The sequence below is a fragment of the Halomonas korlensis genome (genome assembly GCF_900116705.1).
GTDB classification, from domain to species: domain Bacteria; phylum Pseudomonadota; class Gammaproteobacteria; order Pseudomonadales; family Halomonadaceae; genus Halomonas; species Halomonas korlensis.
Genome location: NZ_FPBP01000008.1, coordinates 1 through 57368, shown reverse-complemented (window position 1 = coordinate 57368; position 57368 = coordinate 1). Strand labels below are relative to the sequence as shown.

Sequence of the window (57368 nt, the reverse complement as noted above, 5' to 3'; positions counted from 1 at the left end):
TGCCGGACGCGCCCAAGGTCGTCCGGGTGCACTTGATCGACAACCCCAGCGACGCCATGGGAGGCGTTGGCGAGCCAGGCCTTCCACCCGTGGCACCAGCACTTTGCAATGCCATCTTCGCCGCCACCGGCAAGCGCATCCGGCGCCTGCCGGTCGGCGATCAACTGGCGAGCTGAGGATGCGCCATCTCGACCTGCAGGTGGTCGACCAGGCATTGGCCTGGCTGCGTAAGGGGCGACGGATCTGGTTCTGTACAGTGCTTGCCACCTTCGGATCCTCGCCGCGGGAGCCGGGCTCGATGCTGGTGGCAAGGGGCGACGGCCGGCATGTCGGGTCGCTTTCCGGGGGCTGTGTCGAAGAGGACTTCCTCGCTCGCCTGCGCGACGGCGAGTTCGACTCGGGCCTGCAGACGCTGCGCTACGGCGATCCCGAGGGCCCGGATGGCCCGCGGATCAGTCTGCCTTGTGGCGGAATCCTCGATGTGCTGATCGAGCCCATGGAACCCGATGCCGCTACCCTGACCCACCTGGAGGTGATGCAGGCGACCCTGCTCGGTCGACGGCCACTGGCCCGCCGGGTCGACCTGGCCAGCGGCCGGTTGCAGTTCGCCGAGGATGGCGGCCTGGGGCCCCGGGTCGTGCAGGATCGCGGGGCGAGGAGGGTGACCCTGCGCATCGGTCCCGCGGCGCGGCTGATCCTTGCCGGCATCTCACCGGTGGCCGAGGCTTGTGCCGAATTCGCCCGGCCCTTGGGCTTTGAGGTGATCGTCTGCGACCCTCGCGAGGAAGTGCGGGCGGGGTTTTGCGTCGAGGGCGTCGAGGTACAGTCGGTGCTGCCCTCGATCTTCATCGCCTCGGGCGCCTGCCATGCCGCCACCGCTGTGGTGGCACTGACCCATGATCCGCGCATCGATGACCTGGCGATGATCGAGGCGGTTCGCACCCCGGCCTTCTATATCGGCGTGATGGGATCGCAACGGACTTCGGCGGTACGTGCCGAACGCCTGCGCCGCTCGGGTGGCCTGGGCGAGGAGGAGATGGCGCGAATAAAGATGCCAATTGGCCTGGCGCTGGGCAGCAAGACGCCGGCCGAGATCGCCTTGGCAGTGATGGCCGATATCGTCCGCGTGCAGCGGGGTCGATCCCGTGAGTCCCTCTAAGGCAGCGTTCCCTATTCGCGAGATTCCACCCGTCCAGGTTGCGGCCCTGGTCATGGCGGCCGGACGCTCCCGCCGTTTCGGTACCGCCGACAAGCGTCGGGCGCGCCTGGCCGATGGTCGCACCTTGCTGGCGAGTGCCGTCCAGCGGGCCGCCGGGACCTTCGCCGACTGCTATGTGGTGCTGCGCGAGGAGGACGACCCCGCGGCACTTGGCCTCTCGCCCGACACGCGCCTGATACGCGCCTTGCACGCCGACCGGGGGCTGGGCAGCAGCTTGGCCGATGCAGTCGGCGTGCTGGATGGGATGCCCGGTCCGGAGGCGCTCGTGGTGCTGCTGGGCGATATGCCGGGCATCGCCCCGTCCACACTGGCTTTGCTCGGCCGGGCGGCAAGCCAAGACACGATTCTTTGTCCGGTTTACGGGAGGCGGCGTGGCCATCCTGTGGTATTCGGCCGGGCGCTATGGCCCGAGCTTGCCGACCTCCACGGTGAACGGGGAGGCCGCGAGGTGATATGTCGGCATGCCTCGCGGGTTCGCGAGATTCACGTCGAGGATGCCGGTATCCACCGGGACGTGGACATGGTCGGCGATCTTGCCTCTTTGCAAGAACCTAGCCGGCATGGCTGAAACGGCTCAGTGGCCGTGTCAGCCGCTGGGCCATGATCACCCCGGTCAGCACCAGGGCGCCGCCGATCAGGTGGAAGAGTGCGATTCGCTCGCCGAGAAAGGCCATGGCGATCAGCGCGCTGAACAGCGGCATCAGGTTGATGAAGATGCTGGCCTGGCTGGCGCCGATCTGGCGGATGGCGCGCATCCACAGGAAGGTGGTGATGATCGAGGCGGGAATGCCGGCGTAGAGGATCAACCAGATGTTATCACCGTCGATGGGGGTCATCGGGCCGAGCAAGTAGCCGGGTAGCAGGAACAGCGTGGCAAACACCGCCTGCAGGTAGAGGACCACCCAGGGCGGCATATCCAGCGGCCAACGTTTGAGCATCACGCCGTAAAGCGCGTAGCAGGTGGCGGCCACGACCATCAGCAGGTCGCCGATGGCGACGTCCAGCGTGAGCAGGGTGAACGGGTCGCCCTGTCCGAGCAGTACGGTCACGCCGACGAGTGCCACCAAGCCGCCGAGGGTACCGCCGTGGGTGGGCGCCTCGCGTAGGATCAAGGCGCTGAGCAGTACCGTCAGCAGTGGCACCATGGCGGCGAGGATACCCATGTTGGTGGCCGAGGTGGTTTCCGCGGCGACATAGGCGAGCCCTTGCCACATGGCCATGCCGAGCAGCCCCAGGAAAGCCAGCTTGTACCATTGGCGGCGAATGGCATCGCGGTGCCTCACAGCGGCGGGCAGCACGAAGGGCGTGAGTACGAGAAGCGCCAGTACCCAGCGCAGGAAGGCGATGCTGCTCGGCGCGATGGTGCCCACGGTAAGCTGATTGATGGTCATGTTGCCCGACCAGATGAGTACAGCACCCAGCGGGGCTAAGAAGTAGAGCAGCGGCATGACGTGTCCTGCAGACGTTGAATCAGGGGCCTCATACTGTAGGAGGCCAGAAAGAAGAGCATGGTAAACTGATGACGCCTGACATCCCATCGCCACAGGAAGTCTGCCATGAATGATCCGAGTGATCAGTCATCGCACGCCGCGAACAGCGACATGCAAACGGATTACTCCGTTGGCCAGGACAATATCGAGGGCCAGCTTGGCCCTATCGGTTTCGATATCCACAACCGCGTATTTGCCGTATCGGCGCTCGCGTCGGTCGTCTTCATCGTGCTTACCCTGCTGTTCCCCGAACGGGCCGGGAGCATATTTCAGTCTATCGTCGGTTTCGCGACCGGGACGCTGGACTGGTATTTCATGATCGTGGTGGATTTTTTCATCCTGTTCTGCCTGGCGCTCGTCGTCCTCCCCCACGGCTCGGTCAGATTGGGTGGCCCCGATGCCAGGCCCGAGCACGGCTACCTTTCCTGGTTCGCGATGCTGTTCGCGGCCGGCATCGGCATCGGGCTGTTGTTCTTCGGTGTGCTGGAGCCGGTCTATCACGCCAACGTCTCCCTGCCGTTGGGAGTAACGTCTCCCTTTGGAGCCGACGGGGAGCTCGATCCGCAGGCCATCGCCGATGCCAGCGCCCTGGGCCTGGCCGGTACCTACCTGCACTGGGGCATCCATGGCTGGGCCGTGTATGTGGTGATGGCCCTGGCGCTGGGCATCTTTACCTATAACAAGGGCCTGCCCTTCTCGGTTCGCTCGGCGTTCTTTCCGATTCTTGGCGAGCGCGTCTGGGGCTGGTGGGGGCATGTGATCGATATCCTCGCGGTGTTTTCTACTCTCTTCGGGCTGGCGACATCGCTGGGCCTAGGAGCGCAGCAGGCCAACGCAGGAATGAACTTCGTGTTCGGCCTGGAAGTCAGCACCACCACCCAGGTCATCATCATCATGCTGGTGACGGCGGTGGCCCTGGTATCCGTGTGGCGCGGGCTCGAAGGCGGCGTGAAGAAGCTCTCCGAGATCAATATGTTTCTGGCCGTGCTGTTCTTCTTCTTCGTGCTGTTCGCCGGCCCGACCCTGGTCGCTCTGAGCGGGTTCTGGACGGGCCTTACCACCTATGTGACGGAGTTCGCCGCGCTGTCGGCCCCCTTCGGGCGCGACGACGACGCCTACCGCCAGACCTGGACGATCTTCTACTGGGCCTGGTGGATCAGCTGGGCGCCGTTCGTCGGGATGTTCATCGCGCGGGTCTCGCGTGGCCGCACGGTTCGGGAGTTCGTGATCTGCGTGCTGCTGATTCCCAGCCTGTTCATCTTCATCTGGATGGGCATCTTCGGTGCCACCGCCCTCGATCAGCTCTATGCCGACCCCGCCGGCAGTCTGGTCAAGGAATACGTGATCGACAACTACAGCCCGGAACTCTCCTTGTTCGGCATGCTCAATGAGCTGCCGCTGACGGGGCTGATGTCCACTCTCGGCATTGTCCTGGCGCTGATCTTCTTCGTGACCTCATCGGATTCGGGGTCGCTGGTGATCGATACCATCACCGCCGGCGGCAAGATCGATGCCCCCAGGCCCCAGCGCATGTTCTGGGCGACGGTGGAGGGGTTGATCGCCATCGTGCTGCTGATCGGTGGCGGCCTGTCGGCGCTTCAGGCGGGTGTGACGGCGACGGCGATTCCGTTTTCCGTCGTGATGCTGTTGATGTGCTACTCCATCATCAAGGCGCTGAACGGCGAGCTTCGCCATGGGCGCTCCTGAATCACAGGGGTAATGTCGACGGCCTGCACGAACGACGGGATGTACGATGCTGAACGGAATCTGGCTGAGCTTCTTTCTTGCGGCCTTCGCCGCTGCCCTCTGGCAGTGGCTGGGCGCTGGAGACAGCGAGGTGTTCGCCCGGCTGGTCGAGGCGCTGTTCGACATGGCGGGACTCAGCGTCGAGATTGTGCTGGTGCTGGCAGGCACCATGACATTGTGGCTGGGATTTCTGGCCATCGCCGAGAAAGCCGGCCTGATTCGGCTGATGGCCTGGGTGCTCGACCCATTATTCAAGCGGCTGATGCCCGAGGTGCCCAGCGGCCACCCGGCCATGGGTCTGATCAGCATGAACTTCGCGGCCAACATCCTGGGGCTGGATAACGCGGCCACGCCCATCGGCATCAAGGCCATGCATTCGCTGCAGGAACTCAACCCCAGCCAGGAGAGTGCCAGCAACGCCCAGATCCTGTTCCTGGTGCTGAATACCTCGTCGCTGACCTTGCTGCCGGTGACTATCTTCATGTACCGGGCCCAACAGGGGGCGGAGGAGCCCACCGCGGTATTCCTGCCGATCCTGCTGGCCACTACCGCCTCCAGCCTGGTGGGGCTGCTGAGCGTGGCGCTGATGCAGCGATTGAAGCTCTGGCAGCCGGTGGTGCTGGCTTACCTGGTCGGTGCGGCCCTGGCGTTGGGTTTGCTCTTGACCACCCTGGCCGGAATGTCGGCCCAGGCGCTGGCCGCCACCTCGACCCTGGTCGGCAATCTCACCCTGTTCGGTATCGTGATCCTCTTTCTGCTCGCGGGCGCACTGCGCGGTGTCAATGTCTACGACGCCTTCATTGAGGGGGCCAGGGAGGGCCTCGGTTTCACGGTTACCCTGCTGCCCTATCTAATCGCCATGCTGGTGGCCGTGGGGGTGCTGCGTGCCAGCGGTGTGCTCGATGCCGGCCTGGAGGGGATCCGCTGGTTGGCCACCGGCCTTGGCTGGGATATTCGTTTCGTCGAAGCCCTGCCCACCGCTTTCATCAAGCCACTCTCGGGCAGCGGTGCCAGAGCCATGATGCTCGAGACCATGAATACCTTCGGGGTGGACAGCTTCCCTGGGCTGCTGGCGGCCACCATGCAGGGCAGCACTGAAACCACCTTCTACGTGCTGGCGGTCTACTTCGGGGCGGTGGGCATCCGCCGGATCCGCCACGGCCTGGGCTGCGCCCTGCTGGCGGACCTGGCAGGGATACTCACCGCCATCGCCGTCTGCTATTGGTTCTTTGGATGAGAGAGAAGCGTCCTGAGTGACGGGACGCGTCCGGCCGAGCGCGAGGCGTCCGGCGATGTCATGCATCGGATGTTCACATCGTCGAGCACGGCTCGCCCCCTTTGGTCTATGGTTTCAAGAATGAAGGACTAGCCATTGCCAAGGGAGGCGCTTATGACCCGCACGGCACGTGTCGAACCGATCACGGAAGAAAACCGCGAGGCGATCCTGGTCTCGGGGTGGCGAGTCGTCGATGTGACGGATTCGGACAACCCACAGGAAATCTCCCGCCATGACAGCGAGCCGGACGCGATCACGGCAGCCCGTGATTATGAGCGAAAGACATCCCGCGAGCCCGGCTCGGCCCCCGATGACACCCAGGACTACGACGCCTCGGAAGGCGGCGACCGCGCTTGAGGGCGGTACGATCAGCCGATGGCGGCAACGGCGGCCTTGGCGATCTGTACGTCCTGGTCGGGCTTGACGCCGGAAATACCGATGCTGCCGGCCACCTGGCCTTCGACGATCACCGGGACGCCGCCGGAGAGCATCGCCTGCAGCGGTGCCGAGACAAAGGCGGTGCGTCCGCCGTTGATCATCTCCTCGAAGACCTGGGTTTCCTTGCGGCCCATGGCAGCGCTGCGCGCCTTCTGGGTGGCAACATCGGCAGTGAAGGGCGCGGCACCATCAAGACGGCGCAGGCCGAGCAGGTGGCCGCCGTCGTCGGCCACGGCAATGGTCACCAGCCAGCTGTTGGCCTCGGCTTCCTTCTGGGCGGCGTCGAGCAGGGTGTTGACATCGCTGAGGGTCAGGGTGGGTTTGTTTTGCATGGGAATCTTCCTCGTTGGTGTAAAAACGGGTGTGTGAATCTGTTCTTCTAGAAACACAGTCGCCTGTCAGTGCTTCTCGAGTGCCTCGTCGACGATCTCGATCCAGTGGCGCACCGGCGTGCGATTGGCGCCGGCCAGATGAGTCTGGCAACCGATATTGGCGGTCACGACCACTTCCGGCTTGCCGGCTTCGAGGTTGTCGAGCTTGTTGTCGCGCAGCTGCGTGGCCAGTGCCGGCTGGGTGATTGAATAGGTGCCCGCCGAGCCACAGCAGAGATGCGCGTCCTGCACCGGCGTCAGCGCAAAGCCGAGGCGACTCAGCACGGTTTCCACGGCACCGCCGAGCTTCTGGGCATGCTGCAGGGTGCAGGGACAATGAAAGGCGAGCTTGCGCGTGTCCTTGACGGCGAGCGCGTCGAGCGACTCGTCGCGCAGCACTTCCACCAGATCCTTGGCCAGAGCGCTGATGCGCTCGGCCTTCTCGGCATAGTCGGGGTCGTCGGCCAGCACCTCGGCATATTCCTTGACCATCGCCCCACAGCCGCTGGCGGTCTGCACGATGGCTTCGCAGCCGGCCTCGACATGCGGCCACCAGGCGTCGATGTTGGCGCGCATGCGCGCCCGGCCGGCTTCCTGGGCGTTGAGGTGGTAGTCGATGGCCCCGCAGCAGCCCGCTTCGGCGGCGGGTACGAGGCTGATGCCCAGCCGGTCGAGGACACGCGCGGTGGCGGCATTAGTATTGGGCGAGAGCCCCGGCTGCACGCAGCCCTCCAGGATCAGCATCTGTCGAGCGTGCCGTCCGGTCGCGGGGCGAGCCCCGGCATCGATGGGGGTCGGCGGCATCTTGGCCTTGAGGGCGCCGGGCACCAGCGGCTTGAAGGTCTGGCCGAGCTTGAGCAGCGCCTTGAAGCGCTGCGGCTCGACCAGCGCCTTGCGTAGCCCGTAGCGAAGAGCGCGATCCGGGGCGGAGCGCGGCACCCGGCGCTCGATCTCGGCACGGCCGATGTCGAGCAGCTTGTGGTATTCCACCCCGGAGGGGCAGGTGGTCTCGCAGTTGCGGCAGGTCAAGCAACGATCCAGGTGCAGCCGGGTTTCCTCGGTGACCTGGGCATCATCGTCCTGACTTTCGAGCATTTCCTTCATCAAGTAGATGCGACCCCGCGGGCCGTCGCGCTCGTCCCCCAGCAGCTGGTAGGTGGGGCAGGTAGCGTTACAGAAGCCACAGTGCACGCAGGTGCGCAACACGCGATCCGCTTCGCGGATGTGCGGTTTCTTGAGGTCTTCCTCGGTAAAGTGCGTCTGCATCTCAGGGTTCCTCGATACGTCTCAAAACGCCGCGTAGAGTCGGCCCGGATTGAAGATGTCCTTCGGGTCGAGCTCGGTCTTGAGATTGCGGTGGTACTTGGCCACCACCGGTGCCAGTGGCGTGAAGGGCGAGTCCAACCCTGGCGTCAGGCAGGTGGCGTGGCCGTCGGCACGGGCGCAGGCCAGGCGAATCGTCTCGGCGTCGAGGTCGCTGCGCAGCCAACGCTGGGTACTGGCCCAGTCATAGAGCACGTCGCTTTCGTTGACGCCGGGCAGGTCGATCACCGGAGTGTTGTGCGGCAGCGAGAGGCGCCACAGAGGCCGCGTGTCGTCCGGGGAGAAGAATCCCAGGCGCTGTTCGCGAAGCGCCACCCAATAATCTTCTTCGAGATCCTCGCCGCCCAGGCGCTCCCGGGTGGCGGCCACCGAGCTTGGCCCGCCTTCCAGACGCAGCGCGAGCGTGCCGTCATGCCAGGCGGCCGCGGTGATGGGCAGCGGCTGGCGTCCCCATTCGGCGAGCTTCGCCAGCGCCTCCTGCAACGGCAACGCCAGGCGCAGGCTGCAAGTGGCACCGGGGCGCGGCAGCACCTTGAGTGATACCTCGGTGATCAGCCCCAGCGTGCCCTGGGCGCCGACCATCAGCCGCGAGAGGTCGTAACCGGCGACATTTTTCATGACCTCGCCGCCGAAGCGCTGTTCAACGCCTTCGCGATTGATGATTCGCGTGCCGAGCACGAAGTCGCGCACGCTGCCCGCCCAGGGACGCCGCGGGCCGGAGAGGCCAGTGGCGACCATGCCGCCTACGGTGGCGTCATCCCCGAAGTGGGGCGGTTCGCAGCCGAGCATCTGGCCGTTGGCGGCCAGGGCGGCTTCGAGCTCGGCCAGCGGCGTGCCGCTGCGTACCGAGACAATCAGCTCGACCGGATCGTAGGTGGTGATGCCACGATGCTCGCGAGTGGCGAGCTTTGCGCCCTCGACATTACGGCCGTAAAAGGCCTTGGTGTCGCCGCCGACGATGCGCAGCGGCGTGCCCTCGGCGTCGGCCTGGCGGATGCGTTCGGCCAGCGCTTGGCTGGCGTCGTGATCAGTTTTGGCGGTGTCGGACATGATTGTATCCTGAGTCCTCAGAAGCGCGGCAGGTCGGGATGCGGCAGCTGGTTGTTGTGCACATGCATGGCGCCGAATTCGGCGCAGCGGGCCAGCGTCGGGATATTCTTGCCCGGATTGAGCAGCCGCTCGGGGTCGAAGGCCGCCTTCACCGCATGGAAGATGGTCAACTCGCCGGGGTTGAACTGGGCGCACATCTGGTTGATCTTCTCGCGCCCGACGCCATGCTCGCCGGTAATGCTGCCGCCGACCTCCACGCACAGTTCGAGAATCTTGCCGCCAAGCTCCTCGGCCTGTTCGAGCTCGCCCGGCTGGTTGGCGTCGAACAGGATCAGCGGGTGCATGTTGCCGTCACCGGCATGGAAGACGTTGGCCACGCGAAGGCCGTACTGCTCGGAGAAATCCGCGATGCCCTTGAGCACGCGGGGCAGCTCGCGGCGTGGAATGGTGCCGTCCATGCAGTAGTAGTCCGGCGACATGCGTCCAACGGCCGGGAAGGCGTTCTTGCGGCCGGCCCAGAACTTCGCGCGTTCGGCGTCGTCACGGGCCTGCTGGATGCCGGTCGCGCCGGCCGCCTCGAGCACGCGGCGCACCGTAGCGCAGTCATCGTCGACGTCGGCTTCCACGCCGTCGAGTTCGCAAAGCAGGATGGCTTCGGCCTCGACCGGATAGCCGGCCTTGACGAAGTCCTCGGCGGCCTGGATGGCGAGCTTGTCCATCATCTCCAGACCACCGGGAATGATGCCGGCGGCGATGATGTCGCCCACGGCGCGTCCGGCCTTTTCCACGTCGTCGAAGCTCGCCATCAGCACCTTGGCGGTCTCGGGCTTGGGCAGCAGCTTGACGGTGATCTCGGTGACCACGCCGAGCATGCCCTCGGAGCCGGTGAACAACGCCAGCAGGTCGAAGCCCGGCGCATCGAGCGCCTCGGAGCCCAGCGTCATGCGCTCGCCTTCGATGGTGATCACCTCGACTTTCATGACGTTGTGCACGGTCAGCCCGTATTTCAGGCAGTGTACGCCGCCGGCATTCTCCGCGACGTTGCCGCCGATCGAGCAGGCAATCTGCGAGGAGGGGTCGGGTGCATAGTAAAGCCCATAAGGAGAAGCGGCCTCGGAGATCGCGAGGTTACGCACCCCCGGCTGGACGCGCATGGTGCGAGCGTCGGGATCGATGTCAAGAATACGATTGAAGCGCGACATGACCAGCAATACGCCCTGCTCGAGCGGCAGCGCGCCGCCGGAGAGGCCGGTGCCGGCGCCGCGCGTGACCACCGGGACGCCCAGCGCGCGGCAACGCTTGAGCAGCGTCTCGACCTGATCGAGCGTCTCGGGCAGGGCCACCAGCATCGGCAGCACCCGATAGGCGGAGAGGCCGTCGCACTCGAAGGGGCGCAGGTCTTCCTCGCGATGCAACAGGGTCAGGCCGGGTGTCGCCGCTTGCAGATCCGCCAGTACCTCGGCCTTGTCGTTATGGGGCAGCGCTCCGTCGAGTGCCGCGTCGTAAAGAATGTTCATGGGGTCTCCCCGGACATCAAGGTCATCTGACTCGGACAACCGAAATTGCCACGCTATGAGTTTGGCGCGTCTCTAGCCGCCTTGGCAGCCCTGACCCGGTCCGGTATCGATCTAATAATTTGGAAAGCATTTCCAATATACACGCTGAGAAGCATGATGGGTAGGTAGGTGAAGGTGGCAACAAGGCAGGTTAGGGAGCTGTGCTTCACCCGCTCCAAAGGTGAAGGGGCGAGGTAGCGAAAGGTACGGTCGGCATCAGTAGGAGGCCATGCGCAGCGGTTTCGCCTCGTCTTCGATCACGCCACTCAGCGAGGCGACTTCCAGCTTGTTGCACAGGTGGTCACGCAGGATCTGCCCGAGCAACTTGCCGTCACGCTTCTTGAGTGCCGCCACCATGTTCTCATGGTCCTCGACCGCCTGGCGCCAGAAGCTGTCGGTCATCTTCTTGGAGTAACGTACGCGTTTTACCCGCTGGCTGAGATTGTTGTACATCTCCTGCAGCACTTCGTTCTTCGAGGCCGTGAGAATGTGTTCGTGAATCTGCTTGTTGACCTCGAAATACGCCGCTAATTCACGGTTGTGGTAATGCGACAGCATCTTTTCATGCAGTTCGCAGATCCGCTCGATCCCGGCGTCACTGATCTCCTGACAGGCCAGTTCGCCGGAAAGCCCTTCCAGCGCGCCCATCAAATCATAGGTGTCCTTGACCATCTTGAGAGTCAATTGCACCACCCGCGCGCCGCGATTGGGCAGTAGCTCCACCAGCCCTTCCGAGGCCAGCACCTTCAGCGCCTCGCGAAGCGGCGTGCGTGATACGCCAAAGGTTTCGCAGAGGTGCTTTTCGGAGATCCGCTCTCCCGGCAATAGGTCGCCATGCTCGATGAGATCGCGGATGCGATCGGCGACTTCCCGGTAAAGATTGCGATGTTGGATCTTGCTCATGGTCTGGTTCCTTCCGGATGCCATGCGTCTTGTGGTAAGCCGCGATAGCGAGGCGCTGGCCGTTATCGTTGTCCTGGCGCGACGTGTCGTAAACCAAGGTGTCATCAAGCGATGAGTTGCCAATCAACAAGCGTTGTTATCAAGTCTGACGACATTGACTTATGACTGCAAAAGGTATTATGAATTCAAAATTCACACAAGGTTGCCGAACGAGTGACAGGACGGCTTGCGAGCGAGCCGGACACGTTGCTTACGGCGACCCCCTCAGGAGCGACAAGATGGCTGGCAAGGTATATCGCTGCAGCGTGCAGCTGACCCGAGCGCATGGCAGGGCAATTCTCGACGGTGCCTTTCTCAAGGCCCGTGAACTCGGCGCGGAACCCCTCACGGTCGTGGTGTTGGATGGCGGCGGCAATATCGTCGCGGCGGAACGGGAAGACGGTTGCGCCCCGCTACGCTTTGCGGTGGCACAAGGCAAGGCCTTTGCTGCGCTGGGCAATGGGGCGGCAAGCGGGGTGATCGGTGAACGCAATACCGAGCGGCCTGCCTTTCTGGCCAGCGTCGCTGCCGTGTCGGGCGGTCGTTTCGTGCCGGTGGCAGGCGGCGTGCTGATTCTCGACGCCCACGAACAAGTGATTGGCGCGGCGGGCGCCAGCGGCGCCTCGTCTCCCGAAGACGAGAGGGCGGTGATCGCAGGCATCGAGGCAGCCGGTCTCGCTTGGGGTCTCGAGCCTGAATAAAGCGCCATCAGCGTTGCTGACTTTATGCGTTGATGACGACAGGTCACTGAATGAAAAGGTTTTTTCTCTCTTGAACCAAGATTCGAAGACTAAAGTTTAATACCTAATTCTGCATTTTGAATACAAATTGAACCCGTGACGGTCTGATTCGCCGCTCCGCCAGACGATCGAAGGCGAGTCGATTCGTCGGCGCGGCCGCCAGGCGGCCGCGTCGATACGCAGACTGCCTGGAGAAGCGTTTGCCTGGGTAGTACGCGCACAACAACAAGCCAGCACTGGAGTATTCAATGAAAATGATCAAGACAGCATTCGTGACCGCCTCCCTGGCGTTGAGCCTGACACCAGCGCTCGGCGTGGCCCAGACCGAGCTGCAGTTCGGTCATGTAGGCAACCCCGGTTCGTTGTTTGATACCTCCGCGAACGAGTTCGCCAAGCGGGCCAACGAGCGACTGGGCGATGACTACGAGGTGCAGGTCTACGGCTCGAGCCAGCTCGGCGGCGACAGCTCCATGATGCAGAAGCTCAAACTTGGCCAGCTGACCTTTACGCTACCTTCGACCGTGATGTCCTCGGTGGTAGATGAGTTCGGTCTGTTCGAGATGCCCTATCTGATTCAGGACCGGGACCACATGAAGCGGGTTATCGAGGAGGTTCTCGAGCCCGACCTCTATCCTCTGGCAGAAGAGCAAGGCTACAAGATCCTCGCCGTCTGGGAGAATGGCTTTCGCCAGATTACCAACAACGAGCGCGCCATCAATACCCCCGAGGATCTGGATGGCTTGAAGCTGCGGACACCGAAGGGCGAGTGGCGGGTGCGCATGTTCGAGGAATACGGCGCCAACCCCTCGCCCATGGCGCTCTCGGAGGTCTTCACGGCGCTGCAGACCGGTACCATGGACGGTCAGGAAAATCCGCTGGTACAAATCTACTCCCAGAAGTTCCAGGAGGTGCAGGACTACCTCTCCATGACCAACCACGTCTACACGCCTGCCTATGTGGTGGTCTCCAAGAGTCATTGGGAGGATCTGCCGGAGGACGTGCGTGAAGTACTGGAAGAGACCGCACAAGACGTTCAGGACTTCGTCTACGAGACGGCCGCCAGACAGGATGAGGAGCTCATCGGCAAGATGGAAGAGGCCGGCATGCAAATCAACGAAGCCGACAAGCAGGCCTTCATCGATGCCAGTGGCCCGGTCTACGAGCTCTTCGACGAGGAAGTGGAAGGCGGCGGCGACCTGGTCGACCGTGTACTGGCGCTCGGCGAAGAAGACTGAATCTCTCTGACGACTGACCCCCTCTGAACCAACCCATGGACCGCCCCGGCCGGGCGGTCCTTCCTCTGCCCGACGGAGTGGCTTTAATGTCCCTTGTGAAACTTCGATCCGGCTTCGAGTGGCTGCTCGAGGTCATCACCATGTTTCTGGTGGTTGCCCTGACGGTGGTCGTGCTGCTCGGCGTCAGCTTTCGCTATGCCGGCAATTCCCTGGGGTGGTATGACGAGGTCGCCGCCGTGATGTTGGCGTGGGTGACCTACTACGGCGCCGCTCTCGCCGCTCTCAAGCGCGCCCATATCAGCGTTCCCGGTTTTGTTTATTCGCGCCCACGGGCGGTGCGCATGGCGCTGGTCGTGCTCGGCGAGGCCATCACCATTACCTTCTTCGTGCTGCTCGCCATCTATGGCGTCCACGTCATCGGCGTGCTCGGCGGCTCTACCCTGGTCAGCGTACCGATCCCGGTCGCTCTCACCCAGTCGACTATTCCTATTGGCGCGGCGCTTTTTGTCATTGCCGAGCTTCTTAACCTGCCGGACATCCTGCGCGAAGCCTGGGATGGCCGGAAGCCCCCCTCGGAGCAGGATATTGTGGAGGAAATGCAATGACGACGGCTTTGATCCTGCTGGCCGGGCTGGCCATGATCTTCATCAATATTCCCATTGCGGTGGCCCTGGGGGCGGTGTCCATCATCGCCATGCTGGTGATGCAAGGCACGAACAGCCTGCTCGGCTTCCCGCTGGTGCTGTTCGAGGGTGCGACCAAGTTCCCGCTGATCGCCATTCCGTTGTTCGTCCTGGCCGGCGCCATCATGAACACCGGCGGCATCTCCCGACGGCTGATCGACTTCGCCTCCGCACTGCTCGGCTTCGTTCGTGGCGGCCTTGCCATGGTGAACGTGGGCACATCATTATTCTTCGCCGAGATCTCCGGTTCTGCCGTGGCCGACGTGGCGGCCCTTGGCTCCATCCTGATTCCGGAAATGAAGCGCAAGGGGTATCCAGCGCCGTTCGCCGCCGCGATCACGTCTTCCTCGGCATCGCTTGCAATCATTATCCCGCCTTCGATCCCGATGATTCTCTATGCCGCCATGGCCGATACCTCGGTCGTGCAGCTGTTCGTCGCCGGCATCGTGCCCGGCATCGTCGGCGGGCTGTTGATGATGGTGCTCGCCTGGTACTTCGCGGTCCGCTACAACTTTCCTGTGGAGCAGACTTTCAAGCTGAGCCGGGTGTGGGCCACCTTCAAGGCAGCGGGCCTTGCCTTCTTGCTGCCGATGATCATCCTGGGTGGCATCTTCGGTGGTTTCATGACCGCCACCGAAGGTGCCGCGTTGGCGGTATTGGCTGCACTGCTGATCAGTTTCCGCTATGGCGAGCTGCGGTGGAAGAAGCTGCGTGCGGCCATGGTCGAGGGCGGTGTTCAGACCGCCGTGGTCATGCTGTTGGTGGCGAGTTCTGCGTTGCTCGGCGACTTCCTCACCCGCGCCCAGCTGCCGCAGATGTTGGCGGGGATGATTGGCGATTTCACCAGCAATAAGTACGCGGTGCTGGCGTTGCTGAACGTCTTCCTGCTATTGATCGGCATGATCCTGCACTCGGCAGCGGCAATCATTCTTACCGTACCCATTGTCATGCCGTTGGTGATGATGGTCGGCATCGATCCCGTTCACTTCGGGATGATCGTGACGCTGAACCTGGCGATCGGCCAGCAGACCCCCCCGGTGGCAAGCGTGCTGATGACCGCCTGCTCGGTGGCCAAGGCGGACATCTGGGATGTGTCCAAGACCAATCTGCCATTCGTCGCCCTGCTGTTCGTGCTGCTGATGCTGGTGACCTATGTGCCGATCTTCCCGATGGGGCTGGTGGAACTGTTCTACCGGTGAGCCCGATAGATTCTTAGGAGGACACGCTTATGTCCGATGAGGCGTTGATTTTCCGGCGCGAGGGCAATCTCGCCTGGATCGGTTTCAACCGGCCCGCGAGCCGTAATGCCATGACGTGGGACATGTACAACGCTCTGGAAGCCAGCTGTACGCAGCTGGCCGAGGTTGACAGCGTGCATGCCGTGGTGCTGCATGGTGTCGGTGGCGAGGCCTTCGTGGCAGGGACCGACATCACCCAGTTCGCTCACTTTACCCAGCCCGAGGATGCCCTCGATTACGAGCGTCGCATCGAGCGGGTGGTGAGCGGCCTTGAAACTCTCAACAAGCCGACGATCGCCATGATCGAGGGTTTCTGTGTTGGCGGGGGCGCGGCTATCGCCATGGCCTGCGATTTTCGCTATTGCACGCCGTCGCTGAAATTCGGTGTGCCGATCGCCAAGACCCTGGGCAACACGCTGTCGATCACCAATGTGTCGCGGCTGATCGACATGGTGGGTGTCGCGCGCACCAAGGAAGTGTTGATGCAGGCGAAGCTGTTCAGCGCCGACGAGGCCTACCAGGCGGGGCTGGTCAACAGCATCTTTTCGCCCGACACCATTGCCAGCGAGGTCACGGCGATTGCCAATGACTTCGCAACGCGTGCGCCGCTGACGCTCCAGGCCAGCAAGGCGCTGGTGGGACGCGTCCAGGCCCAGCGTCGTGCATCACTCGAGGCGGGTGACGACTGGGTCACCGCCTGCTACATGAGCGATGACTTCAAGGCGGCCGTCGACAAGTTCGTCCACAAGACGCCTTTCGAATGGTCGGGTCGTTAAGTCATCCAAGAGGGAGTACAGCCAATGCTGCCACTACAGAACGTCAAGGTGCTGGATATTTCGCAGATCATGGCCGGGCCCTATTGCACTATGGTGCTGGCCGACATGGGGGCGGAGGTCACCAAGGTCGAGAAGATCCAGGGCGGCGATGACAGCCGCCAGATGGGTCCCTACGTCAACGATGAGTCGACCTGTTTCTCGCAGATCAACCGCAACAAGAAGAGCATCTCGCTCAACTTGAAGGACGACCGGGCCAGGGAGATCTTCTATCGTCTGGCCAGGGACGCCGACGTCATCGTCGAGAACTACCGCACCGGCGTCACCAAATCGCTTGCGATCGACTACGACACCATCAAGGCGATCAATCCCGGCATCATCTACTGCTCGATTTCCGGCTATGGTCAGACCGGCCCTTACAGCCATCGCGGCGGCTTCGACCTGGTGGCCCAGGGCATGACCGGGCTGATGTCGATGACCGGCGAGAAGGGCCGGCGCCCGCTCAAGACCGGCATCGCCGTCTATGATATCGGCGCCGGCATCACGGCGGTGTACTCGATTCTCGCGGCCTATATCCACAAGACCAACAGCGGCGAAGGCCAGCACATCGATATCGCCATCACCGAGTGCGGCTTGCCTTGGTTCGCCTGGGAAGCGGCAGCCTATTTCGGCGAAGGCACGGTCCCCGAGCCCACCGGCTGGCGGCATCGCGTATCCGCGCCCTATCAGGCGGTCAAGGCCAGCGACGGCTACATCATGCTGGGCTGCGCTAACCAGCGCACCTGGGAGCGTTTCTGCCAGGACGTGCTCGAGCGCGAGGACCTGATGGCCGATCCACGGTTCCTCACCAACTTCGACCGTGGCCAGCACGTCGAGGAACTCGAGGCAGTGCTGGAAGCGATCATGGTCGACCGGGAAATGGACCATTGGCTGGTGCTTTGCGACAAGGCGGGCGTGCCGGCCGGGCCGATCAACAACTTCGCCCAGGCCATGCAGGACGAGCATTACCTGGCGCGCGGCATGGTGCAGGAAATGGACCATCCGGTGATCGGCAAGATGAAGACCATTGGCTTTCCGAGCAAGTTCTCGCAGACCCCCTCGCAGATTCGCAGCCCAGCACCCCTGTTCGGCCAACATACCGACGAAGTGCTCGGCACCCTGGGCTTCACGCCCGAGCAGCTGGAAACGCTGCGGGCCGAGGGCTGTATCAAGTAAAAATTTTTTGGCGCATTTTGCATTCATTATCAAAAGTACAAGATTGCCTCTGGAGAGATCCCCATGTTGAAGCTCGATTTTCATCCGTCCGGTCGTCATTTCCTGCAGATTCCCGGCCCGTCGCCGGTGCCGGATCGCATCCTGCGCGCCATGAGCCTGCCGACCATCGACCACCGTGGCCCTGAGTTCGGCGCCCTGGGGCGCGACCTGCTGACCAAGATCAAGCGGGTCTTCAAGACCGAGAGTCCGGTGATCATCTACCCGGCCTCGGGCACCGGCGCCTGGGAAGCGGCGCTGATCAATACCCTGTCGCCGGGCGACCGGGTACTGATGTTCGAGACCGGCCACTTCGCGACCCTGTGGCAGAAGATGGCGCGTCGTCTGAGCCTCGAGCCCGAGTTTCTGGGTCTGCCGGGTGTCGAGGGATGGCGTCATGGTGTACAGGCGGACATGATCGAGGCGCGCCTGAAGGAAGACACCCACCATGAGCTCAAGGCGGTGTGTGTGGTGCACAACGAGACCTCGACCGGCGTGACCAGCGATATTGCCGCCGTGCGTCGCGCCATCGATGCGGCCGGCCATCCGGCGCTGCTGATCGTGGATACCATCTCTGGCCTCGCCAGCGCCGACTACCGCCACGACGAATGGGGCGTCGACGTGACGGTCTCGGGGTCGCAGAAGGGCCTGATGCTGCCCCCGGGGATCAGTTTCAACGCGCTCTCCGACAAGGCGATCGCCGCCAGCGCCAAGGCGCAACTGCCCAAGAGCTTCTGGGCGTGGGACGAGATTCTCGAGGCCAACAAGAACGGCTACTGGCCCTACACGCCCAGCACCAACCTGCTCTACGGCCTCAACGAGGCGCTCGACATGCTGGAAGAAGAGGGGCTCGAGAACGTGCTCGCTCGCCATCAGCGCTGGGCAGCCGGGGTGCGCTGCGCCGTCGAGGCATGGGGCCTGGAGATCCAGTGCCAGGACCCGAGCGTCTACTCGCCGGTGCTGACCGGAGTAGTGATGCCCGAGGGCATCGATGCCGACGAGGTGCGCAAGATCATCTACGAGCGTTTTGACTTGTCGCTGGGCATGGGACTGGGCAAGGTCAAGGGCACGATGTTCCGCATCGGTCACCTGGGCGACTGCAACGACCTGACGCTGATCGCCACCCTGGGCGGCTGCGAGGCCGGCATGAAGCTGGCCGGCGTGCCGCTCAAGGGCTCGGGCGTGACCGCGGCGCTCGACTACTTCGCCGCCCATCCCATGCATCGCGCAGGGTAACCGCTTGGCCCAGGTGAACGACTGAGGAGGACGGCATGACGTCCCTGACCGAGAAGACTCAATCCCGCGATGCCAAGGTCAAGCCGGTCACGACACTGGCGGCACGGCTCGAGCGCGAGCTGCAGGGCGAGGTGCTGTTCGACCAGGCGTCGCGGGGCCGCTATGCGACGGATGCCTCGATCTACCAGATCACGCCGGTCGGCGTGGTCATTCCCCGCCATCAGCGCGACCTGGCGCTGGCGCTGGACATCGCCCGCGACGCCCGGGTGCCGGTATTGCCGCGCGGCGGGGGCACCAGCCAGTGCGGGCAGACGGTGGGCGAGGCGCTGGTGATCGATACCTCGCGCTGGTTGGACCAGATCATCGACTTCGATGCCGAGGCCCGCACGGTGGTGGTCGAGCCGGGCCTGGTGCTCGATCATCTTAATGCCTGGCTGAAGCCATACGGCCTCTGGTACCCGGTGGATGTCTCCACCAGTGCGCAGTGCACGATCGGCGGCATGACCGGCAACAACTCCTGCGGCTCACGCTCGATTCACTACGGCAACATGGTCCACAACGTGCTCGGCGTCGAGGCGACGCTGGCCGACGGCAGCGAGGTGAACTTCGGCTTCGTCGAGGAACTGGCCGCCGGGTCGCGCGAGCATCGCCTGGCGGAACAGGTCCAGGCGATTGCCGCACGTGTCGACCCCGAGATCCGCGCGCACTTCCCCAAGGTGCTGCGCCGCGTGGGGGGCTACAACCTCGACCTGTTCAACTGCCAGAATCCCAAGCCCTACGACCCCGACGGGCGCGCCAACCTGGCGCACCTGCTGGTCGGCTCCGAGGGCACGCTGGGCATGAGCCGGCGCATCAAGCTGCGCCTGTCGCCCCTGCCCGAGCACAAGGTGCTGGGGGTGGTGAACTTCCCGACCTTCTACCAGGCGATGGACTTCGCCCAGCATATCGTCACGCTCGGCCCGACCGCGGTGGAACTCGTCGATCACACCATGATCGAGCTGTCGCTGCAGAACCCGGCGTTTCGCCCGGTGATCGAGAAGGCGCTGATCGGCAAGCCCGAGGCGGTGCTGCTGGTGGAATTCGCCGGCCAGGACCAGGATGCCCAGCTGGCCGCGCTGCGTCAGCTCAGCGAGCTGATGGGCGAGCTGGGACTGCCGGGCTCGGTCGTTGACATGCCCGAGGCCGCCGAGCAAAAGGCGCTGTGGAACGTGCGCAAGGCGGGGCTCAACATCATGATGAGCATGAAGGGCGACGGCAAGCCGGTGTCCTTCATCGAGGATTGCGCGGTGCCGCTGGAGCATCTGGCGGAATACACCGACAAGCTGACCCAGCTGTTTCGCCATTACGGTACCGAGGGCACCTGGTATGCCCATGCCAGCGTCGGCACCCTGCACGTGCGACCGATCCTCGACATGCGCCGCGACGGCGCCGAGAAGATGCGCGAGATCGCCGAGAAGGCCTCCGCGCTGGTGCGCGAGTACAAGGGCGCCTATTCCGGTGAGCACGGCGATGGGATATGCCGCGGCGAGTGGGTGGCCTGGCAGTTCGGCCCCACGGTCAACGAGGCGTTCCGCGAGATCAAGCAGCTGTTCGACCCCGACAACCGGCTCAACCCGGGCAAGATTGTCGACACGCCGAAGATGGACGACAAGCGCTATTTCCGCTTCCCCGAGAAGTACCAGGCGATTCCGCTGACCCCGGTGTTCGACTGGTCGGCGTGGAACGTCGAGCGCGACCCGCTGACCGGCGAGCAGACGCCGCCGGGCACCGGCGGCGATACCACCCATGGCCTGGCGATGGCGGTGGAGATGTGCAACAACAACGGCCATTGCCGCAAGTTCGACGCCGGCACCATGTGCCCGAGCTATCGCGTCACCAAGGACGAGCAGCACCTGACGCGTGGCCGCGCCAATACGCTGCGCCTGGTACTCTCGGGCCAGCTTGGCGACCAGGGCCTGGCCGGCGACGACGTCAAGGAGGCGCTGGACCTGTGCGTGTCGTGCAAGGGTTGCAGGCGCGAGTGTCCGACCGGTGTCGATATGGCCAAGTTCAAGATCGAAGCGCGTACTGCGCGGGCCCGGGCCAAGGGTCTGTCGCTGCGTGACCGTATGGTCGGTGAGATGCCGCGTTACGCGCCCTACGCCAGTCGGCTCTCGGGCCTGATGGCGGCCGTCGAGCGGGTGCCGCTGCTGGCCCGCCAGATCAAGCAGGCGCTGGGGCTCGCCGAGCAGCGCGCATTGCCAGCGTTCGCCGGCAACTTCCTGGCCGGGGCCGGCGAGACCGCTGGCGCCGCCACCGCGAGTCGCGAGGTGTTGCTGTTTGTCGATACCTTCAACAACTACATGGAAGGCGACAACGCCCGTGCCGCCAAGCGGGTGCTGGAAGCCGCCGGCTACCGGGTTCATCTCAATGTGAAGAAGGGCGAGCGCCCGCTGTGCTGTGGGCGGACCTATCTCTCCTCGGGACAGTTCGACAAGGCCAAGGCCGAGGCGCAGCGCACCCTCGATCATCTGATGCCCTTCGTCGAGCGTGGCGTGGCCATCGTCGGTCTCGAGCCGTCGTGCCTGCTCAGCATGCGCGATGAGTTCCTGCAGTACGGCTTCGGCGAGCAGGCGCGGGCGCTGTCAGTAGCGGCCTTCCTGTTCGAGGAGTTCCTCGTCAAGGCCCGCGAAGCGGACCAGCTGCCGCTGTCGCTCAAGGCGCTCGAGCAGCCGCGCGCAATGCTGCACGGTCACTGCCATCAGAAAGCCTTCGATGCGCTGCGGCCGGTCGAGACGGTGCTGGGGTGGATACCCGGCCTCGAGATCGAGACGATCGAGTCGTCGTGCTGCGGCATGGCAGGCAGCTTCGGCTACGAGAAGGAGCACTATGAGGCCTCCATGAAGATGGCCGAGCTGTCGCTGCTGCCGGCGATTCGCGATCGCGGTGAGGATGCGCTGCTGGTCGCCGATGGCACCAGCTGTCGCCACCAGATTCATGACGGCAGCGGCCACACGGCCGTGCATGTGGCGCGCGTGCTCGAGCAGGCCCTGGCATGATCGATCTGCGCAGCGATACCGTCACCCGGCCGACCGCGGCGATGCGCCAGGCCATGAGCCAGGCGCCGGTGGGTGATGACGTCTGGGGCGACGACCCCACCGTGGCCGCGTTCGAGGCGACCGTGGCCGAGAAAGCGGCGCTGCCCGCAGCGCTGTTCTTCCCCTCGGGGACCCAGAGCAACCTCGCGGCGCTGATGACGCACTGCCAGCGCGGCGATGAATTCATCTGCGGTCAGCAGTCGCATATCTATCGCGATGAGGGCGGCGGGGCGGCGTCGCTGGGCGGCATCCACTCCCAGCCGATCGAGCATGCCGCGGATGGCAGCCTGCCGTTGGACAAGGTCCGCGCCGCGATCAAGGGACACGATATCCACCATGCGCGGACCCGCTTAATTGCGCTGGAAAACACCTTTCGCGGCAAGGTGATACCCGAGGACTATCTGACCCGGGCGACCGGCGTGGCGAGAACGCACGGCCTGGCCACCCACCTGGACGGGGCGCGGCTGTTCAACGCCTCGGTCGCCAGCGGACGCTCGCTGGCATCGCTGTGCCGCGGCTTCGATACGGTGTCGCTATGCTTCTCGAAGGGCCTGGGGGCGCCGGTAGGGTCGCTGCTGCTGGGCGGCGAGGACTTCATCGCGCGGGCGCGACGCTGGCGCAAGACGCTGGGCGGTGGCATGCGCCAGGTCGGCATGCTGGCGGCGGGTTGCCAGCATGCGCTGGACTACCACGTCGAGCGCCTGGCCGATGATCATCGTCATGCCCAGCAGCTAGCGAGGGGGCTGGCCACTATCGAGGGTGTCGAGGTGTTGGCCTGCGACACCAATATGGTATTCGTAAGCTTCCCCGAGGCACATTGCGGGGGGCTGGGCGAATTTCTCGAGGCCCGCGGCGTGTTGATGGCGGTATCGCCGGTGACGCGGCTGGTGACCCATCTCGACGTGTCGGAGGACGAGGTGCGCCACGTGGTGGCAAGCGTCGAGGCCTACTTTTTACAATAACCGGTCACGATAACCGGCGCTGTGGCAGACGGTTTCAGCAGTGTGAACGAAAGGAGACGGACAGTGGCGATCTACAAGTATGGCGACACGACCCCCGACATCCATGACGACGTCTACGTCGCCGAAACAGCGGATGTCATCGGCGATGTGATACTGGCACGCGGTGCCAGCGTCTGGTATCAGGCCGTGCTGCGCGGCGATACCGCGACGCTTTCAGTGGGCGAGGAAAGCAATATCCAGGACGGCGCCGTGCTGCATGCCGACCCGGGCTTTCCCACCACGGTGGGCAAGGGCGTGACGGTGGGGCATCAGGCCATGCTGCACGGCTGCACGATCGGAGACGGCAGCCTGATCGGCATTCAGGCGGTGGTCCTCAATGGCGCGGTGATCGGCAAGAACTGCCTGGTCGGGGCGGGCGCGCTGGTCAAGGAAGGCGCGAACTTTCCCGATAACTCGCTGATTGTCGGCGCGCCGGCCAAGGTCGTACGCGAGCTGTCACCCGAAGCGGTGGAAGGAATGAGGAAGAACGCACAAGGCTATGTCGAACGCGGACGGCGCCATGCCCAGGATCTCGAGCGCATCGGCTGACACACCTGGCAGCCTTTCGTAAAGAAATCAGCAAAGCCAACGAAAACCGCCCCCATGGCCTGGCCGTGGGGGCGGTGTCGGTTTACGGCTGAGGGTCAGCCTGCCTGCAGCAGCGGATCGGAAACCCCGATCACGTAGAACGCCACCAGCGCGATGATCCCGGTGAAGATCAGGTAGTAGAGCGTGGGCAGCAGGGTCTTGCGGATGGTGATGCCCTCGCGGCCGAGCAGGCCGACGGTGGCGGAGGCGGCCACCACGTTGTGGATCGCGACCATGTTACCGGCGGCGGCGCCAACGGCCTGCAGCGAGACCATGAAGGCGGTGGACAGGCCGAGCTGCTGGGCGACGTTGAACTGGTAATCGGCCAGCATCAGGTTCGAGACGGTGTTGGAGCCGGCGATGAAGGCCCCCAGCGCCCCCACGGCCGGGGCGAAGAATGGATAGACATCGCCCACCCCATCGGCCACGAACTGCGCCATGGCCACCGGCATGGAAACCAGGTCCGCGGCGTTGACCCCCGAGTTGATGAGGATACGCACCATGGGGATGGTGAAGATCAGCACGAAGCCGGCGCCGAAGATGGTCTTGGTGGACTCATGCACCGCCGCCGACATCTCGCGGGCGCTCATGCGGTGCAGGAAATAGGTCACTGCCACCACCATCAGGATGATGCCGCCGGGCAGGTAAAGCGGCTGGATACTGCCTGAAACACCTTCCTCGCCGAGGATATTGGTCCAGCCAAAGCTGAAGGCCATCAGTGCCTCACGCAGCGGGTCGATGACGCGCGATGCCACCAGAAACAATGCCAGCAGAACATAGGGAACCCAGCCCATGAGCGTGGAGATTGGTGCCTTGCTGGTAATATCGTCGAGCTTGATCTCGAGCTTGCCGATCCACTCGGCCGGCCAGGACGTGCGCTCGGGGAAATCCCAGTTGTCCTTGGGCAGCAGGAAGCCCTTGCGTGCTGCCGGCACGACGATGGCCAGGCCGACCATGGCGCCGATCATCGACGGGAACTCCGGACCCAGGAAGACGCCGGCCAGCATGTAGGGCACCACGAAACATACCCCGGTGAACAGCGCGAAGGGTGTGATGGAAAGGCCTTCCTTCCATGAACGGTTGGCGCCGAAGAAGCGCACCATGATGACGACCATGATCAGGGGCATCAGCACCCCGACGATGCCGTGAATGATCGCGACCTCGGCGGCAATCAGGCGAAAGTATTCCATCCAGGTGAAGCCACCGGCCTCGAGGGTCTCGGTGATGCCGATGCGATCGACGCCGCCGGTGACTCCTACCACGATGGGCGTGCCCACTGCGCCAAAGGACACCGGCGTGGACTGGATCATCATGCCCACCACAACGGCCGCAAGGGCCGGGAAGCCCAGCGCGACCATCAGCGGTGCCGCCACGGCCGCGGGCGTGCCGAAGCCCGAGGCACCCTCGATAAAGCAGCCGAACAGCCAGGCAACGATCAGGGCCTGGACGCGACGGTCGGGGCTGATCCCCGAGAAGCCGTTGCGAATGGCCTTGATGCCGCCGGAGTGCTTGAGGGTATTGAGCAGCAGGATGGCACCGAAAATGATCCACAGGATCGCAACGGTGAGGATCAGCCCCTGGAAGGTCGAGGCCAGGACCCGCGTAACGCTCATCTCCCAGGCAAACAGGGCGATGATGGCGGTGACCACGAAGACCACCGGCATGGCGACCTTGGCGGCCATCCGAAAGCCGATCAAGAGCACACCAGCCAGTACCAGCGGCACAAAGGCAAGCAATGCGAGTATTGTTCCGTTCATGGAAAACTCCCTTCTATGTTTCCTTGTCGAGCATGAGGGAAAAACAGGTGTCCTCGCTGCCCCTCGTGGACATGGCGAGGCAGCGACTATAATCGTAAACGTGCTGTTCAAGTATTGCTGGATAGTTGGTATTACCAATATCGAATTAGTTTATGCTAAACAATAACGGTAGACGATGTCTTTTATTTCATTAACTTGCATTTATTTCATGATGGTAGGGCGGAGTAGGCGTCGCTTCAGCATTAGACTAATGGACAACAAGTCGGCACGTTTCCTGACCCTGTTGGCGGCAAGGGGAAAGCCTGTCACTATCGAGTCATGATCAGCTGATGACGAGAGGAAACAGCATGGCCCGGGTACTCTACGACCTGTGTGGTATCGACGACGATCTGCGTTTTTCCCCCTTCTGCTGGCGGGTCAAGTTCGCCTTGGCCCACAAGGGGCTGGACACACAGACGCGCCCGTGGCGGTTCACCGACAAGCAGGCCCTTGCCTTCGCCAACCACGACAAGGTGCCGGTGCTGGTCGATGGCGACGAGGTGGTGACCGAAAGCTACGATATCCTGCGCTACCTGGATCGCACCTACCCTGAGTCGCCGCTGCTTGGTGAGGGGCTTGCCGCGGACCGCGCACGCTTCTTCAAGTATTATGCCGAGCGTACGCTGGCGCCGGCCATGCTGCGTACCATCATCATGGATCTGCTCAATGCCGTACATCCTGACGATCGTGACTACTTTCGCGAGACGCGCGAGAAGCGCTTTGGTCGCACGCTCGAGGAGTTTCACTCACCGTCCAAGGGGCTTGCCCAGCTCGATGCCGCCCTTGAGCCGTTGCGCGGCCATCTGAAGGAATCCGACTTCATCGACGGTGAGGCGCCGGCCGCGGCCGATTATCTGGTGTTTGGCAATTTCATGTGGGCTCGCTGCGTCTCCAGTGCCGATCTGGTCTCCAATGCCGACCCCGTTTATGCCTGGATCGAACGCATGCTGGATAGCCATGACGGCCTGGGCCGCCAGGCCATGCGCGTCACCGATATCAATGGCGCGTATCGCTGAGCGCAGCCCTCGCTTCCCTTTTTCATCACAGGAGCCGCCATGATCGATCTCTATTACTGGACCACGCCCAATGGCCACAAGGTCTCGATCTTTCTCGAAGAGGCAGGACTCGACTACGCCGTGAAGCCGGTGCATATCGGCCGTGGCGAGCAGTTTGCCTCTGAGTTCCTGACCATCGCGCCCAACAATCGCATACCGGCCATCGTCGACCGTGCGCCAGCGGATGGAGGGCAACCGCTCGCCCTGTTCGAGAGCGGGGCCATTCTCGAATACCTGGCCGACAAGACCGGGCGCTTCCTGGCCCATGAGGGTCGCGAACGCTATGTGACGCTGCAGTGGGTGTACTGGCAGGTGGGTGGGCTGGGGCCCATGGCCGGTCAGAACCATCATTTCCGCAACTACGCCCCGCACAAGATCGATTACGCCGTCGAGCGCTACATCAAGGAGACCGCACGACTCTACAGTGTGCTTGATGCCCGTCTCGAGGATCATGACTACATGGGCGGCGATGCCTACTCCATCGCCGACATGGCCATCTATCCGTGGGTCGTGCCCTATGACAAGCAGGGGCAGGACATCGAAGAATATCCCAATGTCCTGCGCTGGATGCGCGAGATCGACGCACGCCCCGCCGTGAAGCGGGCCTATGCGCTGGTGGAGGACATCAACCCGGCCAATAACGTGGAAATGGACGACGAGGCGCGCAAACACTTGTTCGGACAACGCTGAGTGCGGGGACACATAGGATATTGCACCGCACAATGGCGTCTGCTATGTTGCAATGCAGCACTAAGCGTTGTGCCTTTCCCCTCGACCCCGATGGAGGTGTCCGATGAGCCAAACTACTTCCCCAAACGTCAACGCGTCATTCGAGCGTCTCGTCGCCGCGCCTTACCGCAGCTATGCCGATCTGGTGCTTGAATACTGCCAGAAGCTGTCAGCGGCCCAGAATGATGCCATTCGCGCCGGCACCGATCTCGGCATGGCGCAGGCGCGGACCTGGCTGGAAGCGCGAGATATCGAGAGCTTCCAGCTGGTCGTCGAGAGTCAGCAGAAGACGAGTCAGGACGTGAGCGAGCGCTTCAAGGGTGATGCCGACAGGATCGTGGCATTGAGCCGGGAATATGCTCAGAAAGGCCAGCAACTGGTCCAGAAGAACCTGAAATCGCTTACCGCTAACGCGTCCTGATAGCCGCCATTACCTTGATGCTCGACCCGCGGGCCGCCTCATCCCTGAGGCGGCCCGCTGACGTTTGGCAAGCCCGTGATGTTCACGTCGTATGTTTACGTCGCGTGCTCGCCGAGCAGTCGGATGACGTCCTCATCCTCCACCTGGGCGAAATCGGCGAAGAAGGGCCCCACGGCGTAAAAGCGGCTGGGCGATGCCAGACATACCACCTCATCGGCCAGCGCCTCGAGCCGCGTCAGGGTATCGGGAGGCGCCACGCCGATGGCGGCGATGAGGCGTTTCGGCTGGCGCTGGCGCAGCGTGGCCAGTGCCGCCGCCATGGTGGCGCCCGTGGCGCTGCCGTCGTCCACGACCACCACGACCCGCCCGGTGGGATCGATCGGTGAGCGCACCGGGGTATAGCGCCTCCGCCGCTCCGCAATCCGCTCGCGTTGGCGCTCCACTTCCCTGTTTAACACTTCGTCCCGGCAGTAGCGGGCCTCCTCTTCCAGCTGAATACTGCCGTCCTCGCTGACCGCGCCGATAGCGAACTCCGGGTTGCCTGGTGCGCCGAGCTTGCGCACCAGCACCACGTCGAGTTCCCCGTCGATGGCATCGGCGATCAGTCGCCCCATGGGCACACCGCCGCGCGGAATAGCCAGCACCAGAGGACGTTCCCCCTTGAGATGATCGAGACGCTCGGCCAACTGCCGGGCAGCGTCGAGACGGTTGCGGAACATGATGATCTCCTTTGCGGCCCCGTTCCTTCACGACAGTCTAGTCGGCTCCCGCGGCTTCGACGAAGGTGGGGTGAATATACAAGGATTTCTGGTATACAGTTCATTGGCCTTTTATGTACTTTTAATCAACCATATTTTGTATCCAAAAAAACACAAAAACGGAGTCTACATATGCAGCACAGTGTTCACATTCGCCGACTGGTGGGCGCCTTACTGATCGGTGGGTCGCTGGTCGGCGCCGCCCAGGCGGCCACCTGGAGCGATAACTTCATCGGCTACCGCTACGGCACCCAGTTCACCGAACCGGGCAACCCAAGAAACATCGAAAAGCATGTCCTCCAGTTCACCCACGTCAGCGGTTACACGCTGGGGCAGAATTTCCTCAACCTGGATCTGCTGCAATCAGACAGCACGGACCCCGCTAGCGGCGGCGAAAGCGGGGCCACCGAGGCCTACCTCACCTACCGTCATCAGCTCCACTACGGGAAGCTGTTCGGCGAGGCGCTCACCTTCGGGCCCGTCAAGGAGGTAGCGCTGAGCGGCGGCTTCGACCTCAATACCAAGAACACTACGTTTGCGCCGCGCAAGCGCATGCTGCTGGCTGGGCCGACCCTCAAGTTCGATGTGCCCAAGGGCTTTGTCGACCTGAGCCTCTTCTATGCTCACGAGTGGAACCATTGTGGGGCGAGCTTCTGTGACGTCGATGAGATCGAGTTCGATCCCTACTACCAGATCAACCTGGCCTGGGGACTGCCCTTCGAGATAAGTGCTCTGCCGATGAAGTTCCAGGGCTTCTACAACTACAACGGCAAGAAGGGAAGCGATTATCAGGGGAATGCCACCGAGCCCGAGCAGCTGATGCGAACCTCGCTGATGCTCGATGCGGGCATGCTCGCCTGGGGTGAGGAGAACCAGCTGTGGGCCGGGGTTGGCTATGAATACTGGCGCAACAAGTTCGGTAACCACGGCAAGCCCGGGGTGGATACCGATGCGCCCACTCTCCAGCTTGAATGGCATTTCTAGGCCTTTCACGAAGGCAATGTATACAACTTTGTGTCTAAAATATGACCTATTAATGGCCATTGATGACGACATACGGTATGCATTGAACATGACAACAACCGCCCCGGATAGCCCATGACCCACAAGACCCGCAATACCTCACTGTTCGATTTCTATGGCCGGCCGCCTGTCTACAAGGCGCTGCCCATCTCGCTACAGCATGTGCTGGCGATGATCGCCGGCGTTATCACCCCACCGATCATCATCGCCGGAGTCGTGGGCTCCACCCCTCAGGAGAAACTGCTGCTGATCCAGGTAGCGGTACTCGCCTCGGGGGTCTGCACCCTGTTTCACCTCTACGGCGTGTGGAAGTTCGGCGCCCGATTGCCGGCCATCTTCGGCGTCGGGTTCGCCTACGTGCCGACCCTGATCGCGGTGGGTAGCCAATACGGCATCGAAGGGATTCTCGGCGCGCAGTTGATCGGCGGCATTACCATGATGGTGGTCGGCTACTTCATTCAATATATTCGCCACCTGTTTCCGCCCATCGTGGCGGGCACCGTGGTGTTGGTGATTGGCCTCTCGCTCTACGACATCGCCATCCGCTACATGGCGGGCAGCGGCAACGTCAATGCCGAGGGCTTCGGTGATCTGGCTAACTGGATGGTCGGCATCATTACGCTGCTGGCGGTGCTGGGGGCTTCCCAGTTCGGCCGTGGCGTGGTCAGGCTCTCGGCCATCATCGTCGGCATCCTGGTCGGCTATGCAGTGGCCCTGCCGATGGGCATGGTGGATTTCAGCACGGTGGCCGAGGCACGCTGGCTGGCAGTGCCCGAGTTCATGCCCTTTCAGATGGAGTTCCACTCAGCGGCGATCGTCTCCATGGTGGTGATCTGTGTGATCAACTCGGTGCAGACCATCGGGGATCTTTCCGCTACCAGCGTGGCGGGCATGAACCGCGAGCTGAAGACCCGCGAGCTGACCGGGGGCCTGCTGGGCAACGGCCTGACCACCGCGTTGAGCTCGCTGTTCGCGGCGCTGCCGACCTCCACCTTCAGCCAGAACGTCGGCATCGTAGCGATGACCAAGGTGATCAGCCGCTATGTACTGGCCATCACCGGTCTGTTCATGGTGCTGGCGGGCCTGAGCCCCAAGTTCAGTGCCATCATGACCACCATTCCCTATCCGGTGCTGGGTGGCGCCACCATCACGGTGTTCGGGATGATCACCATGACCGGCATCCAACTCCTCATCAAGGACGAGCTCTCGGCGCGCAACGTGACCATCGTCGGTCTCTCGCTGGCCCTGGCGCTGGGCATCGCCGAGGTGCCGGCGGCCATCGAGCAGTTCCCGGAGATGGTTCGCAACATCATCGGTGGCGCACCCATCGTGGTGGCGGCGATTACCGCCTTCTTGCTCAACATCGTGCTGCCCCGGCGCTCCCTGGCCGATGAGCAGCGCGAGCGCGAGGAGATCGCTCGTGCCGACGCCGAAGCGGCTGCCGGGGGAGGCGGGAAGGCCGACGATACCAAGCAGGCGCCCCGTGCGGTGAAGAGCTGAATCCACCACCGAGGCTGAAACGCTGCGGGGCGCCGGCATCACCGGCGCCCCGCAGCGGATTGGCTGAAGCGTCAGGGCGGCTTGGGGTCAGCAGCGGGCCTCGAGGCGGAAGCGGGCGATGCGGTTGATTTGCTCCACCGCAGTACGGCGCTCCTCGGCGGGGTCGTTCTCCAGGCGCGTCTCGAAGGCGTCGAGGATGGCGTAGCGGTCGCTGCCCTTCACCGCCATCACGAAGGGGAAGCCGAACTTGGCCTTGTAGGCCTCGTTGAGTCGCTCGAAGCGTGCGAGCTCCTCAGGCGAGCACTGGTCCAGGCCGGCACCGGCCTGCTCGCGAGTGGAATCGTCGGTGAGCCCCCCGGCGATGGCGGCCTTGCCGGCCAGGTCGGGGTGGGCGCGGATTACCTCCAGCTGGTGCTCGGCGGAGGCGGAGGAGAGCGCCTGTCCCATCGCCGTGGCTAGGGCGGCGGGGGAGTCGTGGCGTGCCTCGAGGCCATTCTCCCAGGCCCGTTCGGCGATCCAGGGGGAGTGTTCGTAGATATCGCCGTAGGCGGCCAGGAAGTCGGCCTTGTCCAGCTGGCTGGGGCGTGGGGTCAGGGTCTTGTCGGTCATTGGTGATATTCCTCGGGTGATGGCGTGTACTTCTCGTTTAAATGTATACAAAAAATGTTTTGAAATGTACCCCAATAATAGCTAAAACTGTTCTCAGAGGTGAAGGATGATCGCCTGGCCTCGCCACCGGCAAGTGCAACCCGCAGTTCACTACCGACATTCACGGCACGATTCGCTACAAAACAAGGAGAGCCACGATGGGACGTCTGACCACCCACGTTCTCGACACCGCTCAAGGCCGCCCCGGCAAGGGTATCCGCATCGAGGTCTATCGCCTCGAGGGCGAGGGCCGTACCCGCCTCAAGGAGGTGGTGACCAACGATGACGGCCGCTGCGATGCGCCGATACTCGAGGACGAGTCCCTTGTCGTCGGCGAGTACGAGCTGGTATTCCACGCCGGCGACTACCTGCGCGCTCAAGGTGTCGAGGCATCCGAGCCGCGCTTCCTGGACGTCATCCCACTGCGCTTCGGGGTGGCCGACGCCGATGCGCACTATCATGTGCCGCTGCTGCTGTCGCCCTATGGGTATTCCACTTATCGCGGCAGCTAATGACCTCGCCACGCCGATATCTCCTAACAAGACGCTAGACGAGGTTCCTACATGCAAGCCTACCTGCTGGATTTCACCAACTTCATGCTGCGCTGGCTGCATGTCATCGCGGCCATCGCCTGGATCGGCGAGTCGATCTACTTCGTGATGCTGGACAACGGCCTACGCACACCCAAGGCCGCCGAAGACCGTGACAAGGGCGTCTTCGGCGAGATGTGGGCGGTGCACGGCGGCGGCTTCTACCACAACCAGAAGTACGCCACGGCGCCGGCCAAGCTCCCCGATGACCTGCACTGGTCGTTCTGGAAGGCCTACACTACCTGGCTGTCGGGCTTCGCGCTCTTCGTGCTGCTTTACATGGCCAACCCGAGCTTCTACCTGGTCAATCCCAACGCCAGCTGGGCGTGGGCCGCCAACATGAGCGGCTGGCAAGCCAATGTGGTGGCGTTGCTGTTCCTGCTCGGTGGCTGGGTGGTCTACAACGAGCTTTGCAAGCGCATCAGTCCCAACATGACCCGTGACGGCGTTCTCAGCGTCGCAGTGGCGGTGATGATGGTGGTGGTTTCCTACCTGAGCACCCAGATCTTCTCCGGCCGCGCGGCCTTCCTGCTCACCGGTGCGGTGATGGCCACTGCCATGTCGGCCAATGTCTTCTTCTGGATTATTCCCGGGCAGCGGCGCATGGTGAAGGCCATGAAAGCCGGCGAGGCGCCCAATCCGCTGGACGGCAAGCGCGGCAAGCAGCGCTCGGTGCACAACACCTACTTCACTCTGCCGGTGGTGCTGCTGATGATCAGCAATCACTACTCCTTCGCCTATTCCCATGAGTACGCCTGGGTGATTATGTCGCTGTTCATCTTCGGTGGTGCATTGATTCGCCAGTTCTTCGTGCTGATGCACGCCGGCAGGGTCCAGCCCGCCTATCCGGTGGCCGGCACCGCGCTGATCGCCGTCGCCTTCTGGGTCGCCATGCCGAGCACTACTCCCTCCAGTTCTGGCACGGCCCAGGCTTCCGCCGCGGTCACCCTGGAGGAGGCCCAGACGATCATCGAGACCCGCTGCGTGGCCTGTCATGCCAGCGAGCCCCGCCAGGAAGGTTTCAATGCCCCGCCGGCGGGTATCGCCTACGACACCCACGAACAGATCGCTCAGCAGCGCGACAAGATCCAGGAAGTCGTCGCCAGTGGCTATATGCCACTCGGCAACATGACCGGCATGACCGACGAGGAGCGCGAGGCCATCGCCGCCTGGTCGGACTGATTCCCCGCCCATGAAAAGCGCTTCTCTTGACCTTGACCCGCCCTGGTGGCGGGTTCTTCCGTTAGAGGCGTGATTCTGTCGGCGCGGCGTATACAATAGTTGGCAACATGCCACCAGGGAGGCACCACCGCATGAATCAGCGTCAGACCGTGGCCGATCCCAACGTGCCGAGTGCGCGTCGCGGCAAGAACGGAGACGGTGCCGAGCGCCACGAGGCGATCTATCGCGCGATCAGCGACGCCATCATCGAGCATCGCCTCAAGCCCGGGGCGCGGTTGCGCGAGGATGCATTGTCCGAGGTGTTCGGGGTCAGCCGCACCGGCATCCGCAAGATCCTGCAGCGACTGGCGCTCGAGCAGCTGGTCACGTTGACGCCGCGCCGCGGGGCCAGCGTGACGCGCCCCACCGCCGACGAGGCCAAGGATGTCTTCGATGCCCGCCAGATGATTGAGTGCGGCCTGATGCCGGAGGTGGCCCAGCGCATCACCGACGACGATATCAACGAACTGCGCGACATGGCCCAACGCGAGCGCGAGGCGCTGCGGCGCGGTGAGCAGAGCACTGCCATCAAGCTCTCTGCCGCTTTCCACGAGCGTCTGGCGGGCCTTTCGGGCAACGCCACGCTGGCCGAGTTCGTCGGCAGGCTCTGCTCGCGCTCGTCGCTGATCCTCGCCGTCTACGGCAACGCCGGTCATCTGGGCTGCGAGTCACACGACCATGGCGACCTGATTGGTCACCTCGAAGCCCGCAACGGCGAGCGCGCCAAGGCCTTCATGAGCCGCCATCTCAAGGCCATCGAGGCCTCGCTGTCGATTGTCGAGGAAGCCGCCGACGCGCCGGATCTCTACCGCATCTTCGGCAGTTGAGGCGGCGTCGTCAGGTCAGTGCCGGGGGCCGCTCCGCCAGGCCGGGGCGTCTTCATGGTCATACTCACTCTGCGCGCTCGATTACGTTTCCCGCGCGGCGGGCGCTTCCGCGGCGTTCCAGGCGGCCACCAGGCGGTGTGCCCGCTCGCTGGCCTCCGCCGCCGTCAGGCCGGGCGTGTAGAGTGCGCTGCCGAGACCTGCGCCATCGATGCCGGCGGTGCGCCAGGCGGCAAAGTTATCCTCGCCGATGCCACCCACCGCGAAGAGTCGGGTACCCAGCGGCAGCACGCTGCGCATGGCCTGCATGCCGGCGATACCGACCTGCACCGCCGGGAACAGCTTGAGTCCGGTGGCGCCGGCCTCCAGGGCGTCGAAGGCCTCCGAGGGCGTGACGATGCCCGGCCAGGACTCCATGACCAGATGCCGGCTCTCCTCGATTACCTCGGTGCGGCAGTTAGGCGACACGATCAGGCGGCCGCCGGCGGCGTAGACATCGCGCACCTGGCCAGGCGTCAGCACCGTGCCGGCGCCGATCAGGGCGCGCTTGCCCAGCGCCTCGGCAAGTCGGCGGATGCTCTCCAGCGGGTCGGGGGAGTTGAGCGGCACCTCGATGCGCTCGATACCGGCGGCGAACAGCGCTTCGCCGACCACGACGGCGTCATCGGGGGTGATGCCGCGCAGGATGCCGATCAGGGGAAGTGACATGGGTCGGGCTCCGTTCATGTAGTCGCAAGGCGATTTCTGGCCAGCCCCAGGCCGGCCAGCACGGCGCGTTCGGGGTCGAGGCGGCGATGGGCGATGCCCAGCGTCTCGAGCGCCAGGGCGTAGCGAGCGCAGAGGGCGTCGTTGCCTATCAGGGTGACGGTATCGTCACGGTGGAGGTCGACTCGGGCGCCGGCCAGCTCGAGGCCGATGACCAGCCCCGAGAGCCTCGCCGCGAGTCGAGCCCCGCGGCGCTCATCGGCCGGCAGGGTCTCGTCGAGAAGGTCGCGGGCGCGGATGCCGAACAGCCGCGCCGAGAACCGCTCGGGGGCGGCGGTGGCTTCCTGTACCGCGGCGACAAAGGCCGAGGCGCAGGTCGGGTCGGCCAGCGCGTCGCTACCCGAGGAGGCCGAAACCGAGGGGGAAAGTAGCGAGTGGGCAAGCACCGAGCGCTCGGCGAGCAGCCGATAGAGCTCGCCGGTGAGATAGGTCGTGAAGCCGGTCAGCTCCCCCGCGTCCAGCCGCGCCCACTTGGCGTGCGTGCCGGGGAGACAGACGGTACCGGTGAAGGCGGGCGCTTCAGCGACCAGGCCGGCCAATTGGGTTTCCTCGCCGCGCATCACGTCAAAGGCGCGACCGCTGTCGTCCTCGTGCTGGCAGAGGCCGGGCAGCAGCCTGACCCGCAGCCGGTCGCTGTCCAAGGCGGGCGCAACCGCGCCATCGGCGAGGCGGTCCAGGCGCGCCGGCACCCGGCGATAGGGCGCCTCGACCCAGCCCTGACGCGCCCCGGCCATGCCGCAGACCAGCACGTCCAGCGCCCCGACGTCGGGCAGCCAGTCGCCGATCACCGCGAGGAGCGCGGCTTCATAGTCGGCCGGCGTCAGCGAGAGCATGCCCTGCGTCGAGCCACCGCGATCGAGCACCTCGCCGCCGGCGCTCATCGCCCAGGCGCGCAGGTTGCTGGAACCCCAGTCGACCGCGATCCAGGTGGGCATCTGGCTAATGATCATCGCTTTCTCCCTTACCATTCGGCGATGGAGCCGTCCTCATGCGTCCACACCGGGTTGCGCCAGCGGTGTCCGACCTTGGCGCGCTCCTCGACGAAGGCCTCGTCGATCTCCACGCCGAGCCCGGGGCCGGTGGGGATGGCGCAGAAGCCGTCCTCGATGGCCAGCACTGACTTGTCGATCAGGTAGTCGAGCACGTCGTTGTCCTGGTTGTAGTGGATGCCCATGCTCTGTTCCTGGATGAAGGCGTTGTGGCTGACCGCGTCCAAGTGTAGCGAGGCGGCGAGCGTCAGCGGGCCGAGCGGGCAGTGGGGCGCCAGTGCGACGTCAAAAGCCGAGGCCAGTGCGGCGATCTTCAGGCCTTCGCTGATGCCGCCGCAGTGCGACAGATCCGGCTGGATAATGTCGATCATGCCGTCGGCCAGCAGGTCGCGGAACTGGAAACGGGTGTGCAGGCGCTCTCCGGTGGCCAATGGATAGCCGAGCCCGCCGGCGATCTGCTTGAGGCACGGCAGGTGCTCGGGGGCGACCGGCTCCTCGACGAACATCGGATGATAGGGCTCCAGCTCGCGCAGCAGCGCCTTGGCCATGGGACGATGCACCCGGCCGTGAAAATCGATGCCGATGCCGACCTCGGGGCCGACCGCCTGGCGCGCCTCGGCGACCCGCGCCACCGCCTCGTCGACCTTGTGGTGGCTGTCGACGATCTGCATTTCCGGCGTGCCGTTCATCTTGAAGGCGGTGAAGCCCTGGTCGACCAGCGACCGGGCGCCGGCCCCCACGTCGCTGGGGCGGTCGCCGCCGGTCCAGGCGTACATGCGCATCCGGTCGCGGACCGCGCCGCCCAGCAACTGGTAGACCGGCACCCCGAGATCGCGCCCCTTGAGGTCCCACAGCGCCTGGTCGATGCCGGCGATAGCACTCATCAGGATCGGCCCGCCACGATAGAAACCGGCACGATAGAGCGTGTTCCACAGGTGCTCGATGCGGTGCGGATCCTGGCCCACCAGGTAGTCGGCCAACTCGTGGACGGCGGCCTCGACGGTCGCGGCGCGGCCCTCGATGACCGGCTCGCCCCAGCCGTAGCAGCCTTCGTCGGTCTCGATCTTCAGGAACAGCCAGCGCGGTGGCGCCTGCCAGGTCTTGAGTCGTGTGATCTTCACTCTGGGTCCTCGTCGTTGCTGGAGCGTGGTGCCCGTAGTGCAGGGTCAGGCAGAAAGCTTCCTCAATCTACCCAAGGGTGGCCATTTTGCAAGCGAGCATGAAAACCGGGCGCTGATCAGCGCCCGGGACAAGAGGTCGAGAGTGTGGGGTAGGGTAATTACGCCTCAGCCCACCGCGGTGACCGGCGTGCGCTGGCGGTGCATCAGGCCGTAATAGAAGAGGCCGCCGAGTCCGGCGCCCAGCAGCCAGCCATAGCCGCCGAGGCTTGCCAGCGCCGGCACCAGAACGGTGGAGAGCGAGAAAACCGCGGCGCAGCCGAAAGCGATCAGCGCCCGCGTGTTCCAGCCGTTGACATAGTAATAGGCACCGGCCGGATCGGAGGAGAACAGGTCCTGCATATCCAGGTGCTGGCGCTTGATCAGGTAATAGTCGACCACGATGATGCCGTAGAAGGGGGCAACCACCGCGCCCAGCGCGTTGACGAAGCCGGGCACGCCGATCTGGCTGATCACCGAGATCCACAGCGCGCCAACGAAGAAGGCGATCACGGCAGTGATCAGTCCCCCCATCTTGAAGCTGATGCGGCTGGGAAAGAGATTGGCCAGGTCATAGGCGGGCGGGATGAAGTTGGCGACCAGGTTGATGCCCACGGTGGCGGCGAAGAAGGTCAGCGCGGCGATGATGGTCAGCGGCAGGGAGTCGACCCGCTCGACGATATCGGAGGGGTTGGTCAGGGCGTCGCCGAACAGCACCAGGGTGCCGGCGGTGATGATCAGGGCGATGAACGAGAAGAACGCTACGTTGAGCGGCAGCCCCAGCAGGTTGCCGAGCTTCATCTGACGCTCGGTCTTCACGAAGCGGGTGAAGTCGCCGAAGTTGATCACCACCGCGGCGAAGTAGGCGACCATGGTGCCGACGATGGCCATGAAGGCGGCGATGGCGCTGCCGGAGCGCTCGCCGTCGCCACTGAAGATGGTGCCGATGGCGGGGATCAGCTCGCTGCCCGCCTGCCACCAGACCACACCCATGAGCACCAGCATGACCGCATAGACCAGCGGGCCGGCCCAGTTGAGGAAGTGCTTGATGCGCTCGATGCCCTGCCAGAAGATCGCGATCTGGAATACCCAGACGATCACGAACGACAGCCAGGCCACCCCGGAGAGGCCGAGGAAGGTGGTGCCGTCGCCACCGCCGAAGAGCGCGGTGATCAGCAGGGTCACGGCGGTGGAGGCGAAGTAGGTCTGCACCCCGTACCAAAAGATGCCGACGATGGCGCGCAGCATGGCCGGCAGGTTGGCCCCGCGCACGCCCATGCTCGCGCGCACCATGACCGGGAAGGGAATGCCGTACTTGACGCTGGGCTTGCCGGTAAGGTTGACCAGGAACATCACGATGACGCCGGCGAGGATGATCGCCGCCATCACCGCCCAGCCGTTGAGGCCATAGCTCAGGAACAGCGAGGCGGCCAGGGTGTAGCCGAACAGGCTCTGGATGTCGTTGGACCAGACGTTGAAGATCTCGAAGGCGCCCCAGTTACGGTCCTGGGGTTTCAGCGGGGCCAGATCCTCGTTGTAAAGCGAAGGGTCGATGTTGTGGATGTCCAGATCACTGTCATGCATGTCGGTCACCGTTGGGGTTGTCTTGGCGCAGGGAAACGCGAGAGGTCAGGGAGGGCTCGGAGGAGAAATCCACCCTGTTACTCCCGGAAACGCTGGCAGCGCGCCCAGTGCTTCATCAACAGGAAGTAGGTAATGCCTGCCGGGATCAGGCTGGCGTACCACGAGACGGCCGAGAAGGTCAGCGCGGCCGCGATGCCCACGGCGGTGGCGACCAGCGCGGCGGCATTGACGCCCCGGTAGGGGCCGTTCTCGTCGTACAGCTTGTCGAGGTCCAGCGTGCGGCGGCGAATCACATAATAGTCGACCACCAGGATGGCAAAGATCGGACCCAGGAAGGCGGAGTAGGTTTGCACGAACAGCTGCAGGCCCGCGGCGGATTCCGGCTGCACGAGCTTCCACGGGAAGGTGGCAAAGGCCAGCAGCCCGACGATCACGGTGGCGATGGGAAACTTGATCTTGAAGACGTCCATCAGCACGTAGGTGGGCGGTACCACGTTGTTGAGCACGTTGGTGGTGACCTGGGCGAAGGCAATGAACAGCAGGGTGGTCATCAGCAGCGGCGTATTGTCCACGGCGTTGGCGAAGACCTGGATCGGATCCGCGGTGCCGGTGGCCTCGGACACCATGTAGCCGATCAAGCCCATGAACAGGGTGCAGGGCAGGATCGACATGGCGTAGATAGTGGTCAACAAGCCGGGGCCGGTGCCGTGCTTGTGCTCGCGAGAGTAATCGCTGACGTTGAGCATCATGGTGCTGTAGATGCCCAGGAACAGCATGGTGGCGCCCCAGAACGGCATGCCCCAGGAGCCTTCCATGGTCAGCAGGCTGGCCGACAGCTCGTCGCCGTAGCGCTGGACGGTGGCATAGAACATGTACATCAGCGAGACGAGGATAAAGGCGCTGCCGATGTTCTCCAGCCACTTGATACCCTGGAAGCCCATCACCGACAGGCCGATCTGCAGGAACTGGAAGCTAATGAAATAGAAGATCAGGTTGTCGAAGCCGAACAGGGTGGCCGATACCATGTTCAAGGCGCCGGCGCCGATCCAGCTCTGAAAACCGTACCAGACCACCGCCGGCACGGCGCGCACCAGGCCGGGGACTCGCGTCCCGGCGAAGCCGAAGGCACTGCGCGCCTGGACCATGAAGGGAATGCCGTACTTGTAACCGGCGGCACCATTGATCGCCAGCGCGATGCCGATCACGAAACAGCCGATAGCGATGGCGAGCGTCGCCTGTAACAGGTTCAGCGTGCCCACCACGCTTGAGCCCATGGCGAAGGTGCCGATCGACACGCAGCCACCGAACCAGGCCAGAAAGTAGGAAGGTCGACCCATGATGCGGGTCTGCTGGGGGGCCAGACTTTCCTGCCCCGGCGCCTTGGTCGCCAGGCTCGTGTTGGCGGCTGGGTCCCCCTTGGCTGCCGTGGTTCTGGGAGTATTCATGGTGTTGTCCTCGCAAGTCAGTGCTGGGTGTTGTGGTTATTCCCTGACGGACCGCTGGCCCGTGGCTAAGGTGCTTGCTGGGGTCTCGTTGCTGGTGCTTATTTTTTGTCGTTATAGTCTGTCGTCATGCCGGGGTATGGCGTTCTGACGCCTTCAGCTTCCGGGCGTCAAGTCGGAGAGATGCGCGAAACGGCCAGTGAAGGCCTTGGGTCGGGGGAAGGCCAGGTCGCCATGCTTGCTGGTGCCGAGCCTGAGCCCTACCAGCGCCTCGGCGAGCTTGACGGCGGCGGTGACCCCTTCGACCACTGGCAGGCCGACCTCGTCGCTGATCGTCTCGCGCAGGTCCGCCATGCCACCGCAGCCCAGCACGATGGCGCCGATGCCGTCCTCGTCGCGGGCGCGCCGGCACTCATCGATGATCCGAGTGAGGGCGGCATCGCCGTTCGCCTCGAGATCGAGCACCGGGATCTCCGCGGCCCGCACCCGGCGGCAGTGGTGGGCGAAGCCGTATTGGTCGAGCAGGTGCTCGGCGATGATGCCGGTGCGCCCCAGCGTCGTGACGACGGAGAAGCGCGTGCTGATCAGGGTAGCCATGTGGAAGGCGGCTTCGGCGATACCGATCACCGGGGCCCGGGTCAGCTCGCGTGCCGCCATCAGGCCGGGGTCACCGAAACAGGCGATCACATAGGCATCGGCGCCCTCGCGCTCGCCGGCCAGCACCTCCTCGAGCACCCCCACGGCGCTTATCGCCTCGTCGAAGTGGCCCTCGATGGACACCGGACCGCTATCGGGCTGGGTCGCCGTGATGCGGGTGCCCGGCGAGGCGATGCGTTGCGCCGCCTCGGCGATGGTTTCCGTCATGCCGGAGGTCGTGTTGGGGTTAATGACGCGAATATGCATGGGCGCTTCCAGTGAAGATGTCTTTGTACACAAAGTAAGTGTCTTTTGTGCATTAAGCAAGAGAAGCGTTAAATCGGAAGATGCCGTGCAGATCACTGTTAGTTAAGGATTTTTATTAACTTGGCGCGCGGTGCCAGGACCGCTGCTAGTACGACATTGGTCTATACCTTGACGCGATGATGCCTATTGCACTCAGTTGTTATGTATTTATGTATACAATATTTGCTACCGCCAGGTTGTTGCGATTATTCTGGCTCCACTCTATCTTGTCTTTGTATACATAAGCTGCGAGCCTGCTCTTCTGCTGTATCTCCACAACAACCAGGAAGCCTTGCCATGACGCGTTCCTTCTCTTCGGACTCTCCCGACTACCCTCGTGATCTGATCGGCTACGGACGCAATCCGCCCCATGCCAACTGGCCGGGGCGAGCAAAAATCGCCGTCCAGTTCGTTCTCAATTATGAGGAGGGGGGCGAAAATTGCGTGCTGCATGGGGATACCGGTTCCGAGCAGTTCCTTTCCGAGATTATCGGCGCTCCGTCCTTTCCCGATCGCCATCTGAGCATGGAGTCGATCTATGAATACGGGTCGCGCGTCGGGGTCTGGCGTGTGCTGCGCGAGTTCGAGCGTCGTGGCCTGCCGCTCACCGTGTTCGGCGTGGCCATGGCGCTGGAGCGTCATCCCGAAGTGGCGCACGCCTTCAAGGAACTGGGTCATGAGATCGCTTGCCACGGCTACCGTTGGGTCCATTACCAGGAAGTGCCCGAGCGGATTGAGCGCGAGCATATGGCCCGCGCCATGGAGATCTTCCAGCGCCTCTATGGTGAGAAGCCGCTGGGTTGGTATACCGGCCGCGACAGCCCCAATACCCGGCGGCTGGTGCTCGACGAGGGCGGGTTCCTCTACGACAGCGACTACTACGGCGACGATCTGCCGTTCTGGACCCGCGTGGCGGACAGCCAGGGCAGTGAGCATACGCATCTGGTCGTGCCTTATACCCTCGATACCAACGACATGCGTTTCGCCGCGCCGCAAGGCTTCAACACCGCTGATCACTTCTTCACCTACCTGCGCGACGCCTTCGACGTGCTCTACGCAGAAGGGGAGGAATCGCCGAAGATGCTCTCGGTGGGCATGCACTGCCGCCTGCTGGGCCGCCCGGGACGCTTCCGTGCCCTGCAGCGTTTCCTCGACCATGTCGAGGCGCATGACCGGGTGTGGGTGACGCGCCGTGTCGACATCGCACGTCATTGGGCCGAATACCATCCTGCTCTCTGAGGTCATCAAGCCAGCCCTGGCGAATTGCCATTGACGATTGCTTCTCTACTGCGATCTCTCTTTTTCTCTTCGCCCCGAGAGCGGAAGCCATGAAGCGAGTGAATAAGCCATGAGTGACAAGGGTGAACAAAAACAATTGATTCCAGCGCTTGAGCGAGGGCTGATGATTTTAATGGAACTCAACCGTCACCAACGTGAGATGAGTTTTTCCGAGATCGTCAAGCGAGTCGGCTTTCCCCAGTCCAGTTCCTATCGGGCGGTTCAGACCCTGGAGCATATGGGATTCTTGCGTCATCACCCCGTGACGGGATTGTATTCGCTAAGCGTCAACGTGCTGCGACTAGGCTTTGAATACGTTGCTTCATTGGATGTGGTGCAGGTGGGACAGCCGGTGATCGAGTCATTGTGCGAGCTGACCGGTTGCTCCAGCCATATCGCGATTCGCGATGGCTGCGATGCGGTCTATGTGGCGCGGGTGGGAGCGACGAATTCCACCGTGCGCCGCGTTTGTGTGGGGACACGTCTGCCGTTGCATCGGACGTCGTCGGGGCGAATGTTGCTTACCGCACTGTCACGGGAAGAATTCGAGACGCTTTATCCCTCCGATGAGCTTTTGTCCAAGGAGCTCTGGTCCAAGGAGCCAGGCACTCCCGCAAGCCGCGACCTCCTCTGGCAGCGAGTGCAGGAAGACTGCCGGCGCGGTTATGTTATCGCGGATTCCTGCTTTCATTTGGGTATCTCCTCGATCGTCTATCCCCTCTATAACCATGACGGCGCCATGGAAGGTGTGGTCGGCATCATGGTACCCGTTCACGAGGTTCCCCCAGAGGCGCACGACCGGTTGCGAAGCCATGTGGCTGACGCGGCGGCCAGCATTTCCGGCATGTTGGGTCATGGGTAAGTCCATGATTACGCGATATCGGCCAGGACGAGGAAAATGTCCTTGTATTGGTAAAACGAGAATTAACACATCACGACAATGATGAAAGGATAGATGATGGCCAAGCACAACTATTATGCTCCCCAGGGCGGGCATCCCCCCCAGACCCAGCTGCTTTCCGACCGGGCGGTATTCACCGAGGCCTACGCCGTCATTCCCAAGGGCGTGTTCGGCGACATCGTGACCAGCCACTTACCGTTCTGGAACAAGACCCGCCTGTGGGTGCTGGCGCGTCCGCTCTCGGGGTTCGCCGAGACGTTTTCGCAATACATCATGGAAGTCGCGCCGGGCGGGGGCAGCGACAGACCCGAACTCGACCCCGACGCCGAAGGTGTGCTCTTCGTGGTGGAGGGCGAGCTTCGCTTGACGCTGGACGGTGAGCGCCATGACATGCTCTCGGGAGGCTATGCGTTTATTCCGCCGGGTAGCGACTGGCAGGTACTCAACACGAGTGAGGCGCCGGTACGCTTCCATTGGGTGCGCAAGGCCTACGAGGCGGTCGACGGCATCGAGCCACCGGCGGCGTTCGTGACCAACGAGAACGATATCGCGCCGCGCCCCATGCCGGATACCGATGGGCGCTGGGCGACCACGCGCTTCGTCGAGCCCGATGACGTGCGCCACGACATGCACGTCAATATCGTCACCCTGCAGCCCGGAGCGGCGATTCCCTTCGCCGAGACCCATGTGATGGAGCATGGCCTCTATGTGCTCGAGGGCAAGGCGGTCTACCACCTCAACCAGGACTGGGTCGAGGTGGAGGCCGGTGACTTCATGTGGCTGCGCGCCTTCTGCCCCCAGGCCTGCTATGCCGGCGGGCCGGGACCGTTTCGCTACCTGTTATATAAAGACGTGAACCGCCATATGAAGCTCAACCTGGCCGGTGGCCGATAGACAACAGGAGACTCTCATGCGGGAACTGAACGCCGAGCCGTTGACGCCCGAGGCTTTTGCCCCGTTCGGTGACGTCATCGACACGCGCATCGCCGACTGTTTTCCCATCAACGCCGGGCGCACCCGGCGCTACCACGACCTGGCGACGGTGGAGACCCTGGGCGAAGACGCGCGGACGCTGATCAGCATCTTTGTCAGCCAACCGGTTGCGTTGCCGCTGGAACTCGACTTCCTCGAGCGCCACCCTCTGGGTAGTCAGGCCTTCATGCCGCTTCACGAAGAGTGCTTTGTGATCGTGGTCGCCCCACCGGGCGAGGTGATCGATCCCGCTCAGGTGCGGGCCTTTGTCACCGACGGGCGCCAAGGGGTCAACTACCGCGCCGGCACCTGGCACGCCATCCAGTCGGTGCTGGAACGTGAAGGGGAGTTCCTGGTGGTCGATCGGGGCGGGGAAGGACACAACTGTGACGAGCATCCGTTGGAGGTGCGAGTGAACCTGGCGCAACGTCCGTCTCTATAACATAACGCTTCCCTATAACGCCTCCCTCCACAACTACCGCCTCCAGGGGTATACATCCTCTTTGGTGCGTTTTGTTAATACCTGCCGGTCTGCCCCAACCCATACTTTTCAATGATATGTAGTGATTGTGAATCGGCAGGTATTCTTTTCGTTACGCTTTGTCCTAAACTGGTATCAAGCCGTCACTTGACGAGCAATTTTCCTCCAACCCAGACGTGCCCGTAAGCCCAGATTACGTGAGCCGTATGCCTCTCACCTTGGGGGTGGCAGAGCATGACCTATGTGAAGAACCTGGCTGTGGCCGGCATTGTCCCCATACCCGGACGCCAACCGCGTCGATGGGGTCGAAACACCGCAAGTATGCTGTCCCTGGCCTTGTTGGCCTCCCTCTCAGGTTTCGTGTTTGCACAATCGTCAGAAGACGAGGCGTTTCTTGATCGCTTCGAGTTTGAGGTCTGGGTGGATGCCAGTTTCGAGCGACTCGGCAATATGGATCTCGATAGCCGTCGATCGGACGGGTTATCGGCAGTAGTGCCGGAGCTCGGATTAGGTATCGATATTGACGTGAGCGAAAATATCGACGGGTATATGTCATTGCTGGCGGAGGGTTGGCAGGCGGTGGATCGCGGGCGCGAGCGAAGCCTCGAGGAAAACGAATCTTCATTGAATGTATCGGAGCTCTATTTCGATTTCTACGAAATAACCGATGAATTGTCTTTCAGAGTCGGTCGTCAGGCGTTTGCGGACACTCGTGAATGGCTCTACGCCGAGGAGCTGGATGGCATTCGTGCCTTTTATGACTATGACGACCTGTCATTGGAGTTGTCGGCCAGTCGCGAGCGGGAGTTTACCCGGGACATCTTCGATAATGATGCCTCCGAGGAGCGCGTCAACAATTATATTGTCTATGGCAATTACCAGTTGACGGACGATCACCAAGCCGGTGCTTACGCCTTGGTGCGAGATGATCAACTGGATTCCGTCAATCCGATCTTCTACGGCCTACGGGCCAGTGGCGCAGCGACCGACTCCCTCGATTACTGGCTCGATCTTGGGCATGTCAGGGGACGCGATGGCTCGGATCGATTGCGAGGCTATGGTGTCGACCTTGGCGGTACCTATCGTTTCGACAGGCCATTGGAGCCCTCGCTGACCCTCGCCTACGCCTTTGGCAGCGGCGATTCAAACCCGGACAGCGATGTCGATCGGCAGTTCCGGCAGACCGGACTCCACGACAACAACGGTCTTTTCAATGGCGTACAGGATTTTAGCTATTACGGAGAAACACTGGACCCCGACCTGAGCAATCTCAAGATAGTGACTGCAGGTCTCGGCATCCGACCGAGCCAGCTGAGTTCCGTCGACCTGATTTATCACCATTATGAACAGGACGTGGCCACCGATGACATCCTCGAGGGCTCACTGCTTCTCGTGCCGACGAATGGCGAGAGTCGGGATGTCGGCCAGGCTATCGATCTCGTGCTGGGTTACGATGCGTTCGAGGATCTCAGGTTGCGCTCGAGGCTTGGTTACTTCATGCCGGGAGACGCCTTCGGCAACTCGGCAAGCGACGCCTATTCATTGGTTCTTGGTTTCGAATATACCTTTTAATATTTTGGCCGCGTTTTTTTAACTGATTTTTTGACCCAGATCACCTTGAGAGCTTTTTGTCTCTCGAGGTGATTTCTTGTGTCTGTAATCCGAGCCGTCTTATTCCCCAGTCAAATAAAAGATTGGTAAAAATCATGTCTTGATTTTAGAAATATAGACTTGGTTAACGCAGGTTATGCGCCCTATATGTTACTTGCTGTATCAAGATGTAAGTTAAATAAGTAGTCATGCAAGTTGAGTTTTTTAGATAAGTTTAAAATATAGTAACTCGGGTTACTTAAGCTTTTTTATTGATAAGAGTTAGTCTCAATTAGCCTTAACGTTAAGGTGATAGAAGTTCTCGTTAAAGAATTGAATAAAGGTGCTGACATGCGCGCATACGGACTGGATCGATTTATGAAATCGGGGCCGGCAATAAAGCTTGATACGGCCGGGGAAGGGGCTTGTACGGAGGTCATTCATGAACGGTAACGACACTAATCTGGCGGAGGCGGTGGTTGCTGAGCCGTGGCTGAGGGCCGGCGATCTGGATGTTGTCTTGACGAGAAATGGTGACACCCTGCCTCGATGGCAGGCGGGCGAGCGACTTCACCACTTGTTCGAGGCGGTGGCGGAGCAGTGGCCGGACGCGACCGCCGTCGAAACCCCCGAAGCGAGTCTAAGCTTTGCCGAGCTCGATACGGAGGCCAACCGGCTGGCGAGGCTATTGGAAAATCGTGGCGTCGGTGCCAACGATGTCGTGGCACTGCTCTTCGACAGGAACCTGGAATCCTATGTCGCGCTGCTCGCGGTCCTCAAGCTGCACGCCGTCTACGTGCCGCTGGATCCGATGTTTCCGCCTGACAGGATCTGTTACATCGCCGCCGATGCCGGCGCATCGACGATCCTGACCATTGAGAAACACGCGAGCTTGGCCGAGGCGGCAAATCTGCCGATCCTGAGCCTCGACTCGCTGGCCGCCGAGCGTCGGCAATATGGTTCAGGCGGTTTTGTGGCCCGTGAAGCAGGCGGCGAGCTGGCCTATATCATCTACACCTCGGGGTCGACCGGGAAACCGAAGGGGGTGCGGATCACGCATCATTCGATCGTCAATTTCGTGCGTGTGGCGGCCGAAACCTATGGCTACCGGCCCGGCGATCGTGTCTACCAAGGCCTTACTCTGGCGTTCGATTTCTCGGTGGAAGAAATCTGGGTCCCGCTGCTGGTGGGTGCCACGCTGGTGCCGAGCCAGGCAAAGGGCAGCCTGGTGGGTGAAGACCTGCACGCCTTTCTCATCGAGCACCGCATCACGGCACTGTGTTGTGTGCCGACCCTGCTGTCGACCATCGAGGAAGAATCGGCAGACTTGCCCGACCTTCGCTTGCTGATCGTCTCCGGCGAGGCCTGCCCGGTCGATATTGTACGGCGCTGGCATCGCGATGACCGCATGATCCTGAACGCTTATGGGCCAACCGAGGCAACGGTGACGGCGACCGTGGCGGTATTGCAACCGAACCAGCCAATCACCATCGGCAATCCGTTGCCCAGCTATAGCGTCGTCATCCTCGATCCGGAGGGTCCACTGGCCTTGGAAAAGGGGGAAATCGGCGAGATCGGCATCGCGGGCATCGGCCTTTCACCGGGTTATGTCGGCCGAGACGACCTGACCCAAAAGGTGTTCATCGAGGACTTCCTAGGGCTGCCCGACAATCCTTCGGGCCGGATTTACCGAACCGGCGATCTGGGACGTATCGACGGGGCAGGCCAGATCCAATATCTCGGCAGGATCGATACCCAGGTCAAGATTCGTGGTTATCGGATCGAATTGACCGAGATCGAATCGGTGATCATGCAGCAGCCTGGCATCGTGCAGGCAGTCGTGGATACGTTCGAGCCGGAACCCGGCACGCGGGAGCTGGTGGCGTATTACACCACCAGCTCGGAGGTGGCGCCCGAGCAGGTGGCTGAGTCGCTCAGCGAGCAGCTCCCCACGTTCATGGTGCCCGCGTATTACGAGCGGCTCGAGGCCATCGCCATGCTGCCCTCCGACAAGGCGGACCGCCGGCTGTTGCCAACGCCGAGTGGCAAGCGCCTGGTTCGTGGAGGCGATGCGTTCGTGGCGCCAGACGGAGAGGTCGAGACGGGCCTTGCAGGGCTTCTGGCCGATCTGTTGAAGCTCGAGCGGGTCTCGGTAACGCACGACTTCTTTGCCGACCTGGGGAGCAATTCCCTCATCATGGCGCGCTTTTGTACCCGCGTACGCCGTGAGATGGCGTGTACCGACATCTCGATGCGTGACATCTACCAGGCGCCGACGGTACGCGAGTTGGCGGCCCATGTCGGGGCTCTGATGGTGTCTGCTCCCGTGGATACGCCGCAAGCGCCGCGCCAGCCGTCACCGCGTCAGCCGGCGCCGCACGTGGCCAGCAATCTGGCCTACTGGGGCACCGGCTGTTGGCAGGTAGCCATGTCCCTGCTGGTGGGTTGGGGCATGATCACTATCGTCTTCGAGAGCGCTGCCTGGTCACTCGAAGCGTATGGTGTCAACCTCTATCTTCGCACCGTGGTCTTCTCCATGATCATGCTGCTGGTGGCGCTGGTGCTGCCCATCGCCGGCAAGTGGCTGCTGATCGGTCGCTGGCATGAGACGGAGTTCCCGGTCTGGGGGGTAACTTACGCGCGCTTCTGGCTCGTCAAATCGCTGATCCAGATGTCCCCCATGGCCATGACCAAGGGCACCCCGATGTACAACGCCTACCTCAAGGCGCTGGGGGCGCGGGTCGACTGGACGGCCATGGTGATGTGTTCGCCGCCCGTGTGTACGGATCTGATCGAGATCGGCCCCCAGGCAGTGGTGTCGCGCGAGGCGCTGCTTCAGGGCTACAAGGTGGTCGGCGGGCGTATCATTACCGGTCCCGTCTCCATCGGCGCCCGCGCCTACGTGGGTGATACCGCGGTTCTCGACATCCATACCCGCCTGGAGGACGACGCCCAGCTGGCCCACGCCTCGGCGCTGTACGAGGGGCAAGTCGGCCAGGCCGGTGTCAGCTATCACGGCACTCCGGCCGAGCCGACCACCACCTGCTTCCGTGAACTGCCCCCGGGGACCGCGTCGCTGGCCCGTCGCATCGGCTTCACCCTGGCCCAGATCGCGACCTGGGCGATGGCGATGGGGCCTGCGTTGTTCCTCGTGCTCCGCTACATCATTCGGCCCCTCGTCGAGGGGGGGGTCAAGGCAGTGCCGGTCATTGGCCTGACCAATCAGACTTTGGCCGTGCTGCCCAAGCTGCTGGGCTACTCGGCGATCCTCTTCGTGGCCTCGATCCTGTTGGGGCTGGTGGTGATCACGGTGGTGCCACGACTGGCCTGGTACTTCCTGGAAGAGGATCGCGAGTATCGGCTCTATGGGGTGCGCTATTACCTGGTGCGCATGGTCATCGGCGGGTCGAACTCCAAGTTCTTCAATCTGCTCTTCGGCGACAGCTCCTATATCGTCTACTATCTGCGTGCGATCGGCTATCGCTTCAATGGCCTGCTGCAATCCGGCTCGAACTTCGGGGTACACCAGAAACACGATATCCCCTTCCTGTGCGAGTTCGGCTACGGCACCATGGTCTCGGACGCCCTGATTATGGTGAATGCCTCCTTCTCGGGGGCCGCCTTCCGACTCGGGCGGGTTAGATTCGGCCGCGACAACTTCCTGGGCAACGAGATCCTCTATCCGGCGGGGGGGCGGACCGGCGACAACGTGCTGTTCGGGACCAAGACCCTGGTGCCCGTGGACGGCGAGATTCGCGAGAATACCGGGCTGCTCGGCTCACCGGCCTTCGAGATACCCCGCTCGGTGATGCGCGACCGTCAGTTCGATCACTACAAGGCCCCCGAGATCCTGGCCGAGCGCCTTAAGCTGAAGAACCGCCATAATCTAATGACCATATCGCTTTTCCTGCTGGCCCGCTATGTGCATATGGTTCTGATGCTGGTCATCGGCTATGCGCTGGTCTTCGATCTGGGCATGAAGAGCCCCTTCGAACTGACGGTCGGGGCCATGCTCCTGGGCGGGCTGTCGACGGCCTATGTCATCCTTGTCGAGCGGGCTTCCTTTGGCTTCAGGGATCTCTCGCCCCAGTACTGTTCCATCTACGATGACTACTTCTGGCGCCATGAACGGTTCTGGAAGATGAATGTCATGGCACATCTGAATGCGTACAATGGCACCCCCTTCAAGGGGCTGATCTGGCGGGCGCTCAATGTGCGGGTGGGTCGCAAACTCTATGACGAAGGCTGCGGCATGCCTGAGAAGAGCCTGGTGACCATCGGCGATCATTGCACCCTGAACGCGGGCACCTCGATCCAGGCCCACTCACTCGAGGACGGTATCTTCAAGTCGGACCACATCGTGCTTGGGCAAGGGGTTACCCTCGGGGTCAAGTCGTTCGTGCACTATGGCACGGCCCTCGGCGAGGACTCGCGCCTGGAGGCGGACAGCTTCCTGATGAAAGGGGAGCGCATGACCTGCGGCAGTCGCTGGCACGGCAATCCGGCGCGTCCCGTGTCGGGGCAACAAGAGGCGCTGCGGGAGGTGGAGGCACTCACCCCCGTCGCGGTCCCAGCGTGAGTGCCAAGGCATAGTCGCTGTCGCCGAGACGAAACCCGTCATGAAAGACCGCTCCGCCATCGGGGCGGTCTTTCATGATGCCTGCTGGTGCCAGGGCGTACGTCGCGGTATCGATAGCGGTCGCATCTCCCATCAAGCCTTCGCCGTTTTCCTTGGCGAGGGCTTCCTTCAATGTCCAGATCGTCATGAACATGCCCGGGTCGTGGCGTACGAGCCGGGTTTCATGGTGTGAGAGAAGATGCGTTGGCATATCATCGTCGACGCGATAGGCGAGGGCTTCCACGTCGATGCCCACCGGGCGGTGTTTCGTGACGGCGACGGCACAGATGTCGCCGGCGTAGGCGATCGAGACCTGATATCCCGGCTCGGGTCCCGCGACCTCTGGCTTGCCCTGCGAGGAGCGCGTCAACTCCCAGCGTTCCGGCGGTATCCGGCCCTGCGCCTGTTGGCTCAGGAGTTCCCGAATCGCCCAGTGAGACGTCTTGAAACCGTAGGGTCCGACCGGCTGCACGCGACGCTGCGGCGGGTGGTTGACCTGGCTGACCGGCGTGAACGCGGGCCAGGCCATCGAGGCGATACCCACGTCCACCTCTCGCGGGCCGAGATCACCGAGCCCGGGGGCGTCGGACAGCGCTATCCATCTGGTGCGAGGTCTCATCCTTGAGCTCCCTTGCTTCCCTGGCCGTGGACTGCCCGCCGGCCCCTTTTGAACTGGCGGGTATGAGTATAGAAGCGATCCGTGTCACCAACAGGCGTGGCGATGCGGCGAATGAAGGGATGAGCCCATGCCGGTTCCCCGGTCGGACCGGCAAGGGCAGGGGTTCCGTGAATACAACATAGCGATGAAACCAATGGGGTTTAACACGCGGTTCGCTAGAAAAATATCCTGCAACTTATTGATATAGGGTGTTTATCTTTGCATTATTAGGTTAATAGAAATATTTTCCACAAAAACTTGACGGCCTTTGCAGGGCAGCCTACTCTTGGTATGTAGAAATAATTTCCATAAAACAATACAACGACATATGGAGGCAGCCCCATGGCTCGCATGACCGCTGCAGAAGCCGCCGTTCACGTACTCAAGAAGGAAGGTGTCGATGTTGCCTTCGGAGTGCCCGGCGCCGCCATCAACCCGTTCTATGCCGCCCTGCGCCAGGTCGGCGGCGTGGACCACGTGCTGGCCCGTCACGTTGAGGGCGCCTCGCACATGGCCGAGGGATACACCCGTACCAAGGCCGGCAACATCGGGGTGTGCATCGGCACTTCCGGACCCGCCGGCACCGACATGATCACCGGGCTTTACTCGGCCAGCGCCGATTCCATCCCGATACTGTGCATCACCGGCCAGGCGCCGCGTGCCAAGCTGCACAAGGAGGACTTCCAGGCGGTCGACATTCGTGCGATTGCCGGCCCCGTCACCAAGTGGGCGGTCACCGTGATGGAGCCGGCCCAGGTGCCGCGTGCCTTCCAGCAGGCTTTCCATCTGATGCGCAGTGCTCGCCCCGGCCCGGTGCTGATCGACCTGCCTATCGATGTGCAGATGAGCGAGATCGAGTTCGACCCGGACACCTACGAGCCGCTTGCCGTCTACCGTCCGGTCGCCACCCGCGCCCAGGCCGAAAAGGCGATCGCCATGCTGCAGGCGGCCGAGAAGCCGCTGATCGTTGCCGGCGGGGGCATCATCAACGCCGATGCCAGCGATCTGTTGGTAGAGTTCGCCGAGCTGACCGGCGTGCCGGTCGTCCCCACCCTGATGGGTTGGGGCACCATCCCCGACGACCATCCGCTGATGGTGGGCATGGTGGGCCTGCAGACCTCCCATCGTTACGGCAACGCTACCCTGCTGGCCTCGGACTTCGTGATGGGCATCGGCAACCGCTGGGCCAACCGCCACACCGGCAATCTCGAGACCTACACCCGGGGGCGCACCTTCGTCCACGTCGACATCGAACCGACCCAGATCGGACGCATCTTCGGCCCCGACTACGGCATCGTTTCCGACGCCCGGGCGGCGCTCGATCTTTTCATCGAGGTGGCGCGTGAGCTCAAGGCCAAGGGGCGGCTCAAGTCGCGCAGCCGTTGGGGGGAGGAGTGCCAGGAGCGCAAGCGCACCTTGCTGCGCAAGACCCACTTCGATGAGGTGCCGGTCAAGCCCCAGCGGGTCTACGAGGAAATGAACCGCGTCTTCGGCCGCAACGCCCGCTACGTCAGCACCATCGGCCTGTCGCAGATCGCCGGCGCCCAGTTGCTGCACGTCTACAAGCCGCGGCACTGGATCAACTGCGGTCAGGCGGGCCCGCTGGGCTGGACCATTCCGGCTGCCCTCGGGGTACGCCGCGCCGACCCGGATGCCGAGGTAGTGGCGCTTTCCGGCGACTACGACTTCCAGTTCATGGTCGAGGAGCTGGCCGCTGGCGCTCAGTTCCACCTGCCCTGGATCCACGTGCTGGTGAACAACTCCTACCTGGGGCTGATTCGCCAGGCCCAGCGCGGCTTCGACATGGACTACTGCGTGCAGCTTTCCTTCGAGAACATCAACTGCCCGGAGATCAACGGTTATGGAGTCGACCACGTCTCGGTGGTAGAGGGCCTGGGCTGCAAGGCACTGCGTGTCACGCGCCCCGAGGAGATCGCGCCGGCGCTTCAGGAGGCGCGCCGGCTGATCGCCGAGTACCGAGTGCCGGTGGTGGTCGAGGTGATTCTCGAGCGGGTGACCAATATCGCCATGGGCACCGACCTGGACGGTGTCACCGAGTTCGAGGCGCTGGCCGAGAACCAGGAGGATGCACCGACCTCGATCGCCGCCCTTGTTTGAATAACCATGACCCAAAGGAGTTCGATATGCCCAGGTTCGCCGCCAACCTCAGCATGCTGTTTACCGAGCTGGACTTCCTCGACCGCTTCGAGGCCGCCGCCAAGGCGGGTTTCAAGGGCGTGGAATACCTCTTTCCCTACGACTTCGAGGCCGCCGAGATCAAGCAACGCCTGGACGCCCACGGCCTCACCCAGGTGCTCTTCAACCTGCCCGCCGGCGACTGGGGCGCCGGTGAGCGCGGCATCGCCTGCCACCCGAATCGCGTGACGGAATTCCGGGAGGGCGTCGACCGCGCCATCGAGTACGCCACGGCGCTGGGCTGCCAGCAGGTCAACTGCCTGGCCGGGATCACGCCGGAAGGCGTCAGCGACGACGAGGCGCGTGCCACGCTGATCGACAACCTGCGCTACGCCGCCGACAAGCTCGAGGCCGCGGGCATCCTGCTGATCGCCGAGCCGATCAATACCCGCGACATCCCCGGCTTCTTCCTCAACCGCACCGAGCAGGCGCTGGCGATCTTCGACGAGGTGGCAAGCTCCAACCTCAAGCTGCAGTACGATATCTATCATATGCAAGTCATGGAAGGGGACCTGGCGCCGACCATTGAGAAGCACTTGGATCGCATCGCCCACGTGCAGCTGGCCGACAACCCCGGCCGCCACGAGCCGGGCACCGGCGAGATTCACTACCCGTTCCTGTTTGCCCATCTGGACCGCCTGGGCTACACGGGCTGGGTCGGCGCCGAGTACAAGCCGGCAGGTCGCACCGAAGAAGGGCTGGGCTGGCTGGATGTGGCTCGCGGTTGAACCCGGATGACAAGAGAGAAAACGACAAGCGAGAAGAGGAGAAGCATCATGAGCAAGATCGGTTTTATCGGCCTCGGCATCATGGGCCGCCCCATGGCGGGACACCTGCTGGACGCCGGCCATGTGCTTTTGACCGTCAAGCGCGGCGAGCTCGACGAGACCCTGGCCAGCAAGGGCATGCAGGAGCTCGACACCCCCAGGGCGGTGGCCGAGACCGCCGAGGTGATCATCACCATGGTCCCGGACACCCCGGACGTTGAGCAGGTGCTGTTCGGCGAGAATGGCGTCATCGAGGGCCTCAAGCCCGGCACCTTGGTGATCGACATGAGCTCCATCGCGCCGATCCCCACCCAGGCATTCGCCAGGCGCATCACCGAGGCCGGCGGCGAGTACGTCGACGCGCCGGTCTCGGGCGGCGAGGGTGGCGCCATCAATGCCGCCCTGACCATCATGGTCGGCGCCACCGAGGAGGGCTTCGAGCGCGCCCGCCCGATCCTCGAGGTGATGGGCAAGACCATTACCCACATCGGCGGCCACGGCGCCGGCCAGACCTGCAAGGTCGCCAACCAGATCGTGGTGGCGCTGACCATCGAGGCGGTCGCCGAGGGCCTGCTGTTCGCTTCGAAGGCCGGTGCCGACGCGGCCAAGGTGCGCGAGTCGCTGCTCGGCGGGCTGGCCCAGTCGAAGATCCTCGATGTCCATGGCGAGCGCATGATCCAGCGTACCTTCGATCCCGGCTTCAAGATCAAGCTGCACCAGAAGGACCTCAACCTGGCGCTGGACGGGGCGCGCAGCCTCAACCTCGCGCTGCCCGGCACTGCCAATGCCCAGCAGCTGTTCCAGGCCTGTGCCGCCAACGGCGGCGCCGAGTGGGACCATGCCGGTATCCTGCGTGCCCTGGAGAATCTGGCCAACCATGAGGTCGGCCAGCAATGAATCGGGTTGCCGGCCCGAGTGACGATGCCCAGGTCTGGCTGCGACGGTTGGTCGATGTCGCCATCGATGCCGTGCATCCGCGCTCCCTGCTCCCGGGGCGGCTTCCCGAGCCGCCCCCCGGTCGTACCGTGGTGGTCGGCGCCGGCAAGGCGGCGGCCGCCATGGCCACCAGCCTGGAGCAGGCTTGGCTGGCCCACCACCCCGAGGCGCCCCTGGCGGGTCTGGTGGTGACGCGTTACGGCCACGGCCTACAGCAGCAGGACGCTCCCTGCGAGCGTATCGAGGTGCTGGAGGCCTCCCACCCCATGCCCGACGGCCTCAGCGAGCAGGCCGCGCGTCGCATGCTCGAGGCCGTCGAGCCCCTGGGCGAGGAGGATCTGGTGATCGCGCTGATCTCCGGGGGTGGTTCGGCGTTGATGAGCCTGCCGGCAAAGGGTGTTTCGCTGGCCGAGAAGCAGGTCATCAACCGCGAGCTGCTGTGCTGCGGGGCGACGATCCGTGAAATCAATACGGTGCGCCGCCATCTCTCGGCGATCAAGGGCGGCCGCCTGGCCGCCGCGGCCCACCCGGCCCGGGTGCTGACCTGGCTGATCTCCGACGTGCCGGGCGACGATCCTGCCCTGGTCGCCTCGGGGCCGACCTTGCCGGATGCCACCTCGCCGGCGGACGCGCTGGAGATTCTCGATCGGCATGGCATCGCTACCTCCAACGCTGTGCGGCGCCATTTCGAGGATGCCGGCCAAGCGCCCATGATGGGCGATGCAGGCTTCGCCCGCGACCGCTCGCGGGTACTGGCCCGTGCCCGCGACGCCCTGGAGGCCGCCCGCGCCGTCGCCGCGGGGGCGGGCGTCGAGGTACGCCTGCTGGGCGACGACCTGGAAGGCGAGGCGCGCGAGTTGGGCCGGGCCCAGGCGCGGCTGGCGCTCTCCTGTCAGGTGGGGCTGGAGCGGCCGCTGCTGCTGCTCTCGGGCGGCGAGACCAGTGTCACCGTGCGTGGCGATGGCCGCGGCGGGCGCAACGTGGAGTACCTGCTGGGGCTTTTCGAGGCGCTCGAGGGCGCGCCGGGTATCCACGCCCTGGCCATTGATACCGACGGCATCGATGGCTCCGAGGACAACGCCGGCGCCCTTTTCGCGCCCGAGGACGGGGCACGCGCCGAATCGCTCGGGCTTGACCCGGCCACCTATCTGTCACGCAATGACGCCTACACTTTCTTCCGGGCGCTGGACCGACTGATCGTCACTGGCCCCACACGCACCAACGTCAACGATTTCCGTGCCATCCTGGTCTTGCCGAGGACTCCATGACGCATCCCTCTTATACCGCTATCCACACGCCCATCCGCCGCACCAAGATCGTCGCCACCCTGGGCCCGGCCAGCGACCGCGACGGCGTGCTCGAGGCGATGCTCAACGCCGGCGTCGACGTGGTGCGCCTCAACTTTTCCCACGGCTCGGCGGACGATCATCGCCAGCGCCTGACGCGGGTGCGCGAGATCGCCGACCGCCTGGGCAGAAGCGTTGCCGCCCTGGGCGACCTGCAGGGCCCCAAGATTCGCATCGCCCGCTTCCAGAGCGGCGCGGTGACGCTGGCGGAAGGCCAGGCCTTCGTGCTCGACATGGCGATGGACGGCGATGCCGGCACCGCCGAGCGGGTCGGTTGCGACTATAAGACGCTGGCCGACGACGTGACCGCCGGCGACCGCCTGCTGCTCGACGATGGCCGCCTGGTGCTCGACGTCACCCGCGTGGCGGGCCAGCAGATCCACACCCGCGTGGTCGTGGGCGGCAAGCTCTCCAACAACAAGGGCATCAACAAGCAGGGCGGCGGCCTGTCGGCGCCGGCGCTGACCGACAAGGACAAGGCGGATCTGAAGACCGCGGTGGCGATCGGCGTCGATTACCTGGCCGTGTCCTTTCCCCGCAGCGCCGCCGACATGCAGGAGGCCCGCGAGCTGCTCGGTGCGGCCGGCGCCGAGATCGGCCTGGTCGCCAAGCTCGAGCGCGCCGAGGCGGTGGCCGACACTGCCACCCTCAACGGCATCATCGAGGCCTCCGAGGCGGTGATGGTGGCCCGCGGCGATCTGGGCGTGGAGATCGGCGACGCCCAGCTGATCGGCACCCAGAAGCGCATCATCAAGCAGGCCCGCACGCTGAACCGCGCGGTGATCACCGCCACGCAGATGATGGAATCGATGATCGAGTCGCCGCTGCCCACCCGCGCCGAGGTGTTCGACGTCGCCAACGCGGTGCTCGACGGCACCGACGCGGTCATGCTCTCCGCCGAAACCGCCGCCGGCGACTTCCCGGTGGAGACCATCGAAGCCATGAACC

At 63.4% G+C, this 57368-nt stretch carries 51 protein-coding genes (1 of these 51 running past the window's edge); 35 read left to right on the top strand and 16 right to left on the bottom strand.

The genetic code is table 11. The annotated features are described in order from the left end of the window. The 3 genes in view from BM341_RS11620 to BM341_RS11610 are tightly spaced (at most 2 nt apart) and all read left to right on the top strand, a layout consistent with a single transcriptional unit that may run on beyond the window. Window positions 1-176, top strand: the end of a protein-coding gene (locus BM341_RS11620; protein WP_217646225.1) for a xanthine dehydrogenase family protein molybdopterin-binding subunit. Its footprint begins 2134 nt before the window's first position; only the last 176 of its 2310 coding nucleotides appear in the window; the start codon falls outside the window, past its left edge; it ends in the stop codon at window positions 174-176. 2 nt (window positions 177-178) lie between these two features. Continuing rightward, a complete protein-coding gene (locus tag BM341_RS11615; protein WP_089796104.1) occupies window positions 179-1159 on the top strand; it encodes an XdhC family protein in 981 nt (326 codons plus the stop codon). Further along, entirely contained in the window at window positions 1146-1787 is a 642-nt protein-coding gene (locus tag BM341_RS11610) for a nucleotidyltransferase family protein (RefSeq protein ID WP_245784259.1), read from the top strand. The genes BM341_RS11615 and BM341_RS11610 overlap by 14 nt, the downstream gene beginning before the upstream one ends. On the opposite strand, the gene BM341_RS11605 is transcribed toward BM341_RS11610, so the two are convergent. After that, the gene (locus tag BM341_RS11605; protein ID WP_089796100.1) at window positions 1771-2667 is read right to left on the bottom strand and encodes a DMT family transporter; all 897 of its coding nucleotides are present in this window, start codon (window positions 2665-2667) and stop codon (window positions 1771-1773) included. The genes BM341_RS11610 and BM341_RS11605 overlap by 17 nt on opposite strands. Window positions 2668-2775: 108 nt before the next feature. On the opposite strand from BM341_RS11605, the gene BM341_RS11600 reads away from it, so the two are divergent. The 3 genes from BM341_RS11600 to BM341_RS11590 all read left to right on the top strand — a co-directional run bounded on the left by BM341_RS11600 (window position 2776) and on the right by BM341_RS11590 (window position 6088). After that, window positions 2776-4416, top strand: coding sequence for a BCCT family transporter (locus BM341_RS11600; protein WP_089796099.1), 1641 nt, complete (start codon window positions 2776-2778; stop codon window positions 4414-4416). Window positions 4417-4462: 46 nt separating this feature from the next. After that, on the top strand, window positions 4463-5692 hold the full coding sequence (locus BM341_RS11595) for a nucleoside recognition domain-containing protein (protein WP_089796097.1): 1230 nt from the start codon (window positions 4463-4465) through the stop codon (window positions 5690-5692). Window positions 5693-5845: 153 nt separating this feature from the next. Further along, window positions 5846-6088, top strand: a complete 243-nt coding sequence (locus BM341_RS11590) for a hypothetical protein (protein WP_089796095.1) — start codon at window positions 5846-5848, stop codon at window positions 6086-6088. 11 nt (window positions 6089-6099) lie between these two features. Here the strand turns inward: BM341_RS11590 and BM341_RS11585 are convergent, their stop codons facing one another. The 5 genes from BM341_RS11585 to BM341_RS11565 all read right to left on the bottom strand — a co-directional run bounded on the left by BM341_RS11585 (window position 6100) and on the right by BM341_RS11565 (window position 11372). After that, window positions 6100-6501 (bottom strand): GlcG/HbpS family heme-binding protein, encoded by a 402-nt coding sequence (locus BM341_RS11585; protein WP_089796093.1) that lies wholly within the window; start codon window positions 6499-6501, stop codon window positions 6100-6102. A 66-nt stretch (window positions 6502-6567) separates the two neighbouring features. Continuing rightward, window positions 6568-7806, bottom strand: a complete 1239-nt coding sequence (glcF, locus tag BM341_RS11580) for a glycolate oxidase subunit GlcF (RefSeq protein WP_089796091.1) — start codon at window positions 7804-7806, stop codon at window positions 6568-6570. Window positions 7807-7827: 21 nt separating this feature from the next. Continuing rightward, the gene (gene glcE, locus BM341_RS11575) at window positions 7828-8913 is read right to left on the bottom strand and encodes a glycolate oxidase subunit GlcE (RefSeq protein ID WP_089796089.1); all 1086 of its coding nucleotides are present in this window, start codon (window positions 8911-8913) and stop codon (window positions 7828-7830) included. A gap of 17 nt (window positions 8914-8930) precedes the next feature. Then, the gene (glcD, locus tag BM341_RS11570; RefSeq protein WP_089796087.1) at window positions 8931-10430 is read right to left on the bottom strand and encodes a glycolate oxidase subunit GlcD; all 1500 of its coding nucleotides are present in this window, start codon (window positions 10428-10430) and stop codon (window positions 8931-8933) included. A gap of 255 nt (window positions 10431-10685) precedes the next feature. Next, entirely contained in the window at window positions 10686-11372 is a 687-nt protein-coding gene (locus tag BM341_RS11565) for a GntR family transcriptional regulator (RefSeq protein ID WP_089796085.1), read from the bottom strand. 278 nt (window positions 11373-11650) lie between these two features. Here BM341_RS11565 and BM341_RS11560 point away from each other — a divergent pair, with 278 nt between their 5' ends. The 10 genes from BM341_RS11560 (at window position 11651) to BM341_RS11515 (ending at window position 23194) form a co-directional block, all read left to right on the top strand. Further along, on the top strand, window positions 11651-12112 hold the full coding sequence (locus BM341_RS11560; protein WP_089796083.1) for a GlcG/HbpS family heme-binding protein: 462 nt from the start codon (window positions 11651-11653) through the stop codon (window positions 12110-12112). 287 nt (window positions 12113-12399) lie between these two features. Beyond that, the gene (locus tag BM341_RS11555; protein WP_175507855.1) at window positions 12400-13386 is read left to right on the top strand and encodes a TRAP transporter substrate-binding protein; all 987 of its coding nucleotides are present in this window, start codon (window positions 12400-12402) and stop codon (window positions 13384-13386) included. Window positions 13387-13472: 86 nt separating this feature from the next. After that, window positions 13473-13991 (top strand): TRAP transporter small permease, encoded by a 519-nt coding sequence (locus tag BM341_RS11550; RefSeq protein WP_217646224.1) that lies wholly within the window; start codon window positions 13473-13475, stop codon window positions 13989-13991. Further along, window positions 13988-15268 (top strand): TRAP transporter large permease, encoded by a 1281-nt coding sequence (locus tag BM341_RS11545; RefSeq protein WP_089796081.1) that lies wholly within the window; start codon window positions 13988-13990, stop codon window positions 15266-15268. Before BM341_RS11550 ends, BM341_RS11545 begins: the two co-directional genes overlap by 4 nt. A gap of 29 nt (window positions 15269-15297) precedes the next feature. Beyond that, entirely contained in the window at window positions 15298-16083 is a 786-nt protein-coding gene (locus BM341_RS11540; protein WP_089796079.1) for an enoyl-CoA hydratase/isomerase family protein, read from the top strand. Window positions 16084-16107: 24 nt separating this feature from the next. After that, window positions 16108-17295, top strand: coding sequence for a CaiB/BaiF CoA transferase family protein (locus BM341_RS11535; protein ID WP_089796078.1), 1188 nt, complete (start codon window positions 16108-16110; stop codon window positions 17293-17295). 63 nt (window positions 17296-17358) lie between these two features. Continuing rightward, window positions 17359-18567 (top strand): pyridoxal-phosphate-dependent aminotransferase family protein, encoded by a 1209-nt coding sequence (locus BM341_RS11530; RefSeq protein ID WP_089796076.1) that lies wholly within the window; start codon window positions 17359-17361, stop codon window positions 18565-18567. A gap of 35 nt (window positions 18568-18602) precedes the next feature. Further along, window positions 18603-21605: an FAD-binding and (Fe-S)-binding domain-containing protein gene (locus BM341_RS11525; RefSeq protein ID WP_089796074.1), complete on the top strand. Its 3003-nt coding sequence runs from the start codon at window positions 18603-18605 to the stop codon at window positions 21603-21605. Next, the gene (gene ltaE, locus BM341_RS11520) at window positions 21602-22606 is read left to right on the top strand and encodes a low-specificity L-threonine aldolase (protein WP_089796071.1); all 1005 of its coding nucleotides are present in this window, start codon (window positions 21602-21604) and stop codon (window positions 22604-22606) included. The genes BM341_RS11525 and ltaE overlap by 4 nt, the downstream gene beginning before the upstream one ends. 63 nt (window positions 22607-22669) lie before the next feature. Next, on the top strand, window positions 22670-23194 hold the full coding sequence (locus tag BM341_RS11515; RefSeq protein WP_089796069.1) for a gamma carbonic anhydrase family protein: 525 nt from the start codon (window positions 22670-22672) through the stop codon (window positions 23192-23194). A 95-nt stretch (window positions 23195-23289) separates the two neighbouring features. Here BM341_RS11515 and BM341_RS11510 read toward each other — a convergent pair whose 3' ends face one another. Then, window positions 23290-24990, bottom strand: coding sequence for an L-lactate permease (locus BM341_RS11510; RefSeq protein ID WP_089796067.1), 1701 nt, complete (start codon window positions 24988-24990; stop codon window positions 23290-23292). 347 nt (window positions 24991-25337) lie between these two features. On the opposite strand from BM341_RS11510, the gene BM341_RS11505 reads away from it, so the two are divergent. The 3 genes from BM341_RS11505 to BM341_RS11495 all read left to right on the top strand — a co-directional run bounded on the left by BM341_RS11505 (window position 25338) and on the right by BM341_RS11495 (window position 27234). Beyond that, the gene (locus BM341_RS11505; protein ID WP_089796065.1) at window positions 25338-26045 is read left to right on the top strand and encodes a glutathione S-transferase N-terminal domain-containing protein; all 708 of its coding nucleotides are present in this window, start codon (window positions 25338-25340) and stop codon (window positions 26043-26045) included. A gap of 39 nt (window positions 26046-26084) precedes the next feature. Then, entirely contained in the window at window positions 26085-26774 is a 690-nt protein-coding gene (locus BM341_RS11500; protein ID WP_089796063.1) for a glutathione S-transferase C-terminal domain-containing protein, read from the top strand. Window positions 26775-26877: 103 nt separating this feature from the next. Further along, entirely contained in the window at window positions 26878-27234 is a 357-nt protein-coding gene (locus BM341_RS11495; protein WP_089796061.1) for a phasin family protein, read from the top strand. Window positions 27235-27329: 95 nt separating this feature from the next. Here BM341_RS11495 and BM341_RS11490 read toward each other — a convergent pair whose 3' ends face one another. Then, window positions 27330-27953: a phosphoribosyltransferase gene (locus tag BM341_RS11490; protein ID WP_089796059.1), complete on the bottom strand. Its 624-nt coding sequence runs from the start codon at window positions 27951-27953 to the stop codon at window positions 27330-27332. Window positions 27954-28124: 171 nt separating this feature from the next. On the opposite strand from BM341_RS11490, the gene BM341_RS11485 reads away from it, so the two are divergent. Further along, on the top strand, window positions 28125-28976 hold the full coding sequence (locus BM341_RS11485; protein WP_089796057.1) for a hypothetical protein: 852 nt from the start codon (window positions 28125-28127) through the stop codon (window positions 28974-28976). 114 nt (window positions 28977-29090) lie between these two features. Further along, window positions 29091-30515 carry a uracil-xanthine permease family protein gene (locus BM341_RS11480; protein WP_089796055.1) on the top strand — a complete coding sequence of 475 codons (1425 nt, stop codon included), beginning with the start codon at window positions 29091-29093 and terminating at the stop codon, window positions 30513-30515. 87 nt (window positions 30516-30602) lie between these two features. Here the strand turns inward: BM341_RS11480 and uraD are convergent, their stop codons facing one another. Further along, window positions 30603-31124 carry a 2-oxo-4-hydroxy-4-carboxy-5-ureidoimidazoline decarboxylase gene (gene uraD, locus BM341_RS11475; RefSeq protein ID WP_089796053.1) on the bottom strand — a complete coding sequence of 174 codons (522 nt, stop codon included), beginning with the start codon at window positions 31122-31124 and terminating at the stop codon, window positions 30603-30605. Window positions 31125-31321: 197 nt separating this feature from the next. On the opposite strand from uraD, the gene uraH reads away from it, so the two are divergent. From uraH to BM341_RS11460, 3 genes are all read left to right on the top strand, one after another. Continuing rightward, window positions 31322-31675 carry a hydroxyisourate hydrolase gene (gene uraH, locus BM341_RS11470; RefSeq protein ID WP_089796051.1) on the top strand — a complete coding sequence of 118 codons (354 nt, stop codon included), beginning with the start codon at window positions 31322-31324 and terminating at the stop codon, window positions 31673-31675. A 51-nt stretch (window positions 31676-31726) separates the two neighbouring features. Then, window positions 31727-32935 carry a urate hydroxylase PuuD gene (locus tag BM341_RS11465; protein ID WP_089796049.1) on the top strand — a complete coding sequence of 403 codons (1209 nt, stop codon included), beginning with the start codon at window positions 31727-31729 and terminating at the stop codon, window positions 32933-32935. A gap of 131 nt (window positions 32936-33066) precedes the next feature. After that, on the top strand, window positions 33067-33801 hold the full coding sequence (locus BM341_RS11460) for a GntR family transcriptional regulator (RefSeq protein ID WP_089796047.1): 735 nt from the start codon (window positions 33067-33069) through the stop codon (window positions 33799-33801). Between the two features lie 81 nt (window positions 33802-33882). Here BM341_RS11460 and BM341_RS11455 read toward each other — a convergent pair whose 3' ends face one another. The 6 genes from BM341_RS11455 to BM341_RS11430 form a co-directional block, all read right to left on the bottom strand. Continuing rightward, entirely contained in the window at window positions 33883-34506 is a 624-nt protein-coding gene (locus BM341_RS11455) for a 2-dehydro-3-deoxy-6-phosphogalactonate aldolase (protein WP_089796045.1), read from the bottom strand. 14 nt (window positions 34507-34520) lie between these two features. Continuing rightward, window positions 34521-35513, bottom strand: coding sequence for a 2-dehydro-3-deoxygalactonokinase (locus BM341_RS11450; protein ID WP_245784258.1), 993 nt, complete (start codon window positions 35511-35513; stop codon window positions 34521-34523). 11 nt (window positions 35514-35524) lie between these two features. Next, complete coding sequence (dgoD, locus tag BM341_RS11445) at window positions 35525-36673, bottom strand: galactonate dehydratase (protein ID WP_089796041.1); 1149 nt, start codon at window positions 36671-36673, stop codon at window positions 35525-35527. Window positions 36674-36838: 165 nt separating this feature from the next. After that, window positions 36839-38293 carry an NCS1 family nucleobase:cation symporter-1 gene (locus tag BM341_RS11440; protein ID WP_089796039.1) on the bottom strand — a complete coding sequence of 485 codons (1455 nt, stop codon included), beginning with the start codon at window positions 38291-38293 and terminating at the stop codon, window positions 36839-36841. A gap of 77 nt (window positions 38294-38370) precedes the next feature. Continuing rightward, window positions 38371-39738: an NCS1 family transporter gene (locus BM341_RS11435; protein ID WP_089796037.1), complete on the bottom strand. Its 1368-nt coding sequence runs from the start codon at window positions 39736-39738 to the stop codon at window positions 38371-38373. A gap of 153 nt (window positions 39739-39891) precedes the next feature. Then, window positions 39892-40638: an aspartate/glutamate racemase family protein gene (locus BM341_RS11430; protein ID WP_089796035.1), complete on the bottom strand. Its 747-nt coding sequence runs from the start codon at window positions 40636-40638 to the stop codon at window positions 39892-39894. 336 nt (window positions 40639-40974) lie between these two features. Here BM341_RS11430 and puuE point away from each other — a divergent pair, with 336 nt between their 5' ends. The 6 genes from puuE (at window position 40975) to BM341_RS11400 (ending at window position 50478) form a co-directional block, all read left to right on the top strand. Continuing rightward, entirely contained in the window at window positions 40975-41916 is a 942-nt protein-coding gene (puuE, locus tag BM341_RS11425; protein ID WP_089796033.1) for an allantoinase PuuE, read from the top strand. Between the two features lie 109 nt (window positions 41917-42025). Beyond that, window positions 42026-42817: an IclR family transcriptional regulator gene (locus BM341_RS11420; protein ID WP_089796031.1), complete on the top strand. Its 792-nt coding sequence runs from the start codon at window positions 42026-42028 to the stop codon at window positions 42815-42817. A gap of 96 nt (window positions 42818-42913) precedes the next feature. Beyond that, on the top strand, window positions 42914-43750 hold the full coding sequence (locus tag BM341_RS11415) for a bifunctional allantoicase/(S)-ureidoglycine aminohydrolase (RefSeq protein WP_089796029.1): 837 nt from the start codon (window positions 42914-42916) through the stop codon (window positions 43748-43750). A 16-nt stretch (window positions 43751-43766) separates the two neighbouring features. Continuing rightward, entirely contained in the window at window positions 43767-44270 is a 504-nt protein-coding gene (locus BM341_RS11410) for an ureidoglycolate lyase (protein ID WP_089796027.1), read from the top strand. A 273-nt stretch (window positions 44271-44543) separates the two neighbouring features. Beyond that, window positions 44544-45881 (top strand): alginate export family protein, encoded by a 1338-nt coding sequence (locus tag BM341_RS11405; protein WP_089796025.1) that lies wholly within the window; start codon window positions 44544-44546, stop codon window positions 45879-45881. 460 nt (window positions 45882-46341) lie between these two features. Beyond that, window positions 46342-50478 carry a Pls/PosA family non-ribosomal peptide synthetase gene (locus BM341_RS11400; RefSeq protein ID WP_089796023.1) on the top strand — a complete coding sequence of 1379 codons (4137 nt, stop codon included), beginning with the start codon at window positions 46342-46344 and terminating at the stop codon, window positions 50476-50478. On the opposite strand, the gene BM341_RS11395 is transcribed toward BM341_RS11400, so the two are convergent. Then, a complete protein-coding gene (locus BM341_RS11395) occupies window positions 50453-51136 on the bottom strand; it encodes a 4'-phosphopantetheinyl transferase family protein (protein WP_089796021.1) in 684 nt (227 codons plus the stop codon). The two genes, BM341_RS11400 and BM341_RS11395, sit on opposite strands and share 26 nt — an antisense overlap. Before the next feature lie 381 nt (window positions 51137-51517). Between BM341_RS11395 and gcl the strand changes: the two genes are divergently transcribed. The 5 genes from gcl to pyk all read left to right on the top strand — a co-directional run. Further along, on the top strand, window positions 51518-53293 hold the full coding sequence (gene gcl / locus BM341_RS11390) for a glyoxylate carboligase (RefSeq protein ID WP_089796019.1): 1776 nt from the start codon (window positions 51518-51520) through the stop codon (window positions 53291-53293). 26 nt (window positions 53294-53319) lie between these two features. Continuing rightward, window positions 53320-54099, top strand: a complete 780-nt coding sequence (hyi, locus tag BM341_RS11385; RefSeq protein WP_089796016.1) for a hydroxypyruvate isomerase — start codon at window positions 53320-53322, stop codon at window positions 54097-54099. A 48-nt stretch (window positions 54100-54147) separates the two neighbouring features. Beyond that, window positions 54148-55035 carry a 2-hydroxy-3-oxopropionate reductase gene (locus BM341_RS11380; protein ID WP_089796014.1) on the top strand — a complete coding sequence of 296 codons (888 nt, stop codon included), beginning with the start codon at window positions 54148-54150 and terminating at the stop codon, window positions 55033-55035. Further along, entirely contained in the window at window positions 55032-56342 is a 1311-nt protein-coding gene (locus BM341_RS11375) for a glycerate kinase type-2 family protein (RefSeq protein ID WP_089796012.1), read from the top strand. The genes BM341_RS11380 and BM341_RS11375 overlap by 4 nt, the downstream gene beginning before the upstream one ends. Next, window positions 56339-57368: pyruvate kinase (gene pyk, locus BM341_RS11370; RefSeq protein ID WP_089796328.1), on the top strand; the 1030-nt coding region annotated here is incomplete at its 3' end. The genes BM341_RS11375 and pyk, both read left to right, overlap by 4 nt.

Excerpts from the sequence above, each read along its gene's own strand:
- BM341_RS11510 (WP_089796067.1), bottom strand. The coding sequence starts at position 24,990 with ATGAACGGAACAATACTCGCATTGCTTGCCTTTGTGCCGCTGGTACTG.
- BM341_RS11545 (WP_089796081.1), top strand. The coding sequence starts at position 13,988 with ATGACGACGGCTTTGATCCTGCTGGCCGGGCTGGCCATGATCTTCATC.
- BM341_RS11495 (WP_089796061.1), top strand. The coding sequence starts at position 26,878 with ATGAGCCAAACTACTTCCCCAAACGTCAACGCGTCATTCGAGCGTCTC.
- BM341_RS11455 (WP_089796045.1), bottom strand. The coding sequence starts at position 34,506 with ATGTCACTTCCCCTGATCGGCATCCTGCGCGGCATCACCCCCGATGAC.
- BM341_RS11560 (WP_089796083.1), top strand. The coding sequence starts at position 11,651 with ATGGCTGGCAAGGTATATCGCTGCAGCGTGCAGCTGACCCGAGCGCAT.
- BM341_RS11595 (WP_089796097.1), top strand. The coding sequence starts at position 4,463 with ATGCTGAACGGAATCTGGCTGAGCTTCTTTCTTGCGGCCTTCGCCGCT.
- BM341_RS11405 (WP_089796025.1), top strand. The coding sequence starts at position 44,544 with ATGACCTATGTGAAGAACCTGGCTGTGGCCGGCATTGTCCCCATACCC.
- BM341_RS11410 (WP_089796027.1), top strand. The coding sequence starts at position 43,767 with ATGCGGGAACTGAACGCCGAGCCGTTGACGCCCGAGGCTTTTGCCCCG.
- BM341_RS11460 (WP_089796047.1), top strand. The coding sequence starts at position 33,067 with ATGAATCAGCGTCAGACCGTGGCCGATCCCAACGTGCCGAGTGCGCGT.
- BM341_RS11430 (WP_089796035.1), bottom strand. The coding sequence starts at position 40,638 with ATGCATATTCGCGTCATTAACCCCAACACGACCTCCGGCATGACGGAA.
- glcF (WP_089796091.1), bottom strand. The coding sequence starts at position 7,806 with ATGCAGACGCACTTTACCGAGGAAGACCTCAAGAAACCGCACATCCGC.
- BM341_RS11380 (WP_089796014.1), top strand. The coding sequence starts at position 54,148 with ATGAGCAAGATCGGTTTTATCGGCCTCGGCATCATGGGCCGCCCCATG.
- hyi (WP_089796016.1), top strand. The coding sequence starts at position 53,320 with ATGCCCAGGTTCGCCGCCAACCTCAGCATGCTGTTTACCGAGCTGGAC.
- ltaE (WP_089796071.1), top strand. The coding sequence starts at position 21,602 with ATGATCGATCTGCGCAGCGATACCGTCACCCGGCCGACCGCGGCGATG.
- glcE (WP_089796089.1), bottom strand. The coding sequence starts at position 8,913 with ATGTCCGACACCGCCAAAACTGATCACGACGCCAGCCAAGCGCTGGCC.
- BM341_RS11585 (WP_089796093.1), bottom strand. The coding sequence starts at position 6,501 with ATGCAAAACAAACCCACCCTGACCCTCAGCGATGTCAACACCCTGCTC.
- BM341_RS11465 (WP_089796049.1), top strand. The coding sequence starts at position 31,727 with ATGCAAGCCTACCTGCTGGATTTCACCAACTTCATGCTGCGCTGGCTG.
- gcl (WP_089796019.1), top strand. The coding sequence starts at position 51,518 with ATGGCTCGCATGACCGCTGCAGAAGCCGCCGTTCACGTACTCAAGAAG.
- BM341_RS11395 (WP_089796021.1), bottom strand. The coding sequence starts at position 51,136 with ATGAGACCTCGCACCAGATGGATAGCGCTGTCCGACGCCCCCGGGCTC.
- BM341_RS11525 (WP_089796074.1), top strand. The coding sequence starts at position 18,603 with ATGACGTCCCTGACCGAGAAGACTCAATCCCGCGATGCCAAGGTCAAG.
- BM341_RS11420 (WP_089796031.1), top strand. The coding sequence starts at position 42,026 with ATGAGTGACAAGGGTGAACAAAAACAATTGATTCCAGCGCTTGAGCGA.
- BM341_RS11500 (WP_089796063.1), top strand. The coding sequence starts at position 26,085 with ATGATCGATCTCTATTACTGGACCACGCCCAATGGCCACAAGGTCTCG.
- BM341_RS11600 (WP_089796099.1), top strand. The coding sequence starts at position 2,776 with ATGAATGATCCGAGTGATCAGTCATCGCACGCCGCGAACAGCGACATG.
- BM341_RS11605 (WP_089796100.1), bottom strand. The coding sequence starts at position 2,667 with ATGCCGCTGCTCTACTTCTTAGCCCCGCTGGGTGCTGTACTCATCTGG.
- uraD (WP_089796053.1), bottom strand. The coding sequence starts at position 31,124 with ATGACCGACAAGACCCTGACCCCACGCCCCAGCCAGCTGGACAAGGCC.
- BM341_RS11400 (WP_089796023.1), top strand. The coding sequence starts at position 46,342 with ATGAACGGTAACGACACTAATCTGGCGGAGGCGGTGGTTGCTGAGCCG.
- BM341_RS11505 (WP_089796065.1), top strand. The coding sequence starts at position 25,338 with ATGGCCCGGGTACTCTACGACCTGTGTGGTATCGACGACGATCTGCGT.
- BM341_RS11435 (WP_089796037.1), bottom strand. The coding sequence starts at position 39,738 with ATGAATACTCCCAGAACCACGGCAGCCAAGGGGGACCCAGCCGCCAAC.
- uraH (WP_089796051.1), top strand. The coding sequence starts at position 31,322 with ATGGGACGTCTGACCACCCACGTTCTCGACACCGCTCAAGGCCGCCCC.
- puuE (WP_089796033.1), top strand. The coding sequence starts at position 40,975 with ATGACGCGTTCCTTCTCTTCGGACTCTCCCGACTACCCTCGTGATCTG.
- BM341_RS11555 (WP_175507855.1), top strand. The coding sequence starts at position 12,400 with ATGAAAATGATCAAGACAGCATTCGTGACCGCCTCCCTGGCGTTGAGC.
- glcD (WP_089796087.1), bottom strand. The coding sequence starts at position 10,430 with ATGAACATTCTTTACGACGCGGCACTCGACGGAGCGCTGCCCCATAAC.
- BM341_RS11565 (WP_089796085.1), bottom strand. The coding sequence starts at position 11,372 with ATGAGCAAGATCCAACATCGCAATCTTTACCGGGAAGTCGCCGATCGC.
- BM341_RS11550 (WP_217646224.1), top strand. The coding sequence starts at position 13,473 with ATGTCCCTTGTGAAACTTCGATCCGGCTTCGAGTGGCTGCTCGAGGTC.
- BM341_RS11540 (WP_089796079.1), top strand. The coding sequence starts at position 15,298 with ATGTCCGATGAGGCGTTGATTTTCCGGCGCGAGGGCAATCTCGCCTGG.
- BM341_RS11535 (WP_089796078.1), top strand. The coding sequence starts at position 16,108 with ATGCTGCCACTACAGAACGTCAAGGTGCTGGATATTTCGCAGATCATG.
- BM341_RS11530 (WP_089796076.1), top strand. The coding sequence starts at position 17,359 with ATGTTGAAGCTCGATTTTCATCCGTCCGGTCGTCATTTCCTGCAGATT.
- BM341_RS11615 (WP_089796104.1), top strand. The coding sequence starts at position 179 with ATGCGCCATCTCGACCTGCAGGTGGTCGACCAGGCATTGGCCTGGCTG.
- BM341_RS11415 (WP_089796029.1), top strand. The coding sequence starts at position 42,914 with ATGGCCAAGCACAACTATTATGCTCCCCAGGGCGGGCATCCCCCCCAG.
- BM341_RS11450 (WP_245784258.1), bottom strand. The coding sequence starts at position 35,513 with ATGATCATTAGCCAGATGCCCACCTGGATCGCGGTCGACTGGGGTTCC.
- BM341_RS11590 (WP_089796095.1), top strand. The coding sequence starts at position 5,846 with ATGACCCGCACGGCACGTGTCGAACCGATCACGGAAGAAAACCGCGAG.
- BM341_RS11440 (WP_089796039.1), bottom strand. The coding sequence starts at position 38,293 with ATGCATGACAGTGATCTGGACATCCACAACATCGACCCTTCGCTTTAC.
- BM341_RS11485 (WP_089796057.1), top strand. The coding sequence starts at position 28,125 with ATGCAGCACAGTGTTCACATTCGCCGACTGGTGGGCGCCTTACTGATC.
- BM341_RS11375 (WP_089796012.1), top strand. The coding sequence starts at position 55,032 with ATGAATCGGGTTGCCGGCCCGAGTGACGATGCCCAGGTCTGGCTGCGA.
- BM341_RS11480 (WP_089796055.1), top strand. The coding sequence starts at position 29,091 with ATGACCCACAAGACCCGCAATACCTCACTGTTCGATTTCTATGGCCGG.
- BM341_RS11490 (WP_089796059.1), bottom strand. The coding sequence starts at position 27,953 with ATGTTCCGCAACCGTCTCGACGCTGCCCGGCAGTTGGCCGAGCGTCTC.